Consider the following 57,164-nt stretch of genomic DNA (forward strand, 5'->3'; position numbering starts at 1 on the left):
CCCCACCCCCCGCACCACCCCTACCGACCATGGCGCGGCTCCGCGGGCACTGTCTCGAGCCCCGGGGGGGCGGGGGGGGGGGCGGCCCCCCGCCCCCCCCCCCCCCCACCACAGGGCTCACGGCAGCGGACCAGGCCGGAGGAAGGGCTTCCTCACCCCTCGCGTCCGCGTGCTTCTGACCGTCGTCGGCGGCTCCGCCAGCCGCCTCCGCGGCATCGCCGCTGCCTGCCACCTCACTGAACGTGCCGCTCAGGGCATTGCTTTCACCTGGGCAGGCTGAATACCTCACCGCGAGCGACCTGGACGACGTACGCACCGCACCGTGCACCCGGACGGCGCTCCGTGCCACCCAGCGGAGTCTCACCTGCCGGCCCGAACGTTCCTTGAGCTGTTCCGGACGCAGCAGTCGCAGGACGATCGTCATGAAGAGCGGTCACCAGTGCTTTCGAGATCTCACGCCGAGTTATTCGTATCGATTGGGTGACCCAGACGTCATCGGCCTGCTCGGCCCCGCCTTCGGCAACACCTGTGCCGACATCGGCGACCACGGCCGGAAGACGGGGCGCAGCTGACCGGCACGAGGAATTATCCGTAGCCGCGGAAGCCGCGGATTGGTCCGGAAGAAAAAACAATCCGATGGGATTCCGGGCCAATCCGGCCGCCGAGCGGAGCCGGATTACTCCCGTGAGCGAGGAAGAGAAGAAGTCGCGGAGTACGGCAGGACGGTTGCGTCTCGCACTGGGCGCGCTGAGCGGTCTTCTGGCTGGTTTCGCCGCGCTCGCCGTCGCCGAACTGACGGCGGCGGTCACACGTCCGCAAGCCGGCCCGGTCGTCGCGGTCGGTGGCGCCGCCATCGACCGCACGCCGACGGCGGTGAAGGACTGGGCGATCCGCACCTTCGGCACCGGCGACAAACCGATCCTGCAGATCGGCATCGTCGCCGTACTGACGGTGTGCGCCCTGGCTCTCGGTGTCCTGGCCCTGCGTCACCGGCGTATCGGAGCCGCAGGAGTCCTGGCCTTCGGAGCCGTGGGAACGGCGGCGGCCACCAGCCGGCCCGATTCCACCGGCTTCACCGACGCGCTGCCCTCCATCGCGGGGGCGGTGGCCGCCGCCGCGCTTCTGCATGCCGTCATCGGCCGGCTCCTGGCACCGCGCCCCGCACCGGACGACTCGCCCGGGCATGCGGGCAAGCCCCTGAACGAGGGCTGGGACCGGCGCGGTTTCGTCATCGCGGCGACCGCCGCTGCTGCCGCCTCGGCGGGGGCGGGTGCGCTGGGCCGGGCCCTGAGCGGCTCCAGCGGCGAGGAAGCGGTCGCCTCCCGCAGGAGCCTCGTGCTTCCGGCTCCGGACTCACCCGCCCGGGCGGTACCGGAAGGGGCCCAGGTACGGGTGGCGGGTGTCAGTCCGTTCATCACCCCCGGCAAGGACTTCTACCGGGTGGACACCGCCCTGGTGGTGCCCAGGGTCGACGCCACGGCCTGGCGGCTGCGCATCCACGGTGCCGGCGTACGCCGTCCCCTCACCCTGTCCTTCGACGACCTGCTGGAACGCGGCCTGATCGAACGGGACATCACCCTCACCTGCGTGTCCAACGAGGTCGGTGGCCCTTATGTCGGCAACGCCCGCTGGACAGGCGTCCGGCTGGCCGACCTCCTGGACGAGTGCGGCGTGACGCCACCGTCGAGGGGAGGACCGGCCGACCAGCTCGTCGCCCGCTCGGTGGACGGCATGACCATCGGCAGTCCGGTCGAGGACGTCATGGACGGCCGCGACGCGATGCTCGCCGTCGGCATGAACGGCGAACCCCTGCCCTTCGCCCACGGATTCCCCGTCCGCATGCTGGTGCCCGGCCTGTACGGCTACGTGTCGGCCTGCAAGTGGATCGAAGACATCGAGCTGACCACCTTCGACGCCTACGACGCCTACTGGGTCAGACGCGACTGGGCCCGCCGAGCTCCCGTCAAGACCCAGTCCCGGATCGACACCCCCAAGCCCTTCGCCCGCCCGAAGGCCGGGACCGTGATGGTGGCCGGCGTCGCCTGGGCCCAGACCCGAGGCATCGACCGTGTCGAGGTCCGCGTCGACGACGGCCCCTGGCAGGAGACCACCCTGGCCGCCGAGGACTCCCGGGACACCTGGCGCCAGTGGTCCTTCCCCTGGCAGGCCACCAGGGGCGGGCACACCCTCACCGTCCGCGCCACCGACCGCACCGGCCGGGTGCAGACCGGCGAACGCACCCGCATGGTCCCCGACGGCGCCAGCGGCCGGCACTCCGTCGTGGTGACCGTCGAGTAACCACAGACCACGTTCCCCTTCCTTTTCCCGCACGAGCGGCGAACGCCGCACTGTCCACAGGAGAAACGACATGAACATCCGCATCCGCCGCATCGCCGCCACCTTCGCGGCCGCAGCCGTCCTCCCCCTCGCACTGAGCGCCTGCTCCGACGACAGCGGCAGCTCCGCCGGGTCCGGTGCCGACACCAAGGCGTCCGCGTCCGCTCCCGCCTCCGACGACGCCATGGCCGGCTCCGGCACCTCCGCGACGGGCGAGCCGTTCGGCCCCGCCTGCGCCTCGGTGCCCGAGGACGGTGCCGGTTCGTTCGACGGCATGGCCGAGGACCCCGTGGCCACCGCCGCTTCCAACAACCCGGCCCTGTCCACTCTGGTGACCGCGGTGCAGAAGGCCGGCCTGGTCGACACCCTCAACAACGCCCAGGACATCACCGTCTTCGCCCCCACCGATGACGCCTTCGCCAAGATCCCCAAGGCCGACCTGGACAAGGTCCTCAACGACAAGGAGCAGCTGACGAAGATCCTCACCTACCACGTCGTGGGCCAGAAGCTCGCCCCGGAGGACCTGGAGAACGGCTCCTTCGACACCCTGGAGAAGTCCGAGCTGACGACTGCCGGCTCCGGCGAGTCCTACACCGTCGACGACTCCGCCAAGGTGGTCTGCGGCAACGTGAGGACCGCCAACGCCACCGTCTACATCATCGACACGGTCCTGATGCCGCGGAGCTGACCCCCGGTCGGCCGGGCGCCGCACGAACGCGCGCCCGGCCGAAGGGCTCTGCCCCACCCCCGCCCGGGATCACGGCGGCATCGCCCCCGGAACGCATCGCGGCCCCTTCGACGACAGCGACGAGCGACCACCGGCCGCACCAGGCCGGCCGCACGCGGACGCGGGGCCGCCGGCGGGCGCTGACAGCGTTCTCCGGGCGCTGGGCGGGGGCGACGCGGGCCGGGCGAATCCGGTCTTCGACATGCCGCAGGTCCGGCCCCACGGGCAGCCGGACCTCACCAGCGGTGTGACAGGCCCGTACGAGGTGCGGGTGTACGCCGCACCTCGTACGGCACCCGTACAGATCGCGCCCGGCACGGCGCGACCGTCGGCCCGGCGCCCCGTGTCTCAAAGTGTTCGGTTCCTGGTGCAGACCATTGACACGGTCGGTGGCCGCCGCTGTCATATATCGCCGTCGGCTCCGGACCGATCGGGAGCACGGTCTGTCATGAACGGGACAGGTATACATGTGACAACGATGTCGAACCCCGGCCGTCCGCCCCGCCGACCCCACCCCCCACCTCACACGCCTTCCACGGAGGAGTCGTGCGCAACATACTGACCACCCTCGCCGCGGCGGTCGCAGCCGCCCTGGTGATGGTGGCGCCGCACACGTCCGCACCGGCCGGCGGGGCCGGTGCGGACGCCGCCCCGGTGTCCCGCTCGATGGCGCCGGCCGCGTCCGCCGCGGTCGCCCACACGGTCACGTTCGTCAACCGCACCGGACGTACGGTGTGGGTCGGCAGCACCGTCAACGCCGACGGCTCGAAGCAGCTCACCGGACTGCCGGTGCTGCAGCCCGGCCAGTCGGCGACCCTCACCATCCCCGAGACGTCCGCTCCCGGTCACTGGCGCGGCAAGTTCTTCGCCCGCATGGGCTGCAGCGGCACTCCGGGCAGCACCTTCCACTGCCTGCTCGGCGACTGCGGGAAGTACGCCGACCGCTGCGAGACCGGCGAACAGCCCGTCAGCCTGGCGGAGTTCAACTTCGACACCGCCGACCGCCTGGCCCCCTGGTACAACGTCAGCTACGTCAACGCCTTCTCGGTGCCCATCACCATCACCCCGGTCGACGTCGGTCCCGGCGGGGGCGGTTGCGCCGCGATGGGCTGCTCGCAGAACCTGCTGCCGCTGTGCCCGCCGCAGAACCTCACCCGGTGGCCCGACGGTACGCCGATGCTGTGCACCAACCCCAACCGGGACGCCAAGACCCCTTACAGCGACATGATCGCCTCCCGCTGTCCGCGGGCCTACGGCTGGTCCCGGCAGGACCAGGAACCCGGCAACCAGGTGATGCAGCAGTGCAGTTCGTGCAGCGGCTTCACCGTCGAGTTCCACGCCGGCGCGTGAGGAGCGGAACGTGCGCGGAATACGCATCGTCCTGACCGTACTGCTGGCGCTGCTGGCCGCCCTCACCGCTCCCGGCCCGGCCGGCGCCGCCCCCGCCACCGCCGACGCGGCCGGGAAGAAGGGCGTCAGCGCCTGGAACTTCCCCGGCGCCGGCGAGGCGCTGCGGGACTCGGGCTCCGGCTGGTTCTACACCTGGGCGGCGGACCCGCAGCAGATCACCGCCCCGCCCGGCGTGGAGTTCGTCCCCATGATCTGGGGCGCCGGCTCCGTGACGGACGCGGAGCTCGACCGGGCCCGGCGGCAGGGCACCGCCCTGCTCGGCTTCAACGAGCCCGACATGCCCGGGCAGGCCGACATGACCGTCGAGCAGGCCCTCGACCTGTGGCCCCGGCTCCAGTCCACCGGCCTGCGGCTCGGCGCCCCCGCGGTCGCCTACGGCGGGGACACCCCCGGCGGCTGGCTCGACCGCTTCATGCGGGGCGCCGCCGCCCGCGGCCACCGGGTGGACTTCATCCCGGTGCACTGGTACGGCTCCGACTTCGACCCGGCCCGCGCCACCGGCCACCTGCGCTCATACCTGCAAGCGGTGTACGACCGCTACCGCAAGCCGATCTGGCTCACCGAGTACGCCCTGACCGACTTCTCCTCCGGCACCCCGCGCTACCCGAGCCGGTCCCAGCAGGCGGAGTTCGTCCGGCAGTCCACCGCCATGCTCGGGCAGCTGCCGTACGTCGAGCGCTACGCGTGGTTCACGCTGTCCACCAGCCGCGGCGACGGCACGGGCCTGTACGACGGCGCGACCGCGAACGAGGTGGGCGCCGCCTACCGCGCGGTCGGCTGACCTCGTCACCGCCCGCCTGGTGACGGCCGCTCAGCGCCCGCCCGGTGACGGCCGTTCCCCGCGCCGCCGCCGGGCGGGGGCCGTCACCGTCTTCCCGACCCGCTCGCACCCCGGCACGACCACGACGCCCTGAGAAAGGAGCCCCCCATGCGCCGTGACCTCCTCCTGCGACCGGCCTCCGCAGCCGCCGCGACCGCCGCCCTGTGCACACTGGTCTCCGCCGCGCCCGTGAGCGCGGCCGGGACCGGCCCGGCGGGTCTGTCCGCCGAGACCTGCTGGGCGACGCACTACGGCCCTCAGCCCGCCGGTGCGCTGACCGCCAGCGGCGAGCTCTTCGACAACAACGCCGACACCGCGGCCACCTCCCTGACCCGCTCGCCGCAGCTGCCGTTCGGAACCCTCGTACGGGTCACCAACGTCGCCAACGGCGCCTCCCTCGTCGTCCGCGTCAACGACCGGGGCACCTTCCGGCAGACCCCGCAGGAACCCAAGTGCCTGGACCTGACCGACGGCGCCTTCGGCCGGCTCGGCGGCAGCCTCAACCCCGACGCCGGCCACATCGTCGTCACCCAGGAGGTCCTCGGATAAGCCCACCCACCGCAACGGCCGGACGACGACCGTCCGGCCGACCGGCCACGGACACCCGGCACCGGTCCGCAGCCGCTCGCGGGGCGAGGTCGAGCCCGCAGGTCACCCCGCCGAAGCGGTCCTCCCGTCGCCGGCCCCGCCCGGCTTCCCCGGCGCCGGAACGGGTGCGAGGGCGGCGCGCACTCATCGGTGCGCGCCGCCCTCGCGCTTCACTCCCCAGTCGAGTACCGCCTACCCACGGCCGGCCCCTTCACACGGCGCCGGCCAGGAGGTCCCTCACGGCGCCAGTTCGGCGACGCCGGCCAGCAGCCGCTCGACGTCCCGGGCGTCGCTGTAGAGGGCGAGTCCGGCCCGGACCGCGCCCTGCGGCCCGAGGCCGATGCGGCGGGCCGCCTCGATGGCGTAGAAGCTGCCCGCGGGCGCGTTCACGCCGAGCCCTGCCAGGTGCTCGTACACCTCGTGGGGTGCGCGGCCCGCGACGGAGAACAGGGCGGTGGGGGTGCGCCGCTTCGGCGAGCCGTGCAGGGTGACGCCGTCGATCGCGGCCAGTCCGTCGAGCAGTCCGCCGAAGAGTTCCGCCTCGTGGGCCTCCACCTTCCGCATCGCGTCCAGCAGCCGCGGCCGGCGTTCCGTCGCCGCCGGGCCGCCGAGGTCCGCGAGGAAGTCGACGGCGGCGGTGGTCCCGGCCAGCAACTCGTAGGGCAGGGTGCCGAGTTCGAACCTCTCGGGGACGGCGTCGGTGGAGGGCAGGAGTTTGTCCGGGCGGATCGTCTCCAGCAGTTCGGGGGCGGCGGCGACCACGCCGTGGTGCGGTCCGCAGAACTTGTAGGGCGAGCAGGCGTAGAAGTCCGCGCCCAAGTCCGTCATCGCGACGGCGGCGTGCGGGGTGAGGTGCACCCCGTCCACGTACAGCAGCGCGCCGACCGCGTGCGCGGCTTCGGCGATCGCGGGGATGTCGGGCCGGGTCCCGAGCAGGTTGGACGCGGCCGTCACCGCCACCAGGCGGGTGCGCGGTGTCAGCACGGCGGCCACGTCGTCGACCGTGAGCTCGCCGGTCACCGGGTCGAAGCCGGCCCACCGCACGGTCGCGCCGGCCGCCTCGGCGGCGATGGTCCAGGGCCTGATGTTCGCGTCGTGGTCCAGCCGCGTCACCACGATCTCGTCGCCCTCGCCCCACTGCCGGGCAAGGGCCCGCGCCATGTCGAGGGTCGCCTGCGTCATAGAGCGGGCGAAGACCACCCCGCCGGGGCGGCAGCCGAGCAGGTCGGCCATGGCCGCGCGGGCGCCGGCGACCACGGACTCGGCCCGCCGCTCGGCCGCGGTGACGGTGCCGCGGTTGGAGACGCCGCCGCACAGGGTGTCGGCGACGGCCTGCGCCACCTGCCGGGGCACCTGCGTGCCGCCGGGCCCGTCGAAGTGGGCCACGCCCTCGGTGAGCGCGGGAAAACAGCCGCGGACGCGGTCGATGTCGAGATCCATGAGCACATCCTTCACGGCCCCGCCCCGACGTCAAGATCCGCCGGGTTCCGGCACGGGTGCCGGTCTCCGTCCCCGGTCCTGCTCCCGGCACACGGTCCCGGGCGTCCCGGGGTGTCCGTCGAGCGTTCGCGCCCGGCCGATCACCGGTGCGGGGGCGCCGCACGGGCGTGTCCCGCGCACTCACCGGTGCGCCCCGCTCCGGCCTTCGCGCTGCCCTGCGGTGGAGGCCGTCCGCGGGAACTGCGGGAGCCGTCGCCGGTCGTCCGGCGGGGGCGCTACTGTCCCGGTGCCCCCGCGCGCAGGCCGTCCATGATGAGGTCCAGCAGGCAGGTGGCGCGGGGCTGCCAGTCCTCGGCGGGGTCGAGCTGCCAGAGGCCGCCGATGGCGAGGAGCAGGTCGTCCGCGGTCACCCCCGGGCGGATGGCTCCGGCCTCCTCACAGGCGCGCAGCAGGAGGTCGGCCGCCTCGGTCACCGGGCTGTGTCCCGGCTTCGCGGGGCTCCCCGGCCCGCTGGTGGCCTGCCGGATGGCGTCGGCCAGCCCGGCCTTGGTCATGGCGAACCGGGCGAGCCGGTCCATCCACTCGCGCAGGGCCCGGTCGGGTTCCCGGGTCGCCAGCAGCTGGGCCGCGCTGTCGGCGACCTGCCGCATCTCGTGCCGGTAGATCTCCAGGACGAGTGCCTCACGGCTGGGGAAGTTCCGGTAGAAGGTGCCCTGTCCGACGCACGCCTTCCTGGCGATCACGCTCAGCGGGGTGTCAGCCGAGCGGGTCAGCTCGACGAGGGCCACTTCCAGGATGCGCTCGCGGTTGCGCTGCGCGTCGGAACGCAGGGGCGCGTCCTTCTTCTCCCGCACTCGTCCTCCTCACGGGTCGTGGCCGAAACCCGTCCTTGTTAACCGGACAGCTGTCCACTACGTTTCCAGTAACGGACAGCCGTCCGCTTCGGTCCATCGTATCGGCGGACACGGACGGTGCGGGACGGTCCGTGCCCCGGCCCGGGCGGCCGGTGCCCGGCCCTCCGCGCCCCTCATGGTCCCGAACCGCCCCCGTTCCGTACAGCACCCCCACACCACCGACTCGCCCGCCTTCCGGAACGCCGTCCGCCGGACGTCCCGGATCCGCGAAAGAAGGCTGCCATGCCCCCCTCGACGACCAGCACCGTCACTTTGCGCATCAACGGCGACAAGCACACGCTGTCCGTCGACCACCGCACCACCCTGCTCGACGCCCTGCGCGAGCGCCTCGACCTCACCGGCACCAAGAAGGGCTGCGACCACGGGCAGTGCGGCGCCTGCACGGTCCTGGTCGACGGCCGCCGCACCGTGTCCTGTCTCCAACTGGCCGTCGCGGCCGACGACCAGGAGATCACCACCGTGGAGGGGCTCGCCGAGGGCGATCGCCTGCACCCGGTGCAGCAGGCCTTCCTCGACCTGGACGGCTTCCAGTGCGGCTACTGCACACCCGGCCAGATCTGTTCGGCCGTCGCCGTCATCGAGGAGCACGCCGCGGGCTGGCCCAGCGCCGTCACCGAGGACGTACGGCCCGAGGCGGGCCCGCCACCGCTGACCCCCGAGGAGATACGCGAGCGGATGAGCGGCAACCTGTGCCGCTGCGGCGCCTACGTGTCCATCGCCCGAGCCGTCGCCCGCGCGGCCGCGGAGACCTCCGGGACCGAGGAGGCCGCGGCGTGAGGGAGTTCGACTACCGGCGCGCCGACGACGTCTCCGGCGCGGTGGCGCTGCTCGGCGCCGACCCGGACGCGCGTTACCTCGGCGGAGGCACCAACCTCGTCGACCTGATGAAGGCGGGCATCGAGCGCCCCGCCCGGCTCGTCGACGTCCGCCGGCTGCCGCTGAACCGGATCGAGCCGGCCGACGGCGGCGGGCTGCGCGTCGGCGCCACCGTCACCAACAGCGAGCTCGCCGCCCACCCCGAGGTCCGCCGCCGCTACCCGGTCCTGACCCAGGCGGTGCTCGCCGGGGCGTCCGGGCAGCTGCGCAACATGGCCACCGTGGGCGGCAACCTGCTCCAGCGCACCCGCTGCGGCTACTTCACCGACGTGACCAAGCCCTGCAACAAGCGCGAGCCGGGCAGCGGTTGCCCCGCCCTCACCGGCGAGCACCGCAACCACGCCGTCCTGGGCGCCTCCGACCACTGCGTGGCCGTCCACCCCTCCGACATGGGCGTCGCGCTGACCGCCCTCGACGCCGTCGTCTCGTACGAAACGGCCGACGGGCCGGGCGAGTTGCCCCTCGCCGACTTCTACCTGCCCGTGGGCGACACCCCGCACCGGGAGACGGCCCTGCCGGCCGGCGCGCTGATCACCGGCGTCACGCTGCCGCCGATACCCGCCGCCGCCCGCTCCCGCTACCGCAAGGTCCGCGAACGCGCCTCCTACGCCTTCGCGATCGGCTCCGTCGCCGCGGCCCTGGAGGTGGACGACGGCGTCGTGCGCGAGGCCCGGCTGGCCTTCGGGGCGGTGGCGTCCCGGCCCTGGCGGGCCCGTGCCGCCGAACGGGTGCTGACCGGCGCCCCGGCCACGCCGGAGCACTTCGCCGCGGCGGCGGACGCCGAACTCACGGCGGCCAGGCCGCTGCCCGACAACGCCTACAAGGTGACCCTCATGCGCAACCTGGTGGTGGCCGTCCTGTCCGAACTCGCCGAGGAGGCCGCCCGATGACCACCGCCACGACCGGCCGCACGACGGCGACGGGCGCCGTCGGCACCGCGCACACCCGCGTGGAGGGCCGCGACAAGGTCACCGGGGCCGCCCGGTACGCCGGCGAGATCCCGTTCACGGACCTGGCCCACGGCTGGCTCGTGCTGTCCACCGTCGCGCGCGGCCGGATCCTGTCCGTCGAGACCGCGCCCGTGCTCGCCATGCCGGGCGTGCTGACCGTCCTGCACCACGGGAACGCCCCCCGCCTCGAAACCGACTACGTCGGCATGCTGGGCGTCCCGCCGGACCCGACCGCCGCCGTCTTCCAGCACGACCGGATCCCGCACGCCGGGTGGCCCGTCGCGCTCGTCGTCGCCGAGACCCCCGAGCAGGCCCGCGAGGCCGCGGAGGCACTGGTCGTCACCTACGAACGGCAGCCGCACGACATCGCGTTCTCCGCCGGCCGCCCGGACGCCTACCCGGCGGACGGGCACATGCCCGCCGTCACGGAGAAGGGCGACCTGGAGGCCGAACTCGCCGCCTGCGCCCACGTGGTGGACGAGGAGTACACCACGCCCGAGGAACACCACGGGATGATGGAGCCGCACGCGGCGACCGCCTACTGGGACAACGGCCGGCTCGAGGTCGTGGACTCCAACCAGAGCACCACCTGGGTCGCGGACGAACTCGTGAAGATGTTCTCGCTGGACCCGTCCGCGGTGCGGGTCCGCTCCGAGCACGTCGGCGGCGGCTTCGGCAGCAAGGGCCTGCGGGCCCACCAGGTGTCCGCCGTGATGGCCGCCGGCGCCCTGCGGCGCCCCGTGCGCGTGGTGCTGACGCGCCGGCAGATGTTCTCGCTCACCGGCTACCGCAGCCCCACCGCACAGCGCGTCCGGCTCGGCGCGGACGCCGGCGGACGGCTGCGCGCCCTGGAGCACCGCTCGCTGAACCAGACGTCGACGGTCTGGGAGTTCGTCGAACCGAGCGCCGGGGCGGCGCGGACGATGTACGACGCCGACGCCCACCGCACGGTCAACGAGGTGGTACGGCTGGACGTGCCGTCCCCGGCCTGGATGCGGGCGCCGGGCGAGGCACCGGGGTCGTTCGCGCTGGAGTCGGCGCTCGACGAGCTCGCCGAGAAGTGCGGCCTCGACCCGGTCGAACTGCGGCTGCGCAACGACCCCGAGCGGAGCCCGGTCTCGGGACTGCCCTTCGCCGGCCGCAACCTCGCCGCCTGTTTCCGGGAGGGCGCCCGGCGCTTCGGCTGGGCCGACCGCGACCCGCGGCCCGGCCTGCGCCGCGACGGACGCTGGCTGCTCGGCACGGGCACGGCAGCCGCCTCCTTCCCCGCGGGCGCCCTCCCCTCGACGGCCGCGGTGACCGCCGAGGCGGACGGCACCTTCACCGTGCGGATCGCCGCGGCCGACATCGGCACCGGGGCCCGCACCGCCCTCACCCTGGTCGCCGCCGACGCGCTCGGGGTGCCGCCCGGCCGGGTCCGGGTGCTGATCGGCGACAGCGACTTCGGCCCGGCGGGGCTCGCCGGCGGGTCGATGGGCACCCGCTCCTGGGCCTGGGCGGTCACCGCCGCCGCCGGCGAACTGCGCGACCGGCTCGTCCCGGGCGCCGCCGTGCCGCCGGAGGGCATCACCGTGCGTTCCGACACCACCGCCGCCCTCGGCGCCCTCGCCCACACGGAGCGGCACTCCTTCGGGGCGCAGTTCGCCGAGGTCGCCGTGGACGTCACCACCGGCGAGGTGCGGGTACGCCGGATGCTGGGGATCTTCGCGGCGGGCCGGATCGTCAACCCGCTCACCGCGCGGGGCCAGCTCGTCGGCGGCATGATCTGGGGCATCTCCATGGCCCTGCACGAGGAGGCGGTCCGCGACCACGTCTCGGGCGGCCACTACGGTGCCGACCTGGCCGGCTACCACGTCGCGACCCACGCCGACGTCCCGGCGGTCGAGGCGGACTGGGTGGACGACCCGGACCCCGACGACCCGGTCGGCATCAAGGGCGTCGGTGAGATCGGCGTCGTGGGCGCGGCGGCTGCCATCGCCAACGCGGTGTGGCACGCCACCGGCATACGCCACCGGAACCTGCCCATCCGCCCGGACCGGGTGCTCCGGGCGGACGGCGGGCCGCGGACGGGAGGACCGGGTGCTTGACATCGCCGGTGAGCTGCACCGGTGGCTGACCGAGGGCAGGGAGTTCGCGGTGGCGACGGTCGTGTCCGTCGGCGGCAGCGCCCCGCGCGGCCCCGGTGCCGCCCTCGCCGTCGACCGGGACGGCACGGCGGTCGGCTCCGTCTCCGGAGGGTGCGTGGAGGGCGCGGTGTACGAGCTGTGCGTCCAGGCGCTGGAGGACGGCGAGACCCGTGTCGAACGGTTCGGCTTCAGCGACGAGGACGCCTTCGCGGTCGGACTGACCTGCGGCGGGGTCATCGACGTCCTGGTGAGTCCGGTCCGCGCGCACGGCCCCGTGCGGCCGGTGCTCCGGGCGGCGCTGTCGGCCGTCGTCCGCGGTGAGCCGGGCGCGCTCGCACGGGTCGTCCGGGGCCCGGCGGAGCTCCTGGGCGGGACCGTGTTCGTCCGCGCGGACGGCTCCCGCGAGGGCGGCGTCGGCGGCGGCCCGGAGCTGGACCGGACGGCGGCGGCCGAGGCCCGGGCGCTGCTGGACGCCGGACGCACCGGAACCGTCGAGCTCGCGGCGGACGGCTCCCGCTGCCCCGGCGGCCTGACCCTGCTCGTCGAGTCGTCGGTGCCGCCGCCCCGCATGATCGTCTTCGGTGCGATCGACTTCGCGGCGGCACTGGTGCGGGCGGGCAAGTTCCTCGGCTATCACGTCACCGTGTGCGACGCCCGTCCGGTCTTCGCCACCCCTGCCCGCTTCCCGGAAGCCGACGAGGTCGTGGTCGACTGGCCGCACCGCTACCTGCGCGGCACCGCGACCGACCGGCGCACCGTGCTGTGCGTGCTCACCCACGACGTGAAGTTCGACGTGCCGCTGCTGAAGGAGGCCCTGGGCATGCCGGTGGCGTTCGTGGGGGCGATGGGCTCGCGCCGCACCCACGCCGACCGCGAGCGGCGGCTGCGCGAGGCGGGCGTGGGGCGGCGGGAGCTGGCCCGGCTCAGGTCCCCGATCGGTCTCGACCTCGGCGCCCGCACCCCGGAGGAGACCGCGCTGTCGATCGCGGCGGAGATCGTCGCGGCCCGCCGGGGCGGTACCGGCGCACCGCTGACCGGCACCGGGACGCCCATCCACCGCGACGCCCGTGACACGGCCGCCGCCTGACGGACCGTCACTGTTCGACGCCGTCCCACCCGGGACGATCGCGGGTTCAAGTCCCCTGCTCCGCCCTGGGTTCGGCCGGTCCGCCGTGATCGCGGCGGGCCGGCCGATGGGGCTCGGCGTACATGCACACATGCGCCCACGCAGCAGCACGGCAACGCGGCAGGAACGTTCCTCATCACCGTGGCCGGGTCCGCCGGCCACGGGCACAGGCACGGCGCACGCGGACGGCGGCGCCGTCCTGCCCGTCGCGTCGCACGGGCGGCCCCTCACCGGCGGCAGCCACGGGCGCGTGTGCGTCAGTGCGCCGGGCAGCAACACCGTCGCCGACCCGGCCGCGCTGCGGGAGACGCGCCGCCTCGTCACGGGAGCGGACACCGGTCCGGAGAGCCCGGCCGTGGCGGGCGGCAGGCTGTGGTTCTCCCCCGGCGAGAACGGGAACGGCGGCATCGGATCCGTCAGCGTCGCCCGCCCCGAGCCGGTGGCCGACCCGGGCGTGCTGCCCGGGTGGACCGGGTACGGCAGGCCGATGCTCGCCCCCTCCCCCGGTGCCCCGGCCTCCTCGTGGCCGGTGGGACCGAGGCCTCACCGGGTGCGCCGCAGGTGCACGACGTGAGCTCCGGGCAGGACCGGGAGGTCGCCCACCACCCGGACCCGGGCAGCGGCATCGAGGACACGGGTCTCGCCCCGGACGGGCGGTCGCAGCCGGCATCACGGCCGACGGGGACCGTGACGTCTGCCTCTGCCAGTCCGGTTCCACGACCCCGTTACGGGTCGTCACCTTGAACTCCCCGTATCGCGACCTGCCGCGCCGCGGGCCGGCCCGGTACCCGGACGGGACCAAGGTGTCCGCCCTGCGGCCCACGTGCGGCTCCGAGGTGAGGCCCGGAATCATCGACGACACCGGTGGGGCAGCGGCCCCCGTGCCGACGACGGCCACCGCCACCGCCACCACCACCGTCGACACCACCGGCTGACCCCGACACCGGCGACCGGCCTCGCCCATGTCCGCCGCCCGGGATTCGCCACCTCCCGGCTCCGGACCGGTGAACGCGACGGATCATCATGCTCAGTTCTTTCGACTTTTCGAGGACAAAGCATGGACGGCGAGAGCGAAAGTCCTTACCGTCTTGGTCGCAACCACTCCCCCGTGTACAGCGCAACCCGCAACCGCTGGACCGCAGATGCCCGCCTTCGCCGTCCGTCCGGGGTCGAAGGCCGGTTCCCCCTGACCAGGTGTCCGCGGTCCGTGCCCCCGAGCGCCAGGAGGAAGAGTGAGTCACCGGCCGCACCGCCGGCTCCGCAGACATGCTGCGGGGCTGGCACTCGCCGCAGTCGTCGTCGGAAGCTGGACCCCCGCCGCCGCCCAGCCGGCCGCCCGGGCCGCCGCGGAGATCCCGCCGCAGGAACCCGGAGTGACGCTGCGCGTCTTCGACGTGCAGGCGCCCTTGAAGAAGCTCTGCGAGCTGAAGGGCGGCCAGACGCCCAACATCGACAAGCTGATGCCCACCGTCGACTGGACGACGGACGCGGACTTCGGCATGGCCGCCAACTTCGTCTCCCACGCCCTCGCCAACCTCCAGGTGCCGCAGGACGGTACGTACGCCTTCCGTCTGATCAGCGACGACGGCTCACGCCTGTACATCGGTGACCGGGAGGTCATCGACCACGACGGTCTGCACGGCGCGGAACCCAAGGACGGCAGCGTCCAGCTGACCGCCGGTCTGCACCCGCTGCGCATCGAGCACTTCGAGGCGGGCGGCGGGCAGCAGCTCACTCTTCAGTGGAAGCCGCCGGGCGCCGCGGACTTCGCCCTGGTGCCCAACTCGGCGCTGAGCACCGACGCCGGAGTCGTACGCGTCACCGCGCCCGGCCGCAAGGAGTGCGTCGGCGGCCAGGACAGTCCGGGCGACGGCCTGCCGCTGGCCGGGGTCCACCCGAACTACACCCTCACCGACCTGCGTCCCGCCGGTTTCGAACCGAAGGTCTCCGCCATGGACTGGCTGCCGGACGGCAGACTGGCCGTGTCCACCTGGGGGGAGAGCGAGACCAGCGACGGGGAGGTCTATCTCCTGGACAACGTCACCGGGGACACCGGCCCGGAGAAGGTCACGGCCCAGAAGGTCGCCTCGGGGCTCAAGGAGCCCATGGGCATCAAGTACGTCGACGGCAAGCTGTACGTCTCGGAGAAGCACCAGCTGACCGAGCTGACCGACCGCGACGGCGACGAAGTCACCGACGAGAAGAGGAGGATCGCCGCCTGGCCCTACGGCGGCAACTTCCACGAGTTCGCCTTCGGCCTGCTCTACGACAAGGGCAGCTTCTACCTGAACCTGTCGGTCTCCATCAACTACGGCGGCGCCACGACCGACCCGCAGCCGGCCGAGGGCGGCCGCGGCACGACCATCAAGGTCAACAGGGCGACCGGCAAGGTCTCCTACCTCGCCGGGGGCCTGCGCACGCCCAACGGCATCGGCTGGGGCCCGGACAAGGGCATCTTCGTCACCGACAACCAGGGCGGCTGGCTGCCCTCCTCGAAGCTGGTGCACATCAAGCAGGACCGCTTCTTCAACCACTACACGCGGTACCGGGACGGCACGGGCGGGGACGCCCCCCTCCGGCCCGGCCCCTTCGACGACCGTCCGGTGACCAAGCCGGTCCTGTGGCTGCCGCAGAACGAGATCGCCAACTCGCCCAGCACGCCGCTCCTGCTGAAGAAGGGCCCCTTCGCCGGGCAGATGCTCTTCGGCGACGTCACCTACGGCGGGATCCAGCGCGCGAACCTGGAGAAGATCGACGGCGAGTACCAGGGTGCCGTCTTCCGCCACACCCAGGGCCTGGAGGCGGGCGTCAACCGCATCAGCGTCGGCCCCGACGGCGCCGTCTACGTCGGCGGCCTCGGCGCCGACGGCAACTGGGGCCAGGAAGGCAAGCTCCGCTTCGGCCTCCAGAAGCTGACCCCGAACGGCACCAACGCCTTCGACATCCACTCGATGCGCGCCACGGGCGACGGCTTCGTCCTCACGTACACCCGGCCCCTCTCCCAGGAGACCGTCGACAAGATCGCCCGGAGCTACCAGGTCCGCCAGTGGCGCTACTCGCCCACGCCCGAGTACGGCGGCCCGAAGATCGACGAGGAGCCGCTGGCCGTGTCCCGCGCCGTCGTCTCGGACGACCGCAAGCGGGTCCGGCTGGAGATCCCCGGGCTCAAGACCGACCGCGTGGTGCACATCCGCTCCCCGCGTCCCTTCGCCGCGGACGACGGCGAGACCCTGTGGAGCACCGAGGCCTGGTACACCCTCAACGCGATCCCCGGCAAGAAGACGCCCGTCACCGCCCACGAGGCGGAGGAGGCCAAGCTCGGCGGCGGCGCCGGCATCAACAAGGACCACCCGGGCTACTCCGGTGGCGGCTTCGTCGACCGCTACGACACCCCCGGCGCCACCACCACCTTCCGCGTCGACGTCGCCAGGAAGGGCACGTACGACGTGGGACTGCGCTACGCCAACGGCCCGCACCCCTTCCGCGGCGACAAGAGCATCAGCCTCTACGTCAACGGGACCAAGGTCCGCCGGACGGTCCTGCCGCCGACCGCCGACTGGGACACCTGGGCGACGCGGAGCGAGAGGCTGACGCTGCGCAAGGGCGTCAACACCATCGCCTACCGGTACGACGAGGGCGACGACGGCCATGTCAACCTCGACATGATCCACCTCGGCCGTCCCGGAGAACGCGTCAAACTGTTCGACGGCGGCAGCCTCTCGCAGTGGCAGCACACCGACGGCCGGGCGGTCGAGTGGCCCCGGACCGAAGGAGGCTCCGTCGAGGTGTGCTGCGGGGACATCCGCACCAAGCAGAACTTCGGCGACCACAGGCTGCACGTCGAGTTCCGCGTCCCCGAGCTCCCCGACGACGTCACCGGCCAGGACCGTGGCAACAGCGGCGTCTACCTCCAGAACCGCTACGAGATCCAGGTCCTCGACTCCTACGGAGTGACCACCCTCGCCGACAACGAGGCCGGCGCCATCTACCAGCAGAAGGCGGCCGACACCAACGCGTCGTCGCCGCCGGGGACCTGGCAGTCGTACGACATCGTCTTCCGGGCGGCGCGCTACGACAGCGCCGGCGAGATGACCGAGAAGGCCCGGGTCACGGTGGTGTGGAACGGCAAGAAGGTCCACGACGACGTGGTCATCGACGGGCCGACCGGCGGCGGCATCGCCGAAGGCCCGGCCACCGGACCGGTCAAGCTCCAGGACCACGGCAACAAGGTCCGCTACCGCAACGTGTGGGTCGAACCGCTGAGCTGACCGGCCGCACGCCGCGACCGGTCGTGCGGGGGACGGCCGAACCCGTCAGGCCGTCCCCCGCGCGGAGCGTGCCGGGTGCCGTGAGCGCGGTGCCCTCCGCGGTGCCCCGGCCACCGGCCTGCGCGCAGGCCTGCCCGCCCACCACCCCGCCTGCGGGTCCGTACGGCAACGGCACCGCCCTGGGCGGCGGTCGGGCCGGCCCGGCCCACCGGGACCGGCGGGTCCGGCCACGGTGCGTGTGCGCGCCCCTGCCCCGTCACGGCGGGCCGGCGCAGTGGTGCGCGAGGTCTGGACAGTCACCGGGGGGCGTGCTGTCATTCCGTGGTCACCCGTTTTCCAACGTTGAAAGAGCCGCCTGACCGCACCCGCACCTCCTCTGCCGTCACCTGAGCCCTCTGCTTCCCCAGGCGCACCACCGGTGCCGGTCCGCGGCCTCCGTGCGAGGAAAGGTCCGATGACAAGACGACACTCCCGCCCACGCACCGGAGTGTGGGCGCTGCTGACCGCCGCCGCCCTGCTCCTGCCCCCCGGCGGCCTGGCCGCCACCGCCTCGGCTGCGGAGCCGACCGGCGGTCCTGCGGCCCGCCCCGCCGGGCAGGCCGCCCTCGCGGTGCACGGTCTGAAGGGCGAGTACTTCAGCATGTCGGCGCCCGGCGCCCGGGACTTCGCCGAGCTCGGCGGCGCGCTGCTCGATCCGCAGATCAACTTCTCCGGTCTGACGAGCACGTTCCAGGAGCTGACCGGCAGGACGGAGCACACCACCGCCCGCTGGACGGGACGGATCGAGGCTCCGGCCACCGGCGACTACACCTTCCACGCCATCGGCGACAACGGCTTCCGGCTGTTCATCGACGGCGAGCCGGTCATCGACCACTGGGAGCCGGACTGGGACAGGGAGCAGAACAGCGCTCCGGTCCGGCTGGTCGCCGGGGAGAAGCACGACTTGCGTCTGGAGATGTTCCAGGACACCGGCGGCGCGAACATGTTCCTGCGCTGGTCGACCCCGACGACCCCGAAGCAGCTCGTGCCGATGTCCGCGTTCACCCCGCCGGCCGGCTTCGAGGTCTATCCCGTGGAGCTGTCGGTCGCCGGGGACGGGCGGCGCCTGCGCGCCCGGTTCGAGGACGCGGTCGGTGGCGTGCGGGGCATCGCGGACCACCTGAAGGTGGAGGCCGACACGACCGCCATGCCGATCAAGTCGGTGGCGGTCGTGCCCGGGGACCGCACCTCCCTGCTCGTCACGCTGGCGGAGCCCGTCCAGAAGAACCAGCTGGTCCGCGTCGTCTACGACGGCGCGGGCGGCCTGACGGCCGGCGGCGAGCGCGTGCCGAGGATCATGCGCTACGCCGAGAACTCCTCCACCCACCGGCTCACCACCCCGTGGGGCGACAAGGTCGACGCCGGGAACCCGCTGCCCGAGTACCCCCGTCCGCAGCAGGTGCGGGCGAAGTGGCGGAACCTCAACGGCCCGTGGCAGTTCAGCGCCGCCGAGGCGGGCGAGCAGCCGGTCTTCGGCAAGGACCTGGACGAGAGGATCATCGTGCCGTTCCCGGTCGAGTCCCAGCTCTCCGGGCTGGAGCGGCACGAGGACCACATGTTCTACCGCAAGCTCGTGACCGTGCCGAAGAGCTGGAAGGTCGGCAAGGGCGACGCGGGCAACCGGCTCAAGCTCAACTTCGGCGCCGTGGACTACCGGGCCCGCGTCTTCGTCAACGGCACCGAGGTCGCCGAGCACACCGGCGGCTACAACGCCTTCAGCGCCGACATCACCGACGCGCTCGACGGCAGCGGTCCGCAGGAGATCGTGGTCGCGGTCACCGACACCGGCGGCGCCGACCAGCCGATGGGCAAGCAGTCCAGGAACCCGGGCGGCATCTTCTACACCCAGTCGTCGGGCATCTGGCAGACGGTGTGGATGGAACCCGTCCCCGACACGTCCGTTGACAACGTAGTCACCACGCCCGACATCGACACCGGCAGCCTGGCGGTGACCGTCGAGTCCGACGACGCCTCCGCCCGGGCGCGGGTCGAGGCCGTGGCCCGTGACAAGAACGGCAAGGTCGTCGGCAGGATCAGCGGACCGGCCAACCAGCGGCTGCGGCTGCCCGTGGCCGACCAGCACCTGTGGAGCCCGGACGACCCCTATCTCTACGACCTCGACGTCAAGCTCACCGACGGCGGGTCGACCGACAGGGTCGGCAGCTACTTCGGCATGCGCGAGACGGGCATCCAGAAGGTCGGCGGCTTCCGAAAACTCGTGCTGAACGGCAAGCCGGTCTTCTCCCTCGCCACGCTCGACCAGGGCTTCTGGCCGGACGGCCTCTACACGCCGCCGAGCGACGAGGCCCTCGCCTTCGACCTGAAGGCCCACAAGCAGCTCGGCTTCAACGCCGTGCGCAAGCACATCAAGGTGGAGTCGCCGCGCTGGTTCTACCACGCCGACCGGCTCGGCCTGCTGGTCTGGCAGGACTTCGTCTCCGGGAACATCACCACCCAGGCCGGGCGCAAGGCGTTCACCGACCAGGGCATGGAGATGGTGCGCCAGCACCACAACTCCCCCTCGGTGATCGGCTGGATCGTCTTCAACGAGGGCTGGGGCGAGTGGGACCGCGAGGAGAGCGGCCGTATCGCCGAGTCCGTCAAGGCGGCCGACCCCTCCCGGATCGTCAACGCCCACAGCGGGGTCAACTGCTGCAACTCCAAGGGCGACTCGGGCAAGGGCGACATCATCGACCACCACGACTACAACAACGACGACCCGCCCTTCCCCGACGCCGGGCGCGCCGCCATGGACGGCGAGCACGGCGGGTTCACCCTGCGCACCCCGGGGCACATGTGGCCGGGCGCCCCGACGGTGATCTACAGCGGTGTCGAGACCAAGGAGCAGCTGACCCGCAAGTACGTCGAGAACACCGAGCGGTTCTACCTGGAACAGGCCGGGGCGGAGCTCTCCGGTTCGGTGTACACGCAGATCTCCGACCTGGAGAACGAGCTCAACGGGCTCTACACCTACGACCGCCGGGAGATCAAGGTCGACCCGGTCCGGGTCCGGGAGGTCAACCGCAGGGTCATCGCGGCCGGCGCCGCCGCGGGCGAACGGGGCCCGCTGAAGGGCGGCGGGCACTGGACCCTGGACGAGGGCACCGGCACGACCGCCGGGGACCAGGGCCCCAACGACAAGCCGCTGCGGCTCACCGAGGGCACCACCTGGACCACCGGCGTCAGCGGCAGCGCCCTGGAGTTCGACGGGCGGCAGCAGTACGCCGAGACCGACGGCCCGGTGCTCGACACCAGCGGGAGCTACTCGGTGTCGGCCTGGGTGCGGCTCGACGAGCTGCCCGGCAACTACGCCACCGCGGTCAGCCAGGACACCAGGGCGCAGGCCAACCCGTTCTACCTGCAGTACGGTCACGGGGTCTTCGCGTTCAGCACGCCCGGGGAGCAGCGCGCCCGGTTCGGGACGAGCGTGGAGACGGGCCGCTGGTACCACCTCGCCGGCGTGCGGGACGCCGCGAGCGGCGAGATCAGGCTGTACGTCGACGGCAAGCTCGCGGCCACCGCCACCGGCGGCCCCGCGTACGGCAGCACGGGCCCGCTGGCCGTCGGCCGCGCGAAGTGGGACGGCGCGAACGTCGACTTCTGGAACGGGGCGGTCGACGAGGTCCACGCCTTCGACAAGGCGCTCACCGCCGAGGAGGTGAGCGCGCTCCACGCGGAGGAGAAGCCGTAGTCCGCACCACGACCGGCGGTCCCGGCGGGGGCAGAGCCCCCCCGCCGGGACCGCGTGCGTCACGGAGCCGGACACCGCCCCCCGCGGCGCGCACCGCGTCCGGCCGTCCCGGTCCTCCTCGGGGAGCGGGTACCGGAAGCGGGCGGCGGCGCCCCGTGGGACGCCGCCGCCCGCTCCGTTCGCTCACCAGGCCCGGGGCGCGGTGCCCACGGGGCCTCCACGGTCCATGTGGTGTCCTCCGTGAAGAGGGCGGGCTGTCCCAGGGGCGCGTGCCGCCCGGGGTGGCCGGCCAGAGCCGGGCGTCGTGGTGGCGCGGGTACTGCTCCGGGAAATCGTACGCGGACAACCGCACCCCGCCGTCGGCGCCCCGGACGGGGCAGAAGGTGGCGTCCGCCCGGAACAGGCCGCCGCTGCCGGCCTCCTCATGGACGCGGATCTGCTCGGTGAACGACGCCGGCTGCCCGGCGTCCGCCGGGGGCGGCGCCCACGCCCGGGCACCGGCACGCACCACTCGCCGCACGGCGGAACGGGGCCGGCCGGGCGAGGACGCCGCCTTCGGCGCCACGCCCCGGTCAGGCGCTGTCGCGGCCCCCGGTCGTGCCGCGCCCCAGTGTGCTCTCCCGCTCGACCAGGCGGTAGTCGGCCCAGACGCGGCGGGGCTCGGCCGGCTCGCCGCCGAGCCGGGCGAGCACCGATTCGACGGCGAGCCGGCCGATGGCCTCCTTGTCCGGAGACACGGAGGTCAGCGTCACCGCGCCGAAACGGCCCTCGACCACGTCGTCGAACCCGACGACCGCGATGTCCTCGGGGACGCGCAGGCCACGCTCGTGCAGGACCCGCATCGCGCCGATGGCCATCGGGTCGTTGTAGGCGAAGATCGCGTCGGGACGCCGCCCGGCGTCGAGGATGCGGGTCATGGCCGCCGCGCCGTCCGCGTGGCCCCAGCCGTCGGTGGCGGCGACGAGTGCGTCGTCGGCCGGGAGCCCGGCGGCGGTGAGTTCCTCACGCCACCCGCGGACGCGCAGCTGCGCGGGCTCGCTGCGGCCGCGCCGGGCTCCGATGAACGCCACGTGCCGGCGTCCGAGGCCGATCAGGTGCCGGACCGCGCCCTGGGCCGCCGCCACGTTGTCTATGGCGATGTGGTCGTACGGCAGGTCGTAGTCGCGTTCGCCGAGCAGCACCAGCGGTACGTTCTCGGCACGGTCGCGCAGGTCGTCGGCCTCCAGCTCGATCGGGCTCAGGATGAGCCCGTCGATCACCCGGGCCCGGAAGCCCTGGCTGACCAGGATCTCCTGTTCACGGTGCCCGCCGGTGTGATCCAGCAGCACGATGTAGTCGTGGGCGGCGGCGGCGTCGATGACCGCGGCGGCCAGTTCGGCGAAGTACGGGTTGCCGAGTTCGGGCAGCGCGAGCGCGATGATGCCCGTGCGGCCCTTGCGCAGGTGCCGGGCCGCCAGGTTGGGCCGGTAACCGAGGGCGTCGATGGAGCGCTGGACGCGCTCGCGCATGGCCGGGGTGACGTGCTGGTAGTTGTTCACCACATTGGAGACGGTCTTGATGGAGACCCCCGCGTGGGCGGCGACGTCCTTGAGGCTGACCCGCACGGCATTCCCTTCAGAGCGGCCCGACCGGGCGGCCGGTGCGGGCACGGTGTCGTCACCGCGGGCTTGACGCCGAGCCCCGGGCCTCGAACTTTACAGCGTTATATACACATCCGTACCGCACTGACAAGGTGACGGGCGAGCGCCGGCGCCACGGCCGACAGGCTCCGTTCGGCGGGTCGAACCCCAGGTCGGACGGCTCGTGGCCGTCAGAACGAGTGTCGTCCCCCGGCCGGTCGCCGGTCTACGGGCGCGGCCTGCTACGGCCGTCCCGCGGTCGCGAAAGCGGTCGGCGGCGGGCCGCCGCTGTGCCCGAGCCGGGTGAGGGGATCCAGGCACACCGGGAGAGCGGCGGGACGCTCCACACGCATGCAGTGCTCACCAAGCCGCAGGACTGGTTCGCGGCCATCGATCTCACCGATGCCGCCGCGGCCGCCGCACGGATCACGGCCGCCACACGGATCGCGGCCGGATTCGACGGTGGGCACCGGAGCTCACCGCGTTGACCACGACAGGGCACCCCACCGCCCGGTCACCGCGCTCGTCGCTGACGGGCAGGCGCCGTGAGCCGCCGGCAAGCACGTCCGCGGACAACCGGTACGCGCGCGACATCCCCCGGCCGGAGGGCGTCGGCCGTGCGCCGGTGCCGGCTTGAGTCCCATGAAGTCACGGTTGCCGTGCGGGTCTTGTTCACCGCAGGGCAGTCGGGCGGTCGGCAGCCGCGGCGGACCCGGCCGAGTGGCCGCTGCCTTGACCGCCGACTTCCTGAACCGCGGCGCCCGGCTCGCCGACGAGAGCCGTACCGTCCTCGTCCTGCGGCAGCCGGCGCCGTGGCCCTGGGATGACGGGGCAGGCGGGCCGAAATACGATGGTGTGACGCGCAGGACCGCCCTGGAGGTGCGCGATGAGCCACTACACGGGTGCGGACGTCGACGAGCTGCTGACCCTGTCGCGGCCGGAGCTCGACCGGCTGTTCCGCGCCGGTCGTCCCGGGGAGACGCCTCGCGGCGAGGCACGTGGCACCGTGCTGGCGGCCCGCGGCGCGAAGGTGTCCAGGTCGGTGGCCGCGCTCGCGCGGCTCGCATGGCAGGGCAAGGTCTTCGACCCCGACGGCGCCGGACTGCGCAACCGGGTCACGCCCTTCGGCATCCCGGCGATACGCGCGCGGGTCTACCGGGACGAGAGCCTGCTGGACGGCGGCGACTGCATCGTCCTGGACTACTCCCGCACCTCGCTCGTCGCGCACCGGGTACGGGACGAGATCCGCCAGGTCGGCCCCCATCTCTATCTGGGGATCGTCTACTGGAGGAGACGCAGGATCCTCAACTTCTCCCTGTACTCAGCCGGTTCGCACACCTGAGAAGCCCTGACGCACCACGGGCGACGGCCCGTCAGCCGCGCGCCGGGCACGGCGGCCCGCACCGGACCGACCTCACCGGCCCACCGCTGGTCCTCCTCGGCCGGGAGGGGCGGCGGGCCGGTACCCCTCGGCCCCGGCACCGCCCGCGACCCGGCGCGCCGTACCGGGCCGAAGCCACGGCCACGGCCACAGCTACGGCAGGCGGGCCTCGACGGCCTCGCTCATCAGGAGACCGGCGCGGTGACCGGGGACCTGGCCGGCCTCCCGCTCGGCTCGGCCCTCGACCGGGGCGGGGCGCCGACGCGCCTGCCGTCGTCGAGGACGTGGCCGAGCCGCCCGTCCGCCGAGCGGGTGGCCCGGGCGACGGCACGACCCGTGTCGACGGCCGCCGCGGGACGGTCGTCGTACGGGCTTGCGGCCGTCAGCCGGGCGAGCGCACACCGCTCAGGCGCGGTCACCGGTCTGTCCGGGCGGCTCGGTGCCGTCCTCGGCAGCGGCGTCCTCCGTCTGCCCGCCCTGCCCTTCTTCGTGCCGGGGCGGCTGCTTCTGCCCGGGCCGCGCCTGTTCCTCTTCGAGGTGCTTGCGCACGTCCTCCGGCTTGTCCCCTACCTGTTCCATGGCATGGCTCCGATCCCACGGGTGCGGCACCGTCCGTGAACACACCGGCGGTGTCGCCGTACGACCAGCTTGACACGGGCTGCCGACAGGGGCCCTTCGAAGAGCTGCGCGGGCACGATCCGCTCAGTCACCCCCGCCCCGCGCGGGCGGCGTCCGTCAGCACCGGCGGAGACGACGGCTACGGCATGTCCAGATCGGTGTGCAGCACGTGGTGGTCCGAGTACGGGGTCGGACGCACACGGTGTTCGAGCGGGGCGATGCCGCGCAGGAAGACGTAGTCGAACTTGCTCTGCCAGTCCGTGGTCGGCTCGCAGATGCCGGTGCGCGAGGGATGGCACTGGGGGTCCGTGTCCGCGGCCAGGGCCCAGATCCTGCTGAGTTCGGGGGCGTCCGGGACCGCGTTGAAGTCGCCGAGGACGATCGCGCGGTCGTGCCGGGCGACGTCCGCGGCGAGCACGCCCGCCTGGCCCGCCCGGACGGTCTCCTGGCGGCGCTCGGCGAGATGGGTGTTGAAGACGCGGACGGACCGGCCGCCCACCGTGGTGGTGACCGCCATGTACCCGCGGTCCTCGGATCCGCCGTCGGGGTATTCCACGTTGACGGGGTCCGACATCGGTGCGGCCGAGAGCACCGCCTGGCCGAAGGCTCCCGGCCGCCACGGCGCTCCGCCGCAGCGGCCCCACTTGCGAAGGACCGTCCCGTACTCGACGTGGTAGACCAGCCCGTGAAGGTTCGCCAGATGGTCCCGGATCCCCTCGACGTCGCGCACGCACGCTTCCTGCAGGCCGACGACCTGGGGCGCGTACTTGGCGATCTCCGCCGCCCGGTGCACGTTGCTCTCCCCGCAGGGGTTGCAGATGTTCCACGTCATGACCCGGTTCGGGACGACGTCCTCGGCGGCTTCCACGGGCGACGGCCCGGCGAGGAAGGCACCGCCCGGCGCACTGGGACCGACGAGCACCATGCAGGCCGCCACCAACGCACCCGCGAGCAAACGCGCGCCCCTACCGAGCACCATCGCCTCCCCACCGTGGACACCCGTGGTCCCCGACGTCTCCGTACACGAGGTTATGGGACGGAGCCGTCGGCACCGCACGCGGTGTGCCGGATCCCGCGGACCTCGAGGTGGTGTGGACCGCGGACGACGGCCGCGTGCGAGGATGCTGCCGTGCTGCACGAGATCGACGCGGTGGACTGGCACTCCTTACCGGGTCACCCCGACTGGTACGACCCGGACCGTGCCGCCCGTGGTCTGCGTGCCCTGTCCGAGGCGGCGAATCCGGTGCAGGCGGCGGAGGCCGGCTCGCGGCTCGGCGGCGGCGGAATCGTCCACGGCCACAGTGCCGCGGTGTTCCCGGCGGCCGTGGCGGCGACCCCGCTGCTCCTGGACATCGCCCGGCGGGGTCACCCGGCGGCACGGGACACCGCGCTGGGGCTGATCGACGAGGCCTTGTCGTGCTACCCGCACGACGGGTACACGCGGGTGGCGGCCCCCGACGGCACCGCGGTCCCGCTCTGCTGCGCCATCGCCCACCACCTGCGGGACCGCACCGACTTCCTGGCCGGGCTGGGCAAGAGGGGCAGGTCGTTGCTGGCCGAGGCGGCCGCGCACTGGCGCTTCGAGATCCGCGAGTGCGTCGCCGACGGCGGCGACACGGCGGCCTTCGGTCTTCTGGCCGGCTGCCTTCCCGAGGGTGTGCACGCGGCGGAGATGCATCTCGCCGGTGACCTCACCGTCCTGAGCGCGCTCAGCCTCGAGTACCCGCCCGCGGAGGGCTCTCCCGAAGCGTGCCTGCGGGTGTTCGCCCGGCGTCCCGGCGAACTGCCGCCGGGCGCCGTGCTGTTCCCGGCGGAGTGCGGGGATCGCGTGCACTGACCGGCTCCGGCAGCGCGCCTGCTCAGGTGGAGGCCGGCTGCCCCCCTGACCGCCGCCCTCCCCTGTCACGCCTCTCGGCGCCCTCCGCCCGAACGGGGGCGGACCCGGTCGGTCGGAGGCTCACCGCCGCAAGGAGCCGTCGATCGACCGGGCGACCGCGGTGTGGGAGAGGTACTCCTCTATGTTGTGGGCCCGGCCGTGCGGGTTGACGACGGCGAAGTCGGTCAGGCCGTCCGCCCAGTCGTCGCCCAGCGGGCAGCCGATGGCCACCGGGTCGGTCGGGCACCACACCTTGAACCAGTCCGCCACCCGGTCGGGCCGCTTGGGTCCTCCGACGAGCAGCCTGCCGTACACGCTGTCCAGGCCCAGGGGGCTGCCCGCCGTCGTGAGGTGGACGACGTTCACCTCCGGGGACAGCCGGGTGACGAGGTCCAGGGCGACGACGGTGCCGAGGCTGTGACTGACGAGCACCACCTCTCCCGACGCCGGCATCGTCCGCAGCACGCAGTCGAGGACCCTCTCCCGCACGTGCGGGTCGTCGAGGTAGGCGGCGACGTCGCGGAAGACCAGGGCGATGGTCCAGGCGTCGAGGTCGCTGCGCGCGGCCAGCCAGCCCAGCCGGCGCCGCAGGGCGCCGGCCACGTCGTCCGGGCCGAACCGCTCGGCGGCCGCCGGGCCCTCCTGCGGCAGGTACCACTTCGTGGCCGCCTCGGCGACGATCTCCTGGTAGACCGCGCGGGTCGTGGGGGTGGCCGGGGTGACCACGTCCGGCGCCGTGGCGGCGGACGCCTCGACGAGACGGGGGGCGGTCTCCCGCGCGGCGAGGGCCTGCACCAGCTCGTCGCCGTAGAAGGGGAGCCAGACGTCTTCCGGGTCGAGGGGGCGCAGTCCGGCCCGGACCAGCCCTTCGTTGAGTCCGGCCGTCCACTTCCGGCGCATCTCCTGGGGGATCTTGCCCTGCTGGTCGCGGCCGTGCAGGAAGACCAGGTGCCGGTCGCCGCCGAACGCGCCGGTGCGGCCCGGCAGCCCCGCGCGGGACTCCGCCCGCTCGGCGGCCGGCGCCGCCGGCACCACGGACGGCGGGGCGGTGGGTACCGGGGCCGTGACCTGGGCGGTGGGGGTCCCCGTGGCCTCCAGTCCCGTCTCGGGTTCCATCTCCGCCAGCAGCGCCCGTTCGCGGGGGGTGAGGGGCAGGGCGGCTAGGTGCCGCAGGACGGAGCTGATGCGGACGCCCTCGTTGGCCACCCAGTCGATGGCGTCGTCGCCGTCCCCGGGCCGCCACACCTGCCCGTCGCGGCGCAGGACCCGGCCCCGGTCGTCGGTCCTCGGCACGCCGCTGTGGTGGAGGGCGACGACCTCCCACTGGTCGTTGTAGACCGGGGAGCCCGAGTTGCCCGGCTCGGTGTCCGTCCGGTAGTGGAGGAAGTCGTCCAGGCGCACCTGGAGCATGTTGTCGCGTACGGCGATCTCCTTCAGCCGGCCCATCGGGTGGCCGACGACGTTGACGGGCTCGCCGATGACCAGTTTGCCCAGTTGGGCGCTGAGCCGGTTCCAGCCGAACGTCTCCCCCGGCGGGCGTCCGTCGGGGCCGGGCGCGACCCGCACCAGCGCGAAGTCGAGGCGTTCGTCCGCCGTGAAGAAGGCGGCCGGGTCGAGGTCCAGCCGGGTCGGCGCCTGCGGCGTGTTGTCGACGGTGACCTGGGCCTCGAACTCCGCGAAGCCCTGCCGGGCGGCGTCCGCGTCGGGGAGCACGTGGTGGTTGGTCAGCAGCAGGTGCGGCGACACGAGGAAGCCGGTGCCGATGGGCAGTTCGCGGCCGTTCTCGCGCACCGAGATCCGGGCGACCGTCCGTGCCGCCCGGGCGCCGCGCGGCAGGAAGCTCCACGCCTGGAGCTCCTTGGACACGCCGAGGATGCGCTCGTACGCGGCGGGTGCGCTCAGCGGTTCGGCGCGGACGGCCTCCACCGCCATCGCGGCGGGTACCGCCTGCTGGTCGAGCAGCCGCGCGGCACGCGCCGCGAGGGCGTCGCGCGAGTCCGGGAACGCGACCCCGGCGTCCCGCTGCCGCTCGACCTCCCGGCGCTCCTCGCTGGTCGCGCCGTACCGGGCGGCCGCCGCGACGAGCTGGTGTTCCCGCTGCTCTCGGGACCTGTCGGTGACCGCCATCTCAGCTCACCGTCCCCTGGGCGGTGTGCCACGGCACGAAGGCGTTCGTCAGGCCCGTGAGGGCCGGGCGCAGCTCCGGGTGGTGGCGCAGCAGCACCGTGATCATGCTGTTGTCGTCGATCCAGGCCAGGCCGGCTCGGGAGTACACCTCGGGCGTGTAGTACTCGGTGAAGAAGCGGTCGCTGTTCAGCCGGCGCGAGGCCATCAGGACGAAGATACGGAACGCGGTGTCGCTGAACGCGAACCCGGCCGGCAGCTTCTCCGCGTACAGCCCGACCATGAGGTCGACCTTCTCGATGTCGCCGTCGTAGAGCCGCTCGATCTGCTCCGCCCACGCCGGATCGCCGGTCAGGTCGGCGAAGCTCGCCGCGGGCTTCAGCCGCAGCAGCCGGCGGAACTCGTTGTAGCGGGGGACGCCCAGCTCCCGGGAGCGCAGGATGTCGGTGGCGGCGAGGTCCTGCAGGTGGCCGTCCGGGCGCTCGAACTCCTGGAGGAACCGGGGGAAGTTGTGCAGGGTGACCAGTCCGGGGTGGAGCGTGCCGAAGCTGTAGAACAGGTCGGCCGTCCCGGTGGTCTCCAGGACCTTCAGCGCCCCGGGCCCGGAGATGTCGCGCAGCGTGCAGTGCCGCAGGGTCCGGTCGTCGGCCGCGGACCGCAGGTGCCACTCGTCGCGGACCAGCGGGTGCATGCGGTAGACGGCGACGAACTCCTCGGTGAGGGAGTACGGGACGCCGTAGTGGTCGCTCGCGCCGCCGGGGATGCCGCTGAGCACCTCGCTGCGGCTGATCCGGCCGAACAGGTCGTGGACGCGTTCGCCCGCGATGCCCCACCAGTTGGCCCGCAGCGCCGCCACGGTCGTGGGGTGGCTGATCACGGCCGGCGTCCACTCCACCGTGTGGATCTTGGCGAGGAGCGCCGCGTTGACCAGCCGGGCCCGCTGGAACAGCTCCTCGTCGCCCCACGACGGGTACGCGCCGTGCAGGTGGTCGCAGATCGCGTTGTGCTCCCGGGCGAACAGGTTCTGCATCATCGCCAGGCCCAGCCAGAAGCCGGGCACGCGCGAGGGGTCGCGGGAGGGGTCCGAGGGGAACGGGGACTGCCCGTCGTCCCACAGATGGATCCGGCCCAGCTCGCCGGTGCGCATGAGGCGCTGCTCGGTCTCGTTCGAGCCGTAGAGCTGCGAGGCGTCCCACCAGTGGGAGGAGACGTTGACCCGGGTGTCGGGCGTCCCGGCGGGCGCCCGCGGGTCGCGGGTCGGGTCGCTCGGCGTCCGCATGATCCGCATCGGCTGCTCCGGCCAGGGGTCGTCGTCCGCGAGCGGCACTTCCCAGGGGTCCTCCACGGGGCTCGTCCCGTGGCTGAACCAGTCGCGGATCATGAACTGGAGCCAGGCGGTGACCAGCGAGTTGACCGACTCGGCCGCGATCAGCCCGTCGCGGGTGAGCAGGGCGCGGCTGACCTCGCGGGGGCTGGGCCGGGACAGTACGTCCTCGGGACCGGCCGGGGCGATCCGGTCCAGCGGGATGTTGCGGCCGAAGCGGGTGCCGGCCATGCCCATGCGTGGGTCGCCGAGGTCGTTGTGGCTGCCGTCGGCGGTCCGGTTGACCTTGTGGCTCCCGGACGGGGGTGCGGGCTCGGGCGGATTCACCGAGGGCAGGTGGCCGGTGTCGTGGAGGTTCTTCTGCCGGAGCCTGACGCGCAGTCCGAGCAGTGTCAGCAGGCCCGGCAGGACGGGCAGCCGGTCCCAGCCGATGCGCCGGTCGACGTACTCGGCGCCGGCGGTGACGATCCGCCAGGGAAGGGAGGTGCGGTATCCGGCCGTGGCCGGCCGTTCGGCGCGTCGGTGCTGGGTCATCGCGGTACTCCTCGGGTGGCTCCCGGCCGGGTGGCCGGGGCGGTCGGGCCGGCCGGTCCGGGGGCGGGCCGGGCGCCGGGGATCATGTCGTCCGTCTTCTCGCCGGTCATGGGGACTCTTCGCTGGTCATGTGGGCGTCACTGGTCATGTGGGCGCCGATCACGCGGATGCCGGTCACGGGGACGGGGACGGCGGCGAAGAACCCGGGAAGAGGCGGGAACACCGCGGCGCCGGACGATCGGCGGGCGGTTCGCCCCGCGCACCCGGAAGTCGCCGTACGGGCCCCGCGGTTCGTCCCGCGGACGGACTCCGCGGCGCCGCGCACCGCGTCGGGGTCGGGCTCGTCCTCGCCGGCGCCCCCGGTCGCCGGCGGAGCGCGCGGGGCCCTGGCCCCTCCCGGGGCGCGGTGACTCCTGCGGCGACGGCCGGCGCCGCCGGACACTTCCCCGGAAAGTTGAAACCGGAAGGGGGGAGACCCCCTGAAACACCTCAACTTCCATGCTAGGAGCGGTGTCGCCCGCCTGCACGTCGAGGACGGCACCCGCGACGCCGGCCGGCGCGCACCCCTCCCCCGGGCGGCCTAGTCTGGACGAGAGGGGGGTGACTCACTCGGGGTCGACACGAGGAGAACCGCGATGGGAAAGGTCGCCACCCACACCTTCCAGACGTACCGAGCGGTCGCCAGCTTCGAGCGGGCCAGGGAAGTAGCCCGTACGACCTCGCCGTTCACCATCGAGGTGCGCTTCCTCGGCGGGCTGACGAGCAGTCAGCAGGACGCGTTCGCCGCCGCGGCCGACCGCTGGGCCAAGGTCATCGTCGGGGACCTGGACACCGCGCTGGTCGGCGGTGACGTCATCGACGACCTGCTGATCGAGGCCGAGGGGGTGGACATCGACGGCACCGGCGGCGTCCTGGGGATGGCCGGGCCCACCGACTTCCGTGACGCGTCCGCCCAGTTCGGCCGGTTCCTGCCGGCGAAGGGGGTGATGCGGTTCGACTCCGCCGACCTCGCGCGCATGGAGGCGGACGGCACCCTCGTCGACGTCATCACGCACGAGATGGGACACGTCCTGGGCATCGGCACCCAGTGGACGGACTTCGGCCTCCTCAAGGGCGCCGGCAGCCAGAACCCCACCTTCGTCGGCGCGGGCGCGATGGCGGAGTTCGCCGCGCTCCTCGGCGAGGAGGACCCGGTGCCGGTGCCGGTCGCCAACTTCGGCGGTCCGGGCACGCAGGACAGCCACTGGCGCGAGGCGGTCTTCGTCCACGAGCTGATGTCGCCGTTCATCTCCGGCGCGGACAACCCCCTGAGCCGGATGACCGCGGCGAGCCTCGGCGACATGGGCTACCAGGTCGACCTCGCGGGCGCCGAGCCCTACGAGCTCCCGGACCTGCTCCAGGTCGCCAGGGAAGGCGCCCTCGTGCCGCACACCGCGCCCGTGGGCGACGGCATCATGCTCCCGGTCATGCCCACCCGGCTCCCCGCCGCGACCCCGTAGGACCATCGGCCGGCCCGGGCCACGGTGGTCACCGGGTCTCCTCGGTCCGGCTCGCCGTCGGCGGCGTCCCGCACCGCGGGCGGTGGTGAACGCGCGCCCCGGGAGGACCGTGCGCGTCCTTGGTGGGGCGCTCGAGGACCGCCGGCCCCGGCCCGTGCGGCACAGCGGTCAGGTCTGTGCCGCACGGGCGGTCAACGGGCCCTGCCGGTGTCGGTGATGCGGGCGACGGCTTCCAGCGTGAGGGCGCGGTCGTGGGGTTCGGTGGCCAGGGCGCGGTGGAGGGTGAGCCCCTCGATGAGGGCGTCGAGCTGACGGGCCGTGTCCGGGTCGAAGTGCTTCTCCAGGTGGAGGCGGCTGCGGCGCATCCACTCGTGGGTGAGTTCCCGGTAGGCGGGCCGGCGGGCGGCGAGGGTGTACAGCTCCTGGGCCAGCACGAGGTCGCGCCGGCTGCCCTCGGACAGGGCGTGCACCAGGTCGGCCACCGCCTGCCGGGCCTGGCCCGCGTCGGCCGGGGCGCAGAGGTGGGCGTCGAAGACGGCGACGATGTGGTCGGTGAAGCGGCCGAAGGCTTCGCGCAGCAGGTCGTCCATGCCGCTGAAGTGGTAGGTCATCGATCCCAGGGGCACGCCGGCGCGCGCGGCGATCCTGCGGTGGGAGACGCGGGCGATGCCCTCCTCGGCGATGAGGTCGAGGGTGGCGGCGATGATGCGCTCGCGCCGCTGCGGGTCGGTGTGTCCGGTGGCCATGGCGACGAATCTAGAGGCTGCGCACCACTCGGGCGGGGTTGCCGACGGCGACGACGTTCGCGGGGATGTCCTTGGTGACGACGGCTCCGGCACCGATGACGGAGTTGTCGCCGATCGTCACCCCGGGGCACACGATCACTCCGCCGCCGAGCCAGACGTTGTCGCCGATGGTGATCGGCTGCGCGGCTTCCAGCTTGTCGCGGCGGGGCTGGGGTTCCAGCGGGTGGGTGGGGGTGAGGAGCTGGACGTTCGGGCCGATCTGGCAGTCCTCCCCGATGGTGATGGGGGCGACGTCCAGCGCGGTGAGGTTGTAGTTGGCGAAGGTGCGGGCGCCGATGGTGATGTTGCTGCCGTAGTCGACGTACAGCGGCGGCCGCACGTGCGCCTCGTCGCCGAGCGCGCCGAGCAGTTCGGCCAGGACCGGACGGGCGGCGTCGGCGTCCTCGGCGTAGGCGGCCTGGTAGCGCGCGGCCAGGCGTACGGCCTGCTGCTGGCGGCGGGCGATCTCGGGGTCGTCGGCGATGTAGAGATCGCCCGCCGCCATGCGTTCCAGGTTCGTGCGCGGGTCGTCGGCGAAGTAGTCGGTCGGCATGAGGACGAGCGTACACCTCAGAGCGTACGAACGTACGCTCCGAGAGGGCGGCGGCCTGGCTCAGGACCGTGATCTCGGGGCCGGTGTCACTCCTCGCGTGTCCGCGTCCCGGGCGACCGGGCGTCCCGGTCGTCGACGAAGCGGTCCGCTTCCGTCCCGGTGAGCGGGTCCGGCGCGCCGAGCCGCGCGGCGGCCGCGACGATCCACGCGTGTTCCGTGCGCAGGAGGCGGATGCGGTACGAGGCGATCACCCGCGCCAGGTCGTCCACGGCCAGGTCGGCCTCGTCGTTGTCGACCATGTGGACGACCGATCGCAGCGCCGACACGGGACCCTTCTCTCCGGCCAGCCGCCCGGCGATGCTGTGGGCCGCCGCGCGGATCAGGGCCTCGGGTGCGTCCGGCGCGTTCGTCCCGTCCGCAGGGGAAGCGGAGCGTTCGGACATCGGCTACTCCCCCGCGCCGGGACACGTGAACCGGGCCGACTCGTGTTCCCGGGCGGAAGGGGCGGTGGCCCCTCCCTGGTGACCGAGTGCTCCCCGGATCCGGCCGAGCCACTCCGCACCCAGCCGGCGCCCCCCGGGGAACTGGTCGTCCCGGTCCCAGCGCCACGCCGTGATCATCGCCAGCACGAGGATCCGGCACTCGCACAGCACGTCGTGGTCGACCCCCGGATAGTGCTCGCCGACCTCCTCGGGCGCATGGGCGAGGTCGAATTCGACGGGTCCACGGCAGCACGTCTCGAGGTCGATGAACAGCAGTCCGTTCCTCGTGCCGAGCACGTTGCCCGGGTGCGGCTCGCCGTGCAGCAGCTGTTCGACGCCGCCGCGCTCGCCGATCACCCGCCGCAGGTTTCGCAGCGTGTCGCCGAGCAGCTCCCGGTCCGCGTCGGCGAGCGCCGGAGTGCGGTCGCGGTCCGCCACGAGTTGTCGAGCCCGCTCGATCCGATCCGTGAAGTGCGGTGCCGGGACGTCGAGCCCGCGCATGCCGGAATGCAGCCGGGCGAGCGCGTCGGCGTACTCGGCCGGTGAGACCTCCTGGGACGCCACGGGCTCGTAGTGGGTCCACAGCGTGATCGCGAAGCCGTCCCGCTCATGGACGCGGGGTGCCACCCGGGGCGCGAGAGCGGCCACGGGGCACCCGGCCCGGGTGAGTCGCTGAGCGAGCTCGACCTCGAACCGCGCGACCTGGTGCGCCGCGGGTGCCACCCGGGCCAGGACGTCACAGGGCAGCAGACGCAGGGTGAGCTTGTTCGAGTCATGGAGAACGATCGCGTCGTCGGCCGCCAGGCCGAGTGACGAGGCGGCCGACCTGGCCGCGGCCAGCGCACGCGAAGCCTCCGACGCCCGCATCGTCGCCGACTCCTCTCCCCTGAGCGCTGCCGTGCCCTCCCGAGCGGCGCAACCCGCGCACCATACCTCCGACCGGCCCGGAGACAGCGGTGTTTTTCCCCGCCCGGGCAGTCTCACCACCGTTGTCCGGCAGCGTGGGAGAACCACGTGACGCGGCTCTTGAGTGCAGAACTCCGACGTCCCGTGGGACGGCATCGGCGCCGGTGAGGACCGGACCTTCGCGAGTCCGTCCAGCCGTCCCCGTCCCCGTCCCTGTCCTTGTCCCGAGAGACTGTTCGCCGGAGCCGGCTCGGGACGGTGCGCCGGGCCGTGTCCCGTGCCGTCGAGGAAGTGCGGGGGCGGGTCCCGGCCGCCCCGCGCCGTGCCGCCTGCCCCGCGCCGGAGTCCCGTTCAGGGCGCGGAGGCCGGGACATCCGCCGCGACGCGCGCGACGGCCTCTGCGACCGCTTCCAGCGCGGCCGTTCGTTCCCGGTCGGTCATGCGGGCCGGTCCGTACGTGATCACCGGGTCGAGGACCTGGAAGCCGACGAACTCCAGCATTCCGCGGTGGATGTGGAACAGGAAGTCCTCCATCGGGCCGAAGGCGCCCCCGGGACGGAACGACTCGCTGGGCCCGCCGGTGGTGAACAGCAGCATCGCGCGCTTCCCGGCGAGCGCCGCGTCACCGAACAGCCCGTGGTCCCCGCCGAACACCCCGCCCATCACGAAGACCCGGTCCACCCACCCCTTGAGGATGGCGGGCAGCGAGAACCACCACAGCGGGAACGACAGCACGAGCAGGTCGGCGGCGAGCAGCCGGTCCAGGTGGGCCCTGACGGCCGCGTCGAGCGTCCCCTCCCTGACCGCGCGCATCTGCTCGGTCTGCGGCTTGAACGGGCCGTCCACCGGCGCGAACTCCTCGCGGGCGAGGACCGGGGCCCACCCTTCGGCGTAGAGGTCGAGGACGTCGACCCGGTACCCGGCCTCCCGCAGGGACCGGGCAGCGGTGGCCATCTGGGCGGTGCCGAACGAGCGGGGCTCGGGGTGAGCATGAACGATCAGCGCCGTGGGCGCGGCAGCGAAGGTCGACATGAACGAGATCATATCGACGTATCGCGATTCGTCAATCAGATGGTGGTGCCGATCGCCTGCGCCAGCCGGGCCAACCGTTCCTCGTCGCGCCGGTAATGGGTCCACTTGCCCACCCGGGTGGGACGTACGAGCCCGGCGCGCTCCAGCGTGCTCATGTAGCTCGAGACCGTCGACTGGGCGAGGCCCGTCTTCGCCTGGATGTGCGTGACGCACACGCCGACCGAGCGGCGGTCCGCGATCGGCTCGTACGCGCCGAAGTGCGCCTCGGGGTCCTTCAGCCACTGCATGATCTGCAGACGGGCGGGGTTGCCCAGCGCCTTGAACATCTCGATCAGATCCCCGGAATCCAATTCCGCCGTCGCGGCCATGCGCCACCCTTCTCGCCAGACACTCCGGCACCCACGCTATCCCGCCTCCGGGCATGGTGCTCCGGCCGTCCGCCGCTCCTCGTCCACCCGGCGGCCCCCGACGGCCGGCTGGTCGCCGTGTGGTCGGTCTCCGGTGTCGTGAAAGCCGCCGAGAAGTCCGGCCCGCAGGCCGCGTGGACCGCTCCGGCCGACCTCAACGGGCAGCCGCCGTCCGGCAGCCGGGACATCGCCACCATGGACCTCGCGATCGCCGGGGACGGCACCGCCCTGCTGGTGCGGCAGTGGCGGGTGAGCAAGGCCGTCGTCGCCCTGGAGAGGGCCCCCGGCGCGGTCGCCTGGACCACGGTCCAGGACTTCCCGGTCCCGGGCGTGGATCTGGCGCGCCCGAAGGTGTTCGCCCACCCGCGGGGCGGCTTCGACGTGTTCTACGACGACCTCGCGCACCTCATGCACACGCGCCGGTCCGCCGGCGCCACGCAGGGGAGCACCCCGCGGTCCGCCGCCGTCCACGGCAGCACGTACGGGATGACGGCACCCGTCCACCTCCCCGACGGCGACCTCTTCGCCGCCGGCAGACCCGGCTGCTCGCCCGGCCCCTGGTACGCGGTGCGCTCCGCGGCCACCGGCGGCCGGCTGCCGTACACACAGCGCTTCTCCCCGCACAAGAAGGTGCGCGCGGTCGACGCGGTCGCCACCTCGGGCGGCACGGTCACGGTGACGTGACGGGAGGGCTACTCCTACGAGGAGTACACGATGGCCGCCGTCTTCAAGGCCGGCACCTGGTCGGCCCCGCGGCGGCCGAGCGCGAAGAGCGCCCGGTTCACCGGGGCGCCCCAGGCGGCCGCCGACGCGCTCGGCCGGCCCGCCGTGCTGCGGGACGAGTACCTGCGGTCCGAGACCGGCAGCACCGTCCTGGACGGCGTCCACCAGGGCACCACCACCGGCCGCGCACTGCCCAGGTGGCGCGACTTCACCGACGACGGCAAGGCCGACCTGCTGACCCGGTCCGCCTCCACCGGGAAGCCGTACCCGTACGCCCACAACGGCACGGGTGGTTTCAAGGCCCGCGCCCTCGCCGGGTCCGGCTTCGGCGGCTACAGGAAGCTGATCGCCGCCGGGGACCTGGGCGGTGACGGCAGGAACGACCTGCTGGCGATCGACGCGTCGAACGAGCTGTGGCGGTCCGACGGGACCGGCACCGGCACCTTCGCGCCCCGGTCGCCGGTCTTCAAGGACTGGGGCACGTCCTACAAGGACGTGGTCGGCGGTCTCGACCTGACCGGGGACGGCCGCCCCGACCTGGTCACGCTCGACGAGGACGGCCGCGCCCGGCTGAACCGGGGCAAGGGCCAGGGCGGCTTCGACGGCCGGTCGCAGACCGGCAGGGCGACGGACTGGTCGGACATCCGCATCTCGTAGGAGCCGCCCGGGCGGCCGGCCGCGGGGCCGGGAGACTCCGGCCCACTCGTCCCGGCCGCCCACCGCACGTCAGGCCCCCGGGGAGGTCATGCGGCGGAGCCGGCGGCGTCGATGAGCGTGGCGGCCGTCGAGACCGCCAGCCCTCGCAGGTCGTCCGCGCCGATACCGGCACGTGTGCTCGCGCCGTCGTAGACCACGGCCAGCTGACGAGCGAGCAGGTCGGGGTCGGCGGCCCCCGCCCGTTCGGCCTCGGCCCGGAAGAAGTCCAGCATCCGCCGCTTGGCCTGCGCGGCCACCACGCTCGCCGCGTGGGAGGGGTCCTTGAGTTCGACCTGGGCGGCCACGTAGGGGCAGCCGAAGTAGTCCGGCGACCGGGCGGCCTCCTCCAGCCGCTCGAAGACGTACAGCATCCGCTCGCGGGGGCCGAGCCCGCAGTCCGGCGGGGGCAGCAGCCGGGCGGCAAGGGCGGGAGCCCTGCGCTCCAGGGCGGCCTCCAGCACGGCGTCCTTGCTGTCGAAGAGCTGGTACATCGAGCGCTTCGAGACCCCTGCCGCCTTGCAGAGCGCGTCGGTGGGGATGCCGACGCCCTCGCGGTAGAACAGCTCCCCCGCGGCGTCGAGCAGCCGCTCGCGCGGCGTCGCCCTGCCGGGCGTTCCGGCCGCTGCCTTCTCCGTGGTCATGCCGACAAGGCTACCGCGCGGACTCGACAGGAGAAACCGATCGGTTTACGGTCGGACCCACGGCAGGAAACCGATCGGTTTCCACGGTGCCGATCCCCAGGAGAAAGGTCCCGCTCATGACTCTCGACGGCTCCGTCGCCCTCGTCACCGGCGGCAACCGCGGCCTCGGCGACAAGTTCGTCCGGGCCCTGCTCGAAGCCGGTGCGAGCAAGGTCTACGCGGCGGCCCGCGACCCCCGGACCGTCACCGCCGAAGGCGCGGTCCCGATCGCGCTGGACCTCACCGACCACGCCTCCGTGCTCGCCGCCGCCGAACAGGCACAGGACGTCACCCTGCTGATCAACAACGCCGGTTCGTCCACCGGCGCCGACATCCTGGACGGCGGCTTCGACGCCTACCGCCTCGAGTTCGACACCCACGTCCTGGGCACGCTCGACGTCACGCGCTCCTTCGCTCCCGTCCTCGCCCGCAACGGCGGTGGAGCCGTCCTCAACGTGCTCTCGGTGCTGTCCTGGGTGTCCTTCCCGGAGGCAGCCGCCTACTGCGCGGCCAAGGCCGCCGAATGGTCGGTCACCAACGCGCTGCGCGTGCAACTGGCCGGCCAGGGCACGCAGGTGACCGCGCTGCACGTCGGCTACATGGACACCGACATGATCGCCTCGCTCGACGTGCCGAAGTCCGACCCCGCCGAGATCGCCCGGATCGCCCTCGAAGGCGTCGAGAAGGGCCTGCCGGAAGTGCTCGCCGACGAGGTCAGCAGGACCGTGCGGGCAGGCCTGTCCGCCGGCGTCGAGGCCCTCTACCCTCAGCTCGCGCGCGGCTGACGGCCCGCTCACGGCCTGCCCGCCCGAAGTGCCTCACCGGCCCCCGTCGTGCCGATCGGCGCGCCGGGCGGCGCGGCGGCGCAGCCACAGCGGGAGGGCGTACCACGACAGCGCGAACCAGAGCATCACCGCGCCGACGAGGAGTTCGGCCAGCAGGCCGGGGACGACGACGTGGAGGATGAGCAGGAGCGTGCAGCCGATGGTCAGCGCCAGCAGCACCATGCCGCACATCATGAGGCGGTGCGCGATCTCGACCGTCTCGTCCTTCATGCGCTGGCCGGACAGGAAGCGGTGGATCGACACCGGCGCTATCAGCGAGCCGGTGGCCAGGGCTCCCAGCACCACGGTGATGACGTAGACGGCGTGGTCGAACGTGCCCAGATCCCGGAACAGCGGCGTGAAGGCGACACTCAGCAGAAACCCGAAGAGGATCTGGACACCCGTCTGCGCGACCCGCGTCTCCTGCATGATCTCGTTCCAGCGGCGGTTGACGCGTTCGTGCGGCGGCTCCGGCGCCTCGTGCTCGGTCGTGGAGGTGGTGCCGCCACAGGAAGCGCACTGTCCCGGTGCTTCTCTCGCAGTAGTTTCCGCGGTCATGGTCGTGATGTCCTCCTCGCTTCTGAGCAGTTCGTTTGCCCGCTCCGGCCGGCTGCATGCCGGCTGCGGGCCCGCGTCCGGCGCCGGCCCGTCAACACCTCCGCGTTCCGCGTGAGTTCGCCCGGGACGAGAGCCCCGGCGCCGGGCCGGATCAGCCTCAGGTCGCATCCGCTTCCCCACCTCAGGCTGACGCCGGGAGCGGCGGCGGACGCCTACTGTCCTGCGGCATGAAGACGTCAAGCATGGTGAGTCTGGTGACCGCCGTGGCCCTGGCCGCTCCCGTCACCGCCTCCGTCGCGCACGCCCGGGACACCACCGGCCGTCAGGTCTCCGTCGCCGCCCCCGCGGAGCGGACGGCGACCGGTGTGCTGTTACCTCGTCCCGGCGGGCACGCGCCGGTCGGCCGCTCCACCCTCCACCTCGTCGACCGTTCCCGACAGGACCTGTGGGTCCCCGAGCGGCCACGCGAACTGATGGTCGACATGTACTACCCCGCCCGCTCCGCCGCGGGCGTTCCCGCCCCGTACATGGATGCGCGCGAGGCGCGGCTGCTGGTGGAGGCCGCCGGAGCGCAGGACGCCGGGGCCGCCGCGAAGCTCGGCGCCACCCGCACCCACAGCGTCGCCGAGGCCGGGCCGAAGCCCGGCCGGCACCCGCTCCTGCTGCTCTCCCCCGGATTCGGAGCCCCCCGCTCCACCCTGACCACCCTCGCCGAAGACCTGGCCGGCCGCGGGTACGTGGTCGCCCTGGTGGACCACGCCCACGAGTCTTCCGGCACCCTCTTCCCGGGGGACCGCATGCTCACCTGTGTGGCGTGCGAGAAGGCGCAGACCTCGGAGGACATGCGCAAGGCCACCGTCAACCGCGCGCAGGACCTGTCGTTCGTCCTGGACCGCCTCACCGGCCGCCGCCCCGCGTGGCGCCACGCCTCCCTCATCGACCGGTCGCGGATCGGCGCGGCCGGCCACTCGCTGGGCGGCGCGGCGGCCGCCTCGCTCATGGCACGGGACAGCCGTGTCCGGGCGGGCGTCAACATGGACGGTGCGTTCGGCGATCCCGTGCCGGAGAAGGGCCTCGGCAAGCGGCCGTTCATGATGCTCGGCACCGACGGCCCGGTCCACGGGCCGGGCGGCGAGGACCCGACCTGGGAGGCCGCGTGGCAGAACCTGGACGGCTGGAAGCGCTGGCTGGCCGTCACCGGGGCGCATCACTTCACCTTCTCCGACCTGCCCGTCCTCTTCGACCAGTTGAACTTGTCCTATCCCGACACACCACCGACGATTCCGGTGGGACGCGCGGTCACGGTGACGCGCGCCTACACCGCGGCCTTCTTCGACCTGCACCTGCGCCACCGGCCCCAGCCGCTGCTGGCCGGTCCGACAGCGGACAACCCGGAGGTCCGCTTCGTCCACTCCGGGCGGTGACGCGTCCGGCCGGCGACCGGCCGCCCGCCTGAGCACGGAGCCGGGGGCGGAGGGCGCCGCGGTGCGCGAGGCGTGACCGCCGTCCCCGGTCCGTGCGGTGAATCGGCTCGTCCGGCGAATCGGTTCCTTCGGCGGGTCGGTTCGTCGAGTGGGTCCGTTCCTCCGGAGGTCGCACCGCCCCGGCCCGCCGTACCCGCGGTCAAGGGCGGAAGGCGTGTTACCCGCCGGCGAGGGGTTTACGTTCCCCGTCCGAGTGACCGCGCCCCCTGGAACTCGGGCGTGCGCCAAGAGTGGTGCGCCATGAACCCACAGGACGTCAGCACCCCAGACCTGAGCACTCCGGCCACCGGGAACGACGCACCGAGCGACCGGCACACCGTGCCGGAGACCGCACCCGCCTCGTGCTCCCCGCCGCCGCCGGACACCGCGAGGCCCCCACGGCGTTCCGTGGTGACGGTCGCCGGTGCCTCGGCGCTCACCGCCGGGCTCGCGGCCGCCTCCGTGTCGCCCGCGGTGGCGTCGAGCCCGGCCGCCGCGCCCTCGGCCGCGCCGGCCGCGGTGCCGCCCGGCATCAGCGACCGGGCGTACACCACGGTCGCCCGCGCCATCACCGTCCACGACGAGCACGACAAGCCCCTCGTCCCCGCCTACCTGAAGGCCGTCGAGGACGGCCTGCCGCCGAGCCGGGGCAGGGCGACGAAGCGGGTCCTGATCGTCGGAGCGGGACCGGCCGGACTGCTCGCGGCGGACCTGCTCAACCGGGCGGGGCACGACGTCGTGGTGATCGAGGCCAACGGCAACCGGGTCGGCGGCCGCATCAAGACGTTCCGCGCGGGCGGCCACGAGAACGGCGCGCAGCCCTTCGCCGACCCCCGGCAGTACGCCGAAGCCGGGGCCATGCGGCTGCCCGACAGCCACCCGCTGCTCATGGCGCTGCTGAAGAAGTTCGACCTGCCCCGCCAGGAGTTCCTCCTGGTGGACGTGGAGGTCGAGAACCCGGCGAAGAAGGCCAACCGGACCTGGATCCACGTCAACGGCATCCACGTGCGCCGGGCCGAGTACGAGAAGAACCCCGCCGAGGTCAACGACACCTTCGGCGTCACGGGCCCCCACCGCACGAAGACCGCCGCCGCCATCCTCGCCGAGGCCCTCGAACCCGTACACCGTCTCATCCGGGGCAAGGAGGGAACGGCCCTCGTCAACGGGTGGGTGGAGGTCCTCAAGCGGTACGGCCACTGGTCCATGTACCGGTACCTCACCGAGGCGGCCGGGCTCGACACCCGGACCGTCGACCTGGTCGGCACCCTCCAGAACCTGACCTCACGGCTGCACCTGTCCTTCCTGCACAGCTTCCTGGCCAGCGCGCTGATCGACCCGAGGACGAAGTTCTGGGAGATCAAGGGGGGCACCGCGAAACTCGTCGACGCGCTGTACGCGCCCGTCAAGGGCAAGGTACGGCTCGACAGGCGTGCCGTGCGCATCGAACGCGACCACGGCAAGGTACGGGTGCACACCGTCTCCGAGGACTGCCAGACGGGCCGCGGGGGTGTCACAGAGGTCTTCGAGGGCGACGAGGCGATCATCACCGTGCCCTTCTCGGGACTGCGCCACGTGGCCTTCGACCCTCCGCTGTCCTACCGCAAGCGCCGGGCTGTCACGGAACTCCACTACGACGCCGCGACCAAGGTGCTGCTGGAGTTCTCCCGGCGGTGGTGGGAGTTCACCGAGGCGCAGTGGAAGCGAGAGCTGGACTCCGTCGAGGACGGGCTCTACGACCGGTACCGGGCGGGCCGGGTCGCCGACGGCCGGTACCTCGGCGCGCACCGGTCGGTGAAGGCCCTCGGAGTCACGGTCCCCGACGCGTACAAGGAGTGCTTCGCCGCCTTCCGGCCCGCCGCACGGCGCGACCCCGAAGCCGCGCACGTACGCGGTGGCGGCTCCGTCAGCGACAACGCCAACCGCTTCATGTACTTCGAGCACGCCCATCCCATGGAAGGCAGCGACGGAGGCGTCATGCTCGCCTCCTACAGCTGGTCCGACGACGCCCTCAAGTGGGACGCGTACGCCGACGAGGAGCGCTACCTGCGCGCGCTCGCCGGAGTCCAGGCCGTCTTCGGCCGCCGGTGCGAGGTCTTCTTCACCACCAAGTGCAAGACGCAGTCCTGGATGCGCGACCACTACGCCTACGGCGAGGCGTCCGTGCTCTTCCCCGGCCAGCACGCCGAGCTGTTCCCCGACATCCCCGCCTCCGAAGGGCCCCTGCACTTCGCGGGAGACCACACCAGCATCAAGCCCGCCTGGATCGAAGGCGCCCTCGAGTCCGCGGTCCGCACCGCGTTGCGGGTCCACACGGGCTGACACGCGCGTGACCCGCGCGACGGGAGCACCCGGTGCCGCTCTCCCCGGCCGCACCGGGTGTTCCCGTCCGCCGCGACCGGCGTCGCGCCACGTGCCGGCGCGCGCCGCGGGCTTCAGACTCCGGTGCGTTTCTCCAGGCGGCTGCCGCGCGGCACGGTGACGGACATGATGTCGCTGGGTCCGTCCAGGGCGATGCGGTGCCACCGCCCGCGCGGCACGACGACTGCCGATCCGGCCGCCAGTTCGATCTCCTCCTCCTTCTCTCCCGGCCGTTCGGGGCGGAAGGCGAGGCGTATCCCGCCGGTGAGGCAGGAGACCACCTCGTCCGCGGCGGTGTGGATCTCCCAGTGGTCGCCGTGCACGTCGGCGTCGGTCTCCACGTGGAAGGTCATCACCTGCCAGCCGTCCCGTTCCGGGTCGAACACCGGCTGTCCGGCGGAGACTCGGCCGTCTCGACGGAGGTGGACGAAGGAGCCGAAGAGATCGATCGGGGCGATGGTCACGCCGGGACTTCCTTTCTGCGGTGGACGTCCGTCCGGTGCGGGATCCCGTCCTGCCGACGGGTCCTCGCGGTCGGCTGCCAGTGTCGCCGCGCGGCCGGGGGCGCGTCTTGGACGAATGTCGCGACGGCGGCGCCGCCTGCGGCGGTGCCTCGTAGCCTGGGAGCCATGCGCACAACCGAGTCGGCGCGTGAGGCCGCGGCGAGGTGGGAGGTCACCACCCGGTCGCGGCCCGGTCGGCTGCCCGGGGTCGCCATGACCGGATTCCGCGATCGGGGCACGGACTTGGTCGACCTTCGGGTGGTCCCGTACCCGGCTGTCACCGTGGTCGTCGATTTCGGCGAGGGACTGCTCGTCGACGAGGACAGTGGCCGGCAGCGGCGCGGCAACGCGGTCCTCGGCCTCGCGCCCGGCCGTGTCCACGTGCGCGGCAGGGACATCGAGTGCCTGCAGATCCGGCTGTCGCCCGTGGTCGCCCACGCGGTGCTGGGCACCTGCCTGGAACCGGGCGGGACGGTGGTGGCTCTCGATGATCTCTGGGGCCGCGACGCCCTGCGGACTCGGGAGCGGCTGCGCGCCGCCGCGTCGTGGGAGGACCGGTTCGCGGTCGCGGAGGCCGCGCTCGCCCGCGGACACGGGGAAGGCCGGGCGGTCGATCCGGAGGTCGGCCATGCCTGGCGGCGGATGGTGATCAGCCGGGGGCGGGTCCGGGTCGAGTCGCTGGCGGCCGAGGTCGGGTGGAGCCGCAAGCGGTTGTGGGCCCGGTTCCGGTCCCAGATCGGCCTCACGCCGAAGCGCGCCGCGCAACTGGTCCGCTTCGACCGCGCGGCCCACCGTCTGGCCGCGGGGCACAGCGCTGTCCTGGTGGCGGCGGAGAGCGGCTACGCCGACCAGTCCCATCTGCACCGGGAGGTCATGGCCTTCGCCGGGGTGACGCCCACGGCCCTCGCGGCCGCGCCGTGGCTCGCGGTCGACGACGTCGCGTGGGCCACCCCGGAAACCCCGTACGGGACCTGAGGCAGCGTCGGCCACCACGGCCGGGGCCGGCGGGCGCGCCTCCTGCCGGCCGGCTGCTCCCGACCGGGTCGCCGGGCGCCCGGCGGCCGCGCGGTCACCTGGAGGTCGCGCCGGTGCGGGTGAAGGTGCCGAGTCCCTCGGTGTCCAGGTACTCGACGGTGAAGGACTTCCGGTCCGGGGCGAAGGTGACCCCGGTGAGCCCGACGGCGTTCTCGCCGGCGGTCCGGAAGCTGAACGTGTCGCCGTCGTAGTGCGTGAGCCGGTACGTCTGCGGCTCCGGCCCCAGACGGAGCGTCAGGGCGCCGTCCTCGGCGACGACCCGGGCCCGCCCGTAGTAGTCGCTCTCGTACGTGCCCGCGTACGTGTCGGCGGCCTTGGCGGGCGCGGCACCGGAAGGCGGGTGGGCGTAGTCGGTCTTCGACCGGCCGGCGTCCTCTTCCTGCCGGTACAGCGCGTCCAGGAGGGGGATCCAGTCGCGGCTGACCTCGCCCGTCTGCGCGATGTCGAAGAAGTCCAGGGCGACGGCGTCGGCGACCCCGACCGGTGCGGTGTTGGTCAGGACGACGATGCCGAGCTGTTCGCCGGGCAGCATGGTGACGTTGGTGTGCGCGCCCTGCTCGAACGCTCCGGTGTGGGAGAGCCTGAGCCGGCCCTGGTCGTCGTAACCCACGTTCCAGCCCAGGCCGTAGAAGCCGGTCCGGCCGGCCGGGGCGGGTGGCGGGTCGGCGACCGACTCGGGCCAGTGGGTGCGTTCCAGGGCCTCGGCGTCGATGATCTGCTTGCCGTCGAGCTTGCCGTCGGCGAGCTGGAGCCGCAGCCAGGTCGCCATGTCCCGGGCGGTGGAGCTGACGCCGCCGGCGGGGGACTGCGCGTCCGGGTCCCGTACGAATTCCGGCCTCCAGGGGCCGTCGCCGTTCCTGACGTGGCCGAAGGCGCGGTTGGCGGCCTTCTCGTAGTCCTCGAAGCGGGAGCTGGTGGAGTCCATGCCGGCCGGCTTGTACAGGGTGTCCGCGGCGAGTTTCTCCCAGGGCACGCCCTTCTCGTCGGCGACGGCCTGGGCGGCGGCCGTCAGGCCGAAGTTGGTGTAGGCGTAGCTCGCGCGGAACGGCGCCAGCGGCTCGTAGCGCAGGTGGGACAGGATGTACTCGCGGTCGTAGCCGAGGTCTTCGAGGAGGTCCCCGGCGTGGTCGGGCAGGCCGCTGCGGTGCGCGAAGAGGTCGGCGACCGTCACGTGGGAGGTGACCCACGGGTCCTTGAGGCGGAAGTCCGGCACGTGGGGGGCGACGGGCTTGGTCCAGCCCTCGACGCCCACGGCTCCGGAGACGACGGTGGAGGCGATCGGCTTCGAGACGGAGGCGAGCTGGAAGACGGTGTCGGCGTCGACGGCGGGTTCCTCGCCGGCCTTGCGGACACCGTAGCCCTTGAGGTGGAGCACCTTGCCGTCGTGGACGACGGCGACGGCCACGCCCGGCGCCCCGGTGCGTTTCATGGCCGCCTGGACCACTGCGTCGAGCCGGTCGACGGCCCGCCGCACGTCCGCGTCGTCGAGCTGGGGCGGCGGCTGCGGCGGGGGCGGCGAAGGCCCCGGTGCGGTGACGCCCAGCAGCGCCGTCAGCCCGGCCACGGCGGTCCATCGCAGAAGGCTCACCTTTCCATTGAAAGGCCGCCGGCGCGGTCTGTCGCGCGGGAGCGGACGGGCCCCCGGGACACCCCCGTCCCGGGCCGCCGCCGATGACGCGGGGTCCCGCCCGCGCCCACCGCGCGGCGGCCCCCGGGGGCCGTCGGCGCCGGCGCCGGAGTGAAGCCCTGCCGCGGGCGAGGAGCCTCACTCCGGACCGGGTTCCCGGTGGCGGTGGATGCCCGTGGGTCAGATCGGGAACCGTGCGTGTCCCTTGGCCTGCGCGGTGACCCAGCGCGTGTCGGTGAAGGCCTCCGCGCCCGCCTGCCCGCCGAAGCGGCCGTAGCCGGAGTTCTTCACGCCGCCGAACGGGGCCTGCGGTTCGTCCGCGATGGACTGGTCGTTGACGTGCACGATGCCGGTCCGCAGCCGGCCGGCGACTTCCAGGCCCTCGGCCAGGTTCTCGGTGATGACGCCCGCGGTGAGCCCGTACGGAGTGTCGTTGGCGAGTGCCACGGCCTCGTCGGTGCTGTCGACCACGTGGATCACGGTCGCCGGGCCGAAGATCTCGTCGTAGTAGATCTTCATGTCCTTGGTGACGCCGGTGAGGACGACCGGGCGGATCAGGGTGCCCGGCTCCTCGATCTCGCCGGTGCCGGCGGCCAGTTCGGCGCCCCGGGCCACCGCGTCCGCGACGAGCGACGCGACCCGCCGGGCGGCGGCCTCGTTCACGACCGGGCCGACCGCCGTGCCCGGGTCGCTCGGATCGCCGCAGGGCAGGGCCCGGACCCGGGCGGCGAACCGGGCGGTGAACTCGTCGGCGACCGCGCGGTGGACGACGACCCGGTCGACGCACATGCAGATCTGGCCCGCGTTCATGAAGGACCCGAAGACCGCGGCGTCGACGGCGTAGTCGACGTCCGCGTCCTCCAGCACCAACAGGGCGTTCTTGCCGCCCAGTTCCAGGACGGCCGGCTTGAGGTGCCGGGCGGCCTCGACGCCGATGGTGCGGCCGACCTCCGTGGATCCGGTGAAGTTGACCATCCGCACCCGGGGGTCGGCGATCAGCGCGGAGACCACCTCGGCCGCGTCGGCGCGGTCGTTGGTGACCACGTTGAGCACGCCGGCGGGCAGTCCGGCCTCGTGCAGGACGTCCGAGATCAGCAGGCCGCAGGCGAGCGGCGCGTCCTCGCTGGGCTTCATCACCACGGTGTTGCCCATCGCGATCGGCATGGCCACCGCGCGGACGCCGAGGATGACCGGCGCGTTCCACGGCGAGATCGCGGCGATCACCCCCTTGGGCACCCGCACCTGCGCGGAGTAGACGCCGTCGGCGTCGGTGGCGAGGGTCTGGCCGGTCGGGCGGCTGACCTCGGCCGCCGCCTCCAGCAGGATGTCGGCGGCCAGGTGGGCGTTGAAGCCCGCCCAGGGAGCGACGCCGCCGACCTCCGCGGCCATCAGCCGGACGACCTCCTCGGTGCGCTCGGTCATCAGCTGGGCGGCGCGCAGGAGGATGCGGCGGCGCTCGGCCGGCTTGGTCGCGGCCCAGGCCTCGAACGCGGCGTCGGCGGCGTCCACGGCCCGGCGCACGTCGTCCGGGGTGCCCGCGGCGACCTCCGCGCAGACGGCGCCGGTCCAGGGGTTGGTGTCGGAGGTGGTGCGGCCGGAGGAGGCGGGGACCTCCTGGCCGTTGATGATCAGTCCTCGGGAGAGGGACACGGGGTGCTCCTGGCAGTCCTCGGCAGGGCGGCGCGGCGGGTGCGTCCGGCGGCACACCGGACTATCGTTTTTCGCTGAGTGAACTTATATTCATTCACTGAACGCGCTGAGTCTGCGCGACGCCGGGACCGCTGTCAATGGCCGGTAGCGTTCTTCCGCGGACGGGTACGCCCGCACGGGCCGGGAAGCGGACGACCAGGAGGAGGTGCCATGGCGCCGGACGTCTCCGAGACGGCACCGACGGCGGCGGACCGCGCACCGGCCGGCTCCGGGCCGGAGACCGCCGGCCCGCTGGAGCGCGGCCTGGCCGTGCTGCGGATCATGGCCGACGCCCCGCACTCCACGCGTCCGGGCGACCTGGTCCGTGCGACCGGCCTGGCGCGTTCGGCCGTCGACCGGATCACCGCGACGCTGACCCACCTCGGCTACCTGCGCGCACGGGGGCGCGACGTCGTGCTCGCCCCCCGTGTGATGGAGTTCGGCAACGCCTACCTGCGCGCGAGCGGGATGTCCCGCGCGCTGCGGCCGAGCCTGGACCGGCTGAGCCGCGCCCTCGACGAGTCGGTCTCGGCGATCGTCCTCGACGGCTGCGACGCGCGTATCGTCGGCACGGCCGTCCCGGCCGGCCGGATGATCCCGCTGGGTTTCCGCGTCGGCGACCTGCTGCCCGCCGAACGCTGCGCGGCCGGTGCCGTGCTCGCCACCGGATGGCAGCCCGGCACGTACGAGGCGTGGCGGGCCCGCCGCGCCGCCGACCCGCTCGACGAGACCTTCCCGGCCGTTCCCGCGCGCCGTACCGCCGTACGCCCCGAGCGGGCGGAGGCCGACTTCGCCGCCTGGACCGCGGCGGCCGAGGCGCGCGGATGGGCCCTGGACGACCAGCTGGTCGCCCCGGGCCTGGTCGCGCTGGCGGTCCCCGTACGCGACCCCGACGGCCGGCCCGTCTGCGCGGTCAGCGTGCTCGCGCACACCGGCCGCCACAGCGGCGACGCGTTGCGCGCGCACGCCCTGGACGCGATGACGCGGGAGGCCGAGCACATCGCGGACGCGCTGTACGGCCCCGCGGCGGCAGCCGTCGCGCCGCCCGCCGCACCCGTGTACGCCGACGCCAAGGCCGAACTGGGGCCGTCCTTCCTGCAGGCGCTGGCCAGGGGTCTGGCCGTCCTGACCGCGCTCGGCCGGCAGCACGGTGGGCTCACCCTCGCGGAGGCCGCCGAGGCCGCCGGGCTCTCGTACCCCAGCACCCGCCGCAACCTCCTGACACTGCGTCAGCTCGGCTACGCGGAGCAGCGCGGCCGCCGCTTCCTGCCGGCGCCGCGCGTCCTGGAGCTGGGATACGCGCGGCTGTCCGCCCTCACCCTCGCCGACATCGCCCAGCCCCACCTGGCCGAACTGGCCGGACGGGTCAGGGAGTCGGCCTCGCTGGCGGTCCTGGACGGCGCCGAGGTGCGGTACGTCGCGCGAGCCGCCGTCGAACAGATCACCAGCGCCCGCATCATGCCCGGCACGCGGCTGCCCGCCTACGCCACCTCCATGGGCCGGGTCCTGCTCGCGGACCTGTCCGGGACGGCCCGGCGGGAACGGCTCGGCGCCCTGCGTCCCCGGGCCCTGACCCCGCACACGCTCACCTCGCCGCACGCGCTGGCCGCCGCCCTGGACCAGGTCGCCCGTGCGGGATACGCGCTGGTCGACCAGGAACTGGAGACGGGACTGCGCTCGCTGGCGGTACCGGTCCGGGACCGGCGCGGGCGAGCCGTCGGAGCCGTGAACGTCGCCCTGCACGCCGGGCCCGAGCCGCCCGGACACGCCCGGGACGCCCTGCTCCCGGCACTGCGCGCCTGCGCCGCCCGCATCGAGTCGGACCTGGCCGTCGCGTTCGCCGACTCCCCCGTACGGACCGGCTGACCCGTCCGTCCGGCCGGGTGACGGCGCCTCCTACGCCCTTTCCCGGGTCCCGGCGACGGTCCTGGGGCGGAGGACCTCGCCGATGGACGTCTCGCGCCACCGCTTCAGCAGGTCGTGGAAGGCGACAGCACCGTGGGGGTAGGCGGTCGGGCCGTTCGGCCGGCCGCGCCCCTCGGCGTTGTAGTAGCCGGGGGTGCACTCGGCGTGGAACCACTCGTGGTCGGGCGCGCCTTCGGCCAGGACCGCGATCCAGGCGTCCTCGGCCTCGCGGGACGGTTCGATCAGGGCGTCCTCCGCCTCGGCGGCCGCGACGAGCGCCGCGGCGTGGACGGCGTGCTCGTCCAGCACGTGCGTGAAGTTGACGCTGGGGGCGCTCTGCACCCCGCCCGACTGGATCAGGTTGGGGAAGCCGTTGCTGGTGAACCCGTGCAGCGTGCGCGGCCCCCGCCGCCCCACGCCTCCCGCAGGGAGATGCCGTCCCGGCCGCGGACGGGCAGGCTGCCCGAATGGATGCCGGAGACCCCGACGGAGAACCCGGTGGCGAAGATCAGGCAGTCGAGCGCGTACTCGGTGCCGCCGACCACCACACCGCGCTCGGTCATCCGCTCGATGCCGTGCGTGTCCGCGGTGTCGACCAGGGTGACGTCGTCCCGGTTGAACGCCTGGAGGTACAGGTCGGAGAAGGTCGGGCGCTTGCACGCGTACCGGTACCAGGGCTTGAGCTTCTCCGCCGTCTCCGGGTCGGTGACGATCCGCTCGACGCGGGCGCGGATCTCGTTCATCCGGGCGGCGTCCGCGACCTCGTAGGCCGCTTCGAAGGCAGCCCGGTCGCCTGGCCGGCGGAAGCCGGGCAGCAGTTTCTCCAGGAGGTCCGCCGACGCCGTCCACCGGTCGGCCACGAGGTCCTCGTCGAACGGCTCGCCCGAGACGATGCGCAGGAAGTTGTCGCGGCGTTCGCTCGCCCAGCCCTGCCGGCCGGCGCCGACGTCCTCGGCCGTGGTGCGGCGGTTGGCGCGCACGTCCACGGTGGAGGGGGTGCGCTGGAAGACGTAGAGATGTCCGGCGTCCTCGGCCAGCATCGGGACGACCTGGACGCCGGTGGCGCCGGTGCCGACGACCCCGACGCGCTTGTCCGCGAGCCCGGTCAGGCCGCCGTCCGGGGTGCCGCCGGTGTAGTCGTAGTCCCAGCGCGACGTGTGGAAGGTGTGGCCGGCGAACGTCTCGATGCCGGGGATGCCGGGCAGCTTCGGCTCGGTCAGGGTGCCGGTGGCCGTGATGACGTACGTGGCCCGGAACTCGTCGCCCCGGTCGGTCGTCACGCTCCAGGCTTCCGCCGTGCCGTCCCAGGTCAGCGAGGTGACCGCCGTGGAGAACAGGGCGTCCGCACGGAGATCGAACTTCTCCGCGATCCGCACCGCGTGCCGCCGGATCTCCTCCCCCGGCGCGTACTTCCACTCCGGCACGTACCCGGTCTCGTCGAGCATCGGCAGGTACACGTGCGACTCGACGTCGCAGTGGATGCCGGGGTACCGGTTCCAGTACCAGGTGCCCCCGAAGTCGCCGCCCCTGTCGATGACGCGGACGCGCTCGACACCCCGCCGGCGCAGCCGCGCGCCCGCGAGGATGCCGCCGAAGCCGCCGCCGATCACCGCGACGTCCACCCGGTCCCGCAGCGGCTCGCGTCCGGCCGCCTCCCCGGCGTACGGGTCGGCGGCGTAGTAACCGAAACCGGCCTCCGCGGCGAGGTACTGACGGGAGCCGTCCGGGCGCACCCGTCGCTCCCGCTCGATCCGGTACCGCTCCCTCAGCTCGGCGAGTTCCTGGGGGGACACCGACTGCGCGTGTGCCATGTGGGGGGCCTCGTTCCTTCCGGTCGCTGCTTTTGAGCCACCTCACCCGCGAACTGCGCCATGGGGCACGGGACTTGAGCGGCCGTGCACTACCGTAACGTGAACCGGACACTATTGTCCGGTTGATACGGGGGCCGTTCCCGTCCACCTCGACAGGAAGAGTGATCCCGCATGCGACGACTCCCGATCCGACCGCTCGCGGGGCTGGCCGCGGCCGGTCTGCTGGCCCTCACCGGGTGCGGTACGCAGAGAGGCGGCTCCGCGGCGGAGGCGGAGGCCGGCGCCGGCGCGGGCAGGACCATCCGCGCGCAGAAGGTCATGCAGGTGACGACGGTGCACGAGACGACCGGGATGACCCTCCTGGAGGGTCCGGTCTTCGACCGGGACGGCAGCCTGCTCGTCGTCGATGTCACGGCGCCCGCCGGCGAGCCGAAGGTGCTGCGCCTCGACGTCGGGAAGAAGACGTCGCGCGCCGTCCACACCGACGACCGGGGCGCCTACACCTCGGCCCAGTTCAGCCCGTACGACGGACGCCTCTACCTGACCGACTTCTCGCACGGCGACATCGTGAGCCTGGCTCCGGACGGCGGCGACCCGCGGACCTTCTTCTCCGGCGAGGTGGACGGGGCGCGGATGCACCCCGACGACCTCGCCTTCGACCGGCGGGGCAACCTGTACGTCAGCGACTCACGCGGTCTGTCCGAGGGCGAGGCGAAGGGCCGCGTCGTGCGGATCGACCGCGCGGGGAAGAGCGCCACCGTCCTGGCGGACGGCCTGGCGGCACCCAACGGCATCTCGTTCGACGCGGGTTACCGCGGGCTGTGGTTCAGCGAGCTGACGCGCAACCGCATCTCCTACCTCCGCCTGGACGGCGAGGGCCGGGTGGTCTCCCGGCACACCGCCGTCCGCGTCGACGGCGGCCTCGCGCAGACCGACTCGATCGCCGTCGACGCGGACGGCAACCTCTACCAGGGACTGCACGGCCGGCCCGCGATGGCGGTGTACGACCGCTACGGCGAGCGCCTGGCGACCGTCGAGGTCCCCGCCCGCGCCGCCGAGGGACTCGAATCGGCGACCAACGTCGCCATCACGCCCGGGGGGACCAGGGCCTACATGACCGTCAGCGGGCCCGCCGGGGGCTACCTGTACGCCTTCGACGCGCCGGCGAAGGGCGTCCGCCAGTCCAACGGCGGCTGAGGCCCGTCCTCCGCTCCCCCGCGCCGGTCCCGCTCATTCCTCGAAGGGCCGCACCGGTCCCACCTCGACACCGAGCAGACGCCATGCCGCCAGTGCCCGGCGTTCCCGCTGCTCGCGGGTGGGGCCGGTGACGGCGCCGGAGACCATGCCGACGGCGATCATGAGGTCGTCGGGCTCCGCGGCGAGCCGATGGCCGTCCGGCAGCAGCCGCCGCAGAGCCCGCTCGACCCTCCGGGACAGCGCCAGGGCGTACGCGGGGATCCCGGAGGGGCTGCCCTCGCCCTCCGCGTGCAGGACGCTGACGAAAGCGGCCGACTCCGTCTGGTGCCAGGTCAGGACACCGAGGACCTGCGCGAGGTCCGCGCCGTCCGCCGCCGCTGCCCGCTCGATCTGCCGGACGTTCTCCTCCAGCACGGCGATCGCCACGGCGGCCCGGTCGGGGAAGTGCCGGTACAGCACGCCCTGACCGACGCCGGCCCGGCGGGCGATGGCGGACAGCGGGGCCGTCAGGCCCGACTCCGCGTAGACCTCCCGGGCGGCGGCGACGAGGGCGGCCCGATTGCGGGCGGCCGCCCTGGGTCCCTCGTTGGCGGGCCGCCGGTCGTCGGGGAGGGATCGCTGCGTCACTCCGCGAGGATAGCGAAGCGGTACCTGGCCGAAAGTCGCCCTCGGCACGTCGCGGGGCGGCGGGCTCGGCCGTACGGCGCGTCGCGCGGCCGGTCGCGCTCACGCCCGGGCGCCGTGGCCGTCCCGGACTCCGCGGCGGCCGCCGGGAAGCGGACACCTCCCGGGAGGGCGACCATAGTGACGTGGACACGGGGTGGGAAGCCGTGCCGGCCTGGCGGCTTCGAGGACCGGTCGTGACGTCGTTCCCGTTCGTCGGCGGGACGTCGCGCCGCCGCCCCGCGCTGCTCGGCGTGATCGAGCCGGCGGAGCCGGTGGGGCCGGCCGACCGCGCGCCGCTGCCCGGCACGGCCGGGTACGCCCCCGCCGAGCAGCGCGTGGTGCCGGGGCGGCGGACGGGCAGGAGCGGCAGGGACACCCCGGGCGGGACGGCGTTCCGCACGTGCCCCGGTCCCCGGGATCCGCCGGTCCACGGTCACGGCGGCCGCCGGCGACGAGGAGGCGGCCGGTGAACGAGCCGATGGAGGAACTGGTCACCGGCGCCGCCCGGGACGCCGGAGGCTGGCTGGGCGTGCTCTCGGTGGCGCAGGTGGCCACCAGCGCCGACGGCACGATCGTGCGGTGGAACCGCGCCGCGCAGGAACTGCTCGGCCACCCCCCGCAGCAGGTGGTGGGACGGCACATCGCCGAGCTGCTCCACCCCGACGCGGACCGGAGCCTGGGCCGGTCGCTGTGGGAGGCGGCGACCTCCGGGCGGGGCGTGATGGGCACCGTCACCGCCTGGCACGCGGACGGGCACCCGGTCGAGCTGGAGATCTGGGCCAGCCCCGTCCCCGACCGCCGCGACGACACCTCCGCGGTGATCGTGTTCGCCGCCGACGCGCACGCCGCCCGCCGCATCCGGGGCACCTCGGCCGTGTGGGACGGGCTGTTCACCCGCTCACCGGTCGGCATCGCGGTCCTGGACACGCAGCTGCGGTTCCTGCGCGTCAATCCGGCCCTGGAGAGGATGAACGGCCTGCCGGAGTCCGCCCACATCGGGCAGCGCCTGTCCCGGCTGCTGCCCGAGGTCAACGCCCACGACATGGAGGAGGCGATGCGGACGGTCATCGGCAGCGGACGGCCCGTGCTCGACCGCCGCCGGGTCGGCCGCACCCCGGCCGACCCCGAGCACGACCGGGTGTGGTCGTGCTCCTACGTCCGCGTCGAGGACCCCGCGGGCCGGCCGATCGGGGTCATCGCCTCCCTGCTCGACATCACCGACCAGCAGCGCGCCCACACCGAGGCCGAAGCCGGACGGCGCCGCCTCGCCCTGCTCAGTGAGGCGTCGATCCGGGTCGGCTCCAGCCTGGAAGTGGAGCGCACCGCCCAGGAACTGGCCGACCTCGCCGTCCCCCGCCTCGCCGACGCCGTCACCGTCGACGTCCTGGACACCCTCGCCCACGGCGACGAACCCGGCCCGGGACTCGCCGCCGGCGTGGCGCTGCGACGCCTGGGCAAGGCCCCGCTGGCCGGTTCCGCGGTCACCGGGACGCTCGCCCCGCTCGGCCGCACCCTCGCCTTCCCCTCCGCGGCCCCCTACACCCAGGCCCTCGCCGAGCGGCAGCCGTTCCTGCTCGCCCGCCTCGACGCCAGGAGCATCGCCTCCGCCGCCCGCCACACCAGCAGGCCCGCGCAGCTGCTGAAGCTGGGCGTGCACTCCCTCATGATGGTTCCGCTCGTCGCCCACGACCTCGTGCTGGGCGTGGCCGCCTTCTACCGCACCCGCCCCCTCGGCCCCTTCGACGGCGACGACGTCACCCTCGCCGCCCAGCTCGCCGCCCGCGCCGCGATCAGCATCGACAACGCCCGCCTCTACCACCGCGAACACGACACGGCCGTCACCCTGCAGCGCAGCATGCTGCCCCAGCACATCACCCCGCCCCCGGGCATCCAGGTGGCCCACCGCTACCTGCCGGCCAGCGACACCAACGAGATCGGCGGCGACTGGTACGACGTGCTGCGCCTGCCCGGTGGCAGAGCCGCCCTCCTCATCGGCGACGTCATGGGGCACGGCATCGCCGCCGCGGCCGTCATGGGCCGGCTGTCCGCCAGCGTCCGCGCCCTGGCCCGGCTGGACCTCGAACCCCAGGAGATCTTCACCCAGCTGGAAGCAGCGCTGGAGGACCTGGCCGAGCCGATGCTCGCCACCTTCCTGTACGCCGTCGTCGACCCGGCGACCGGCCACTGCCGCCTCGCCCGTGCCGGCCACCCCCCGCCCGCGCTCGTCGCCCCCGACGGCACCGTGCGCCTCCTCGACCTGCCGCCCGGCACCCCCCTGGGGGTCGGCGGCACCCGGTACGCCACGACCGACCACGTCCTCGCGCCCGGCAGCGCGCTGGTGCTGTACACCGACGGGCTCATCGAATCCCGCGGCAGCGACATCGACGAACGCCTCGCCGAACTCACCCACGCGCTCGCCGGGCCCTTCCCCTCCCTCGACGCCCTGTGCGACGGCCTCCTGGCCCGTCTCATGCCGGCATCCGCCGACGACGACATCGCTCTCCTCGTCGCCCGGATCCCGGCCCGCGCGTAGGGCCGATTCGGAGACCGGCGCTTTCCGGCCGGGGTCTACCCGGCGGCGAAGCGGACGGGCAGGCTCTGCGGGCCGCGGATCATCAGGCCCGGACGCCAGGTGATCGCCGCCGGGTGGATGTCCAGGGACAGGTGCGCGCAGCGGTCGAGGAGCGTGCTGATGGCGATGCGGGCCTCCAGGCGGGCCAGGGGGGCGCCCAGGCAGTGGTGGATGCCGTGGCCGAAGGCGACGTGGCCGCGGGCGTCGCGGGAGATGTCGAAGCGGTCGGGCGAGGCGAAGCGCCCGGGGTCGCGGTTGGCGTCGGCCATCGCGACGAGGACGAGTTCGCCGCCGCCGGGGATGACCGTGTCGCCGATCGTCAGCGGCCCGGTGGTGAACCGGAAGGTGGGGGTCTCCACGGGTCCTTCGTAGCGCAGCATCTCCTCGACGGCCTTGTCGATGAGG

Annotated in this window: 49 protein-coding genes and 1 pseudogene (1 of these 50 running past the window's edge); 27 read left to right on the forward strand and 23 right to left on the reverse strand. The window is 73.5% G+C overall.

Features of this window, described 5'->3' with window-relative positions:
- The first annotated feature begins 636 nt into the window (after positions 1–636).
- The 5 genes from ACIF8T_RS31400 (at position 637) to ACIF8T_RS31420 (ending at position 5,843) form a co-directional block, all read left to right on the forward strand.
- Positions 637–2,298, forward strand: coding sequence for a sulfite oxidase (locus ACIF8T_RS31400; protein WP_400039671.1), 1,662 nt, complete (start codon positions 637–639; stop codon positions 2,296–2,298).
- Positions 2,299–2,368: 70 nt separating this feature from the next.
- Entirely contained in the window at positions 2,369–3,025 is a 657-nt protein-coding gene (locus tag ACIF8T_RS31405) for a fasciclin domain-containing protein (protein WP_400039673.1), read from the forward strand.
- A 585-nt stretch (positions 3,026–3,610) separates the two neighbouring features.
- Positions 3,611–4,414, forward strand: coding sequence for a thaumatin family protein (locus tag ACIF8T_RS31410; protein ID WP_400039674.1), 804 nt, complete (start codon positions 3,611–3,613; stop codon positions 4,412–4,414).
- A gap of 10 nt (positions 4,415–4,424) precedes the next feature.
- The gene (locus ACIF8T_RS31415; RefSeq protein WP_400039676.1) at positions 4,425–5,255 is read left to right on the forward strand and encodes a glycoside hydrolase family protein; all 831 of its coding nucleotides are present in this window, start codon (positions 4,425–4,427) and stop codon (positions 5,253–5,255) included.
- Between the two features lie 147 nt (positions 5,256–5,402).
- The gene (locus ACIF8T_RS31420; protein WP_400039677.1) at positions 5,403–5,843 is read left to right on the forward strand and encodes a septal ring lytic transglycosylase RlpA family protein; all 441 of its coding nucleotides are present in this window, start codon (positions 5,403–5,405) and stop codon (positions 5,841–5,843) included.
- A 276-nt stretch (positions 5,844–6,119) separates the two neighbouring features.
- Here ACIF8T_RS31420 and ACIF8T_RS31425 read toward each other — a convergent pair whose 3' ends face one another.
- Positions 6,120–7,322, reverse strand: coding sequence for a cysteine desulfurase-like protein (locus ACIF8T_RS31425; protein WP_400039678.1), 1,203 nt, complete (start codon positions 7,320–7,322; stop codon positions 6,120–6,122).
- A 275-nt stretch (positions 7,323–7,597) separates the two neighbouring features.
- Entirely contained in the window at positions 7,598–8,176 is a 579-nt protein-coding gene (locus ACIF8T_RS31430; protein ID WP_400039680.1) for a TetR/AcrR family transcriptional regulator, read from the reverse strand.
- Between the two features lie 282 nt (positions 8,177–8,458).
- Here ACIF8T_RS31430 and ACIF8T_RS31435 point away from each other — a divergent pair, with 282 nt between their 5' ends.
- The 8 genes from ACIF8T_RS31435 to ACIF8T_RS31470 all read left to right on the forward strand — a co-directional run bounded on the left by ACIF8T_RS31435 (position 8,459) and on the right by ACIF8T_RS31470 (position 21,312).
- Positions 8,459–9,013, forward strand: coding sequence for a 2Fe-2S iron-sulfur cluster-binding protein (locus ACIF8T_RS31435; protein ID WP_400039681.1), 555 nt, complete (start codon positions 8,459–8,461; stop codon positions 9,011–9,013).
- Positions 9,010–10,002, forward strand: a complete 993-nt coding sequence (locus tag ACIF8T_RS31440) for an FAD binding domain-containing protein (RefSeq protein ID WP_400039683.1) — start codon at positions 9,010–9,012, stop codon at positions 10,000–10,002. The genes ACIF8T_RS31435 and ACIF8T_RS31440 overlap by 4 nt, the downstream gene beginning before the upstream one ends.
- Positions 9,999–12,149, forward strand: coding sequence for a xanthine dehydrogenase family protein molybdopterin-binding subunit (locus ACIF8T_RS31445; protein ID WP_400039684.1), 2,151 nt, complete (start codon positions 9,999–10,001; stop codon positions 12,147–12,149). The genes ACIF8T_RS31440 and ACIF8T_RS31445 overlap by 4 nt, the downstream gene beginning before the upstream one ends.
- Entirely contained in the window at positions 12,142–13,275 is a 1,134-nt protein-coding gene (locus ACIF8T_RS31450; protein WP_400039686.1) for an XdhC family protein, read from the forward strand. The genes ACIF8T_RS31445 and ACIF8T_RS31450 overlap by 8 nt, the downstream gene beginning before the upstream one ends.
- Before the next feature lie 289 nt (positions 13,276–13,564).
- Positions 13,565–13,888 carry a hypothetical protein gene (locus ACIF8T_RS31455; protein WP_400039688.1) on the forward strand — a complete coding sequence of 108 codons (324 nt, stop codon included), beginning with the start codon at positions 13,565–13,567 and terminating at the stop codon, positions 13,886–13,888.
- Positions 13,889–14,054: 166 nt separating this feature from the next.
- Positions 14,055–14,249 (forward strand): hypothetical protein, encoded by a 195-nt coding sequence (locus ACIF8T_RS31460; protein WP_400039689.1) that lies wholly within the window; start codon positions 14,055–14,057, stop codon positions 14,247–14,249.
- A 297-nt stretch (positions 14,250–14,546) separates the two neighbouring features.
- Entirely contained in the window at positions 14,547–17,582 is a 3,036-nt protein-coding gene (locus ACIF8T_RS31465; protein WP_400039691.1) for a family 16 glycoside hydrolase, read from the forward strand.
- A 454-nt stretch (positions 17,583–18,036) separates the two neighbouring features.
- Positions 18,037–21,312, forward strand: a complete 3,276-nt coding sequence (locus tag ACIF8T_RS31470; protein WP_400039693.1) for a LamG-like jellyroll fold domain-containing protein — start codon at positions 18,037–18,039, stop codon at positions 21,310–21,312.
- Here the strand turns inward: ACIF8T_RS31470 and ACIF8T_RS31475 are convergent.
- Positions 21,266–21,877 carry an AbfB domain-containing protein gene (locus ACIF8T_RS31475; RefSeq protein ID WP_400039695.1) on the reverse strand — a complete coding sequence of 204 codons (612 nt, stop codon included), beginning with the start codon at positions 21,875–21,877 and terminating at the stop codon, positions 21,266–21,268. The genes ACIF8T_RS31470 and ACIF8T_RS31475 overlap by 47 nt on opposite strands.
- Positions 21,878–21,884: 7 nt before the next feature.
- Positions 21,885–22,916: a LacI family DNA-binding transcriptional regulator gene (locus tag ACIF8T_RS31480; RefSeq protein WP_400039696.1), complete on the reverse strand. Its 1,032-nt coding sequence runs from the start codon at positions 22,914–22,916 to the stop codon at positions 21,885–21,887.
- Between the two features lie 371 nt (positions 22,917–23,287).
- On the opposite strand from ACIF8T_RS31480, the gene ACIF8T_RS31485 reads away from it, so the two are divergent.
- Positions 23,288–23,419 carry a hypothetical protein gene (locus tag ACIF8T_RS31485; protein ID WP_400039698.1) on the forward strand — a complete coding sequence of 44 codons (132 nt, stop codon included), beginning with the start codon at positions 23,288–23,290 and terminating at the stop codon, positions 23,417–23,419.
- Between the two features lie 398 nt (positions 23,420–23,817).
- A complete protein-coding gene (locus ACIF8T_RS31490; protein ID WP_400039700.1) occupies positions 23,818–24,273 on the forward strand; it encodes a hypothetical protein in 456 nt (151 codons plus the stop codon).
- A 224-nt stretch (positions 24,274–24,497) separates the two neighbouring features.
- Here ACIF8T_RS31490 and ACIF8T_RS31495 read toward each other — a convergent pair whose 3' ends face one another.
- The 3 genes from ACIF8T_RS31495 to ACIF8T_RS31505 all read right to left on the reverse strand — a co-directional run bounded on the left by ACIF8T_RS31495 (position 24,498) and on the right by ACIF8T_RS31505 (position 25,909).
- Positions 24,498–24,731 carry a hypothetical protein gene (locus tag ACIF8T_RS31495; RefSeq protein ID WP_400039701.1) on the reverse strand — a complete coding sequence of 78 codons (234 nt, stop codon included), beginning with the start codon at positions 24,729–24,731 and terminating at the stop codon, positions 24,498–24,500.
- Positions 24,718–24,891, reverse strand: coding sequence for a hypothetical protein (locus ACIF8T_RS31500; protein ID WP_400039703.1), 174 nt, complete (start codon positions 24,889–24,891; stop codon positions 24,718–24,720). The genes ACIF8T_RS31495 and ACIF8T_RS31500 overlap by 14 nt, the downstream gene beginning before the upstream one ends.
- Before the next feature lie 178 nt (positions 24,892–25,069).
- Complete coding sequence (locus ACIF8T_RS31505) at positions 25,070–25,909, reverse strand: endonuclease/exonuclease/phosphatase family protein (protein WP_400039705.1); 840 nt, start codon at positions 25,907–25,909, stop codon at positions 25,070–25,072.
- A gap of 150 nt (positions 25,910–26,059) precedes the next feature.
- Between ACIF8T_RS31505 and ACIF8T_RS31510 the strand changes: the two genes are divergently transcribed.
- Positions 26,060–26,767: a hypothetical protein gene (locus ACIF8T_RS31510; RefSeq protein ID WP_400039706.1), complete on the forward strand. Its 708-nt coding sequence runs from the start codon at positions 26,060–26,062 to the stop codon at positions 26,765–26,767.
- Between the two features lie 120 nt (positions 26,768–26,887).
- Here the strand turns inward: ACIF8T_RS31510 and ACIF8T_RS31515 are convergent, their stop codons facing one another.
- Both ACIF8T_RS31515 and ACIF8T_RS31520 read right to left on the reverse strand, forming a co-directional pair.
- A complete protein-coding gene (locus ACIF8T_RS31515) occupies positions 26,888–28,933 on the reverse strand; it encodes a trypsin-like serine peptidase (RefSeq protein ID WP_400039707.1) in 2,046 nt (681 codons plus the stop codon).
- Between the two features lies 1 nt (position 28,934).
- Positions 28,935–30,788: a peroxidase family protein gene (locus tag ACIF8T_RS31520; protein ID WP_400039709.1), complete on the reverse strand. Its 1,854-nt coding sequence runs from the start codon at positions 30,786–30,788 to the stop codon at positions 28,935–28,937.
- 635 nt (positions 30,789–31,423) lie between these two features.
- Here ACIF8T_RS31520 and ACIF8T_RS31525 point away from each other — a divergent pair.
- Positions 31,424–32,287, forward strand: coding sequence for a leishmanolysin-related zinc metalloendopeptidase (locus ACIF8T_RS31525; RefSeq protein WP_400039711.1), 864 nt, complete (start codon positions 31,424–31,426; stop codon positions 32,285–32,287).
- A gap of 191 nt (positions 32,288–32,478) precedes the next feature.
- Here ACIF8T_RS31525 and ACIF8T_RS31530 read toward each other — a convergent pair whose 3' ends face one another.
- From ACIF8T_RS31530 to ACIF8T_RS31555, 6 genes are all read right to left on the reverse strand, one after another.
- On the reverse strand, positions 32,479–33,033 hold the full coding sequence (locus tag ACIF8T_RS31530) for a TetR/AcrR family transcriptional regulator (RefSeq protein ID WP_400039713.1): 555 nt from the start codon (positions 33,031–33,033) through the stop codon (positions 32,479–32,481).
- A 10-nt stretch (positions 33,034–33,043) separates the two neighbouring features.
- Positions 33,044–33,625: a sugar O-acetyltransferase gene (locus ACIF8T_RS31535; RefSeq protein WP_400039714.1), complete on the reverse strand. Its 582-nt coding sequence runs from the start codon at positions 33,623–33,625 to the stop codon at positions 33,044–33,046.
- 86 nt (positions 33,626–33,711) lie between these two features.
- Positions 33,712–34,068 (reverse strand): hypothetical protein, encoded by a 357-nt coding sequence (locus ACIF8T_RS31540; protein ID WP_400039716.1) that lies wholly within the window; start codon positions 34,066–34,068, stop codon positions 33,712–33,714.
- A 3-nt stretch (positions 34,069–34,071) separates the two neighbouring features.
- On the reverse strand, positions 34,072–34,974 hold the full coding sequence (locus tag ACIF8T_RS31545; protein ID WP_400039718.1) for a phosphotransferase enzyme family protein: 903 nt from the start codon (positions 34,972–34,974) through the stop codon (positions 34,072–34,074).
- Between the two features lie 390 nt (positions 34,975–35,364).
- A complete protein-coding gene (locus ACIF8T_RS31550) occupies positions 35,365–36,045 on the reverse strand; it encodes an NAD(P)H-dependent oxidoreductase (protein ID WP_400039720.1) in 681 nt (226 codons plus the stop codon).
- Positions 36,046–36,080: 35 nt separating this feature from the next.
- Positions 36,081–36,413 (reverse strand): ArsR/SmtB family transcription factor, encoded by a 333-nt coding sequence (locus ACIF8T_RS31555; RefSeq protein WP_400039721.1) that lies wholly within the window; start codon positions 36,411–36,413, stop codon positions 36,081–36,083.
- 138 nt (positions 36,414–36,551) lie between these two features.
- Between ACIF8T_RS31555 and ACIF8T_RS31560 the strand changes: the two genes are divergently transcribed.
- Both ACIF8T_RS31560 and ACIF8T_RS31565 read left to right on the forward strand, forming a co-directional pair.
- A complete protein-coding gene (locus ACIF8T_RS31560) occupies positions 36,552–37,136 on the forward strand; it encodes a hypothetical protein (protein WP_400039723.1) in 585 nt (194 codons plus the stop codon).
- 30 nt (positions 37,137–37,166) lie between these two features.
- Entirely contained in the window at positions 37,167–37,832 is a 666-nt protein-coding gene (locus ACIF8T_RS31565; RefSeq protein ID WP_400039725.1) for an FG-GAP repeat domain-containing protein, read from the forward strand.
- 86 nt (positions 37,833–37,918) lie between these two features.
- Here ACIF8T_RS31565 and ACIF8T_RS31570 read toward each other — a convergent pair whose 3' ends face one another.
- Positions 37,919–38,512, reverse strand: coding sequence for a TetR/AcrR family transcriptional regulator (locus ACIF8T_RS31570; protein ID WP_400039726.1), 594 nt, complete (start codon positions 38,510–38,512; stop codon positions 37,919–37,921).
- A gap of 116 nt (positions 38,513–38,628) precedes the next feature.
- On the opposite strand from ACIF8T_RS31570, the gene ACIF8T_RS31575 reads away from it, so the two are divergent.
- The gene (locus tag ACIF8T_RS31575) at positions 38,629–39,336 is read left to right on the forward strand and encodes an SDR family oxidoreductase (protein ID WP_400039727.1); all 708 of its coding nucleotides are present in this window, start codon (positions 38,629–38,631) and stop codon (positions 39,334–39,336) included.
- A gap of 33 nt (positions 39,337–39,369) precedes the next feature.
- Here the strand turns inward: ACIF8T_RS31575 and ACIF8T_RS31580 are convergent, their stop codons facing one another.
- Positions 39,370–39,933, reverse strand: coding sequence for a DUF6328 family protein (locus ACIF8T_RS31580; RefSeq protein ID WP_400039729.1), 564 nt, complete (start codon positions 39,931–39,933; stop codon positions 39,370–39,372).
- 227 nt (positions 39,934–40,160) lie between these two features.
- On the opposite strand from ACIF8T_RS31580, the gene ACIF8T_RS31585 reads away from it, so the two are divergent.
- Positions 40,161–41,357, forward strand: a complete 1,197-nt coding sequence (locus ACIF8T_RS31585) for an alpha/beta hydrolase family protein (RefSeq protein ID WP_400039731.1) — start codon at positions 40,161–40,163, stop codon at positions 41,355–41,357.
- A 300-nt stretch (positions 41,358–41,657) separates the two neighbouring features.
- Positions 41,658–43,715: a flavin monoamine oxidase family protein gene (locus ACIF8T_RS31590; protein ID WP_400039733.1), complete on the forward strand. Its 2,058-nt coding sequence runs from the start codon at positions 41,658–41,660 to the stop codon at positions 43,713–43,715.
- A gap of 113 nt (positions 43,716–43,828) precedes the next feature.
- On the opposite strand, the gene ACIF8T_RS31595 is transcribed toward ACIF8T_RS31590, so the two are convergent.
- Positions 43,829–44,218 (reverse strand): cupin, encoded by a 390-nt coding sequence (locus tag ACIF8T_RS31595; protein WP_400039735.1) that lies wholly within the window; start codon positions 44,216–44,218, stop codon positions 43,829–43,831.
- 165 nt (positions 44,219–44,383) lie between these two features.
- Between ACIF8T_RS31595 and ACIF8T_RS31600 the strand changes: the two genes are divergently transcribed.
- Positions 44,384–45,232, forward strand: a complete 849-nt coding sequence (locus ACIF8T_RS31600) for a helix-turn-helix domain-containing protein (RefSeq protein WP_400039736.1) — start codon at positions 44,384–44,386, stop codon at positions 45,230–45,232.
- Positions 45,233–45,326: 94 nt separating this feature from the next.
- Here ACIF8T_RS31600 and ACIF8T_RS31605 read toward each other — a convergent pair whose 3' ends face one another.
- Together ACIF8T_RS31605 and ACIF8T_RS31610 are read right to left on the reverse strand one after the other, a co-directional pair.
- Positions 45,327–46,880, reverse strand: a complete 1,554-nt coding sequence (locus ACIF8T_RS31605) for a serine hydrolase (protein WP_400039738.1) — start codon at positions 46,878–46,880, stop codon at positions 45,327–45,329.
- A gap of 219 nt (positions 46,881–47,099) precedes the next feature.
- On the reverse strand, positions 47,100–48,569 hold the full coding sequence (locus ACIF8T_RS31610; RefSeq protein ID WP_400039740.1) for an aldehyde dehydrogenase family protein: 1,470 nt from the start codon (positions 48,567–48,569) through the stop codon (positions 47,100–47,102).
- A gap of 210 nt (positions 48,570–48,779) precedes the next feature.
- On the opposite strand from ACIF8T_RS31610, the gene ACIF8T_RS31615 reads away from it, so the two are divergent.
- On the forward strand, positions 48,780–50,474 hold the full coding sequence (locus ACIF8T_RS31615) for an IclR family transcriptional regulator C-terminal domain-containing protein (protein ID WP_400039742.1): 1,695 nt from the start codon (positions 48,780–48,782) through the stop codon (positions 50,472–50,474).
- A 30-nt stretch (positions 50,475–50,504) separates the two neighbouring features.
- Here ACIF8T_RS31615 and ACIF8T_RS31620 read toward each other — a convergent pair.
- A pseudogene (locus ACIF8T_RS31620) lies at positions 50,505–52,324 on the reverse strand (flavin-containing monooxygenase).
- 171 nt (positions 52,325–52,495) lie between these two features.
- Between ACIF8T_RS31620 and ACIF8T_RS31625 the strand changes: the two are divergent.
- On the forward strand, positions 52,496–53,521 hold the full coding sequence (locus ACIF8T_RS31625) for an SMP-30/gluconolactonase/LRE family protein (RefSeq protein ID WP_400039744.1): 1,026 nt from the start codon (positions 52,496–52,498) through the stop codon (positions 53,519–53,521).
- 33 nt (positions 53,522–53,554) lie between these two features.
- On the opposite strand, the gene ACIF8T_RS31630 is transcribed toward ACIF8T_RS31625, so the two are convergent.
- Positions 53,555–54,148, reverse strand: a complete 594-nt coding sequence (locus ACIF8T_RS31630; RefSeq protein WP_400039746.1) for a TetR/AcrR family transcriptional regulator — start codon at positions 54,146–54,148, stop codon at positions 53,555–53,557.
- Between the two features lie 233 nt (positions 54,149–54,381).
- On the opposite strand from ACIF8T_RS31630, the gene ACIF8T_RS31635 reads away from it, so the two are divergent.
- Together ACIF8T_RS31635 and ACIF8T_RS31640 are read left to right on the forward strand one after the other, a co-directional pair.
- A complete protein-coding gene (locus ACIF8T_RS31635) occupies positions 54,382–54,657 on the forward strand; it encodes a hypothetical protein (RefSeq protein ID WP_400039747.1) in 276 nt (91 codons plus the stop codon).
- A complete protein-coding gene (locus tag ACIF8T_RS31640) occupies positions 54,654–56,720 on the forward strand; it encodes a SpoIIE family protein phosphatase (RefSeq protein WP_400039749.1) in 2,067 nt (688 codons plus the stop codon). The genes ACIF8T_RS31635 and ACIF8T_RS31640 overlap by 4 nt, the downstream gene beginning before the upstream one ends.
- A gap of 35 nt (positions 56,721–56,755) precedes the next feature.
- On the opposite strand, the gene ACIF8T_RS31645 is transcribed toward ACIF8T_RS31640, so the two are convergent.
- A protein-coding gene (locus ACIF8T_RS31645; RefSeq protein ID WP_400039751.1) for a cytochrome P450 crosses the window boundary here: on the reverse strand, positions 56,756–57,164 show its 3' end. 797 nt of this gene lie beyond the right edge of the window; 409 of the gene's 1,206 nt are visible here — the last part of the coding sequence; its start codon lies beyond the right edge, outside the window; it ends in the stop codon at positions 56,756–56,758.

Origin of the sequence: Streptomyces sp. NPDC085946, assembly GCF_044540485.1 — a bacterium.
In the GTDB taxonomy this organism is placed as follows: Bacteria; Actinomycetota; Actinomycetes; order Streptomycetales; family Streptomycetaceae; genus Streptomyces.

What these genes read in the sequence shown, in the direction of transcription:
- ACIF8T_RS31570 (WP_400039726.1), bottom strand. Translation starts at nt 38,512, where the DNA reads ATGACCACGGAGAAGGCAGCGGCCGGAACGCCCGGCAGGGCGACGCCG.
- ACIF8T_RS31535 (WP_400039714.1), bottom strand. Translation starts at nt 33,625, where the DNA reads ATGCCGACCGACTACTTCGCCGACGACCCGCGCACGAACCTGGAACGC.
- ACIF8T_RS31435 (WP_400039681.1), top strand. Translation starts at nt 8,459, where the DNA reads ATGCCCCCCTCGACGACCAGCACCGTCACTTTGCGCATCAACGGCGAC.
- ACIF8T_RS31405 (WP_400039673.1), top strand. Translation starts at nt 2,369, where the DNA reads ATGAACATCCGCATCCGCCGCATCGCCGCCACCTTCGCGGCCGCAGCC.
- ACIF8T_RS31600 (WP_400039736.1), top strand. Translation starts at nt 44,384, where the DNA reads ATGCGCACAACCGAGTCGGCGCGTGAGGCCGCGGCGAGGTGGGAGGTC.
- ACIF8T_RS31565 (WP_400039725.1), top strand. Translation starts at nt 37,167, where the DNA reads ATGGCCGCCGTCTTCAAGGCCGGCACCTGGTCGGCCCCGCGGCGGCCG.
- ACIF8T_RS31500 (WP_400039703.1), bottom strand. Translation starts at nt 24,891, where the DNA reads ATGGAACAGGTAGGGGACAAGCCGGAGGACGTGCGCAAGCACCTCGAA.
- ACIF8T_RS31490 (WP_400039700.1), top strand. Translation starts at nt 23,818, where the DNA reads ATGAGCCACTACACGGGTGCGGACGTCGACGAGCTGCTGACCCTGTCG.
- ACIF8T_RS31590 (WP_400039733.1), top strand. Translation starts at nt 41,658, where the DNA reads ATGAACCCACAGGACGTCAGCACCCCAGACCTGAGCACTCCGGCCACC.
- ACIF8T_RS31515 (WP_400039707.1), bottom strand. Translation starts at nt 28,933, where the DNA reads ATGGCGGTCACCGACAGGTCCCGAGAGCAGCGGGAACACCAGCTCGTC.
- ACIF8T_RS31540 (WP_400039716.1), bottom strand. Translation starts at nt 34,068, where the DNA reads ATGTCCGAACGCTCCGCTTCCCCTGCGGACGGGACGAACGCGCCGGAC.
- ACIF8T_RS31580 (WP_400039729.1), bottom strand. Translation starts at nt 39,933, where the DNA reads ATGACCGCGGAAACTACTGCGAGAGAAGCACCGGGACAGTGCGCTTCC.
- ACIF8T_RS31420 (WP_400039677.1), top strand. Translation starts at nt 5,403, where the DNA reads ATGCGCCGTGACCTCCTCCTGCGACCGGCCTCCGCAGCCGCCGCGACC.
- ACIF8T_RS31530 (WP_400039713.1), bottom strand. Translation starts at nt 33,033, where the DNA reads ATGGCCACCGGACACACCGACCCGCAGCGGCGCGAGCGCATCATCGCC.
- ACIF8T_RS31625 (WP_400039744.1), top strand. Translation starts at nt 52,496, where the DNA reads ATGCGACGACTCCCGATCCGACCGCTCGCGGGGCTGGCCGCGGCCGGT.
- ACIF8T_RS31555 (WP_400039721.1), bottom strand. Translation starts at nt 36,413, where the DNA reads ATGGCCGCGACGGCGGAATTGGATTCCGGGGATCTGATCGAGATGTTC.
- ACIF8T_RS31585 (WP_400039731.1), top strand. Translation starts at nt 40,161, where the DNA reads ATGAAGACGTCAAGCATGGTGAGTCTGGTGACCGCCGTGGCCCTGGCC.
- ACIF8T_RS31615 (WP_400039742.1), top strand. Translation starts at nt 48,780, where the DNA reads ATGGCGCCGGACGTCTCCGAGACGGCACCGACGGCGGCGGACCGCGCA.
- ACIF8T_RS31445 (WP_400039684.1), top strand. Translation starts at nt 9,999, where the DNA reads ATGACCACCGCCACGACCGGCCGCACGACGGCGACGGGCGCCGTCGGC.
- ACIF8T_RS31545 (WP_400039718.1), bottom strand. Translation starts at nt 34,974, where the DNA reads ATGCGGGCGTCGGAGGCTTCGCGTGCGCTGGCCGCGGCCAGGTCGGCC.
- ACIF8T_RS31400 (WP_400039671.1), top strand. Translation starts at nt 637, where the DNA reads ATGGGATTCCGGGCCAATCCGGCCGCCGAGCGGAGCCGGATTACTCCC.
- ACIF8T_RS31470 (WP_400039693.1), top strand. Translation starts at nt 18,037, where the DNA reads ATGACAAGACGACACTCCCGCCCACGCACCGGAGTGTGGGCGCTGCTG.
- ACIF8T_RS31550 (WP_400039720.1), bottom strand. Translation starts at nt 36,045, where the DNA reads ATGTCGACCTTCGCTGCCGCGCCCACGGCGCTGATCGTTCATGCTCAC.
- ACIF8T_RS31505 (WP_400039705.1), bottom strand. Translation starts at nt 25,909, where the DNA reads ATGGTGCTCGGTAGGGGCGCGCGTTTGCTCGCGGGTGCGTTGGTGGCG.
- ACIF8T_RS31520 (WP_400039709.1), bottom strand. Translation starts at nt 30,788, where the DNA reads ATGACCCAGCACCGACGCGCCGAACGGCCGGCCACGGCCGGATACCGC.
- ACIF8T_RS31575 (WP_400039727.1), top strand. Translation starts at nt 38,629, where the DNA reads ATGACTCTCGACGGCTCCGTCGCCCTCGTCACCGGCGGCAACCGCGGC.
- ACIF8T_RS31425 (WP_400039678.1), bottom strand. Translation starts at nt 7,322, where the DNA reads ATGGATCTCGACATCGACCGCGTCCGCGGCTGTTTTCCCGCGCTCACC.
- ACIF8T_RS31525 (WP_400039711.1), top strand. Translation starts at nt 31,424, where the DNA reads ATGGGAAAGGTCGCCACCCACACCTTCCAGACGTACCGAGCGGTCGCC.